Here is a 54,975-nt window from a genome sequence, read left to right as displayed (position 1 = left end):
AGCCACTCGGCGATCTTGTTGGCCACGGCGTCCTGCAGGGTGCCGCTGCGGGTCCAGCTCTGCAGCATCTGCTGGAAGTCCGGCAGCTTGAAGAAGAAGTGCTGGGAGTCCTTGAGCACCGGAGTGGCGCCGGAGATCGCCGACTTAGGATCCTTCAGGTCGGTCGGAGCATAGGTGGCACCGCATTTTTCGCAGTTGTCGCCGTACTGGTCCTCGGTGCCGCATTTCGGGCAGGTGCCCTTGATGAAGCGGTCGGCCAGGAACATTTTCTTTTCCGGGTCGAAATACTGGGTGATGGAGCGCGTGGCGATGTGCCCGGCGTCCCGCAGCTTGAGGTAGATCTGGCTCGACAGCTCACGGTTTTCTTCCGCGTGAGTGGAGTGGAAGTTGTCGAAATCCACCAGGAACTCGGCAAAGTCGGCGCAGTGTTCAGCCTGCACGTTGGCGATCAACTGCTCCGGGGTGATGCCTTCCTTCTCCGCGCGCAACATGATGGCCGAGCCGTGTGCGTCGTCCGCGCAGACATAGATGCATTGATTGCCGCGTAGCTTCTGGAAGCGCACCCACATGTCGGTCTGGATGTACTCAAGCATGTGGCCAAGGTGGATGGAACCATTGGCATAGGGCAGGGCGCTGGTGACGAGGATCTTGCGTGGCTCGGACATGGGGCTCGGCTACTTGATGAAACGGAGGTCGGCCACTATAAAGCGCCGGAGCGGAATTTTCACCCTTCCAGGCACATTGTGCGCAGCAAGCTTTCTCGCCACGAAGGAGTCGGCGGCGTAGGATAGCCGGCTGATTTTCCTGTCTTGTTATCGGAGTTGCCCATGAGCGCCGTCAATCGCGCAGCGGTGGAAGCCGTCCTTCGTCAATACACCGACCCTTACCTGAACCAGGACCCGGTCAGCGCCGGCTGCGTACGGGACATCGAGGTCCAGGGCGACCGGGTCACGGTCCGCATGGAACTGGGTTATGCCGCCGGCCTGTTCAAGAGTGGCTGGGCGCAGATGCTGCAACTGGCCATCGAGGGCCTGGACGGCGTGAGCTCGGCCAAGGTCGAGATCAGCAGCGTCATTGCCGCGCACAAGGCCCAGGCGCAGATCCCGGGCCTGGCCAACGTCAAGAACGTGGTGGCGGTGGCTTCCGGCAAGGGCGGTGTGGGCAAGTCCACCACCGCGGCCAACCTGGCCCTGGCCCTGGCCCGCGAAGGCGCCAAGGTGGGGATTCTCGACGCCGATATCTATGGTCCGAGCCAGGGCATCATGTTCGGCATCGCCGAAGGCACCCGTCCGAAGATCAAGGACCAGAAGTGGTTCGTGCCGATCGAGTCCCACGGCGTGGAGGTCATGTCCATGGCCTTCCTCACCGATGACAACACGCCGATGGTCTGGCGCGGTCCTATGGTCTCCGGGGCCTTGCTGCAACTGGTGACCCAGACCGACTGGGGCAACCTGGACTACCTGGTGATCGACATGCCGCCAGGCACCGGCGACATCCAGCTAACCCTGGCGCAGAAAGTCCCGGTGGCCGGTGCGGTGATCGTCACCACGCCCCAGGACCTGGCTCTGCTGGATGCGCGCAAGGGCGTGGAGATGTTCCGCAAGGTCAATATCCCGGTGCTGGGCGTGGTGGAGAACATGGCGGTGCACATCTGCTCCAACTGTGGCCATGCCGAGCACCTGTTTGGCGAAGGCGGCGGCGAGAAGCTGGCCAGCCAGTACGACGTCGAGCTGTTGGCCTCGCTACCGTTGTCGATGCTGATCCGCGAGCAGGCCGACGGCGGCAAGCCGACGGTGATCGCCGAGCCGGAAAGCCAGATCGCCATGGTCTACCAGGAGTTGGCGCGGCATGTGGGCGCGCGCATTGTCTTGCAAGAAGCGGCCGCTCCGGCGATGCCCAATATCACCATCAGCGACGACTGAAGCCTCAGGCGGGTGAGTCATGTAGGAGCCGGCTTGCCGGCGAAGGCGTCCTCAAGATCGCTTTCGCCGGCAAGCCGGCTCCTACCGTTGCGACGGCAGGATCAGACCCGCAGGCCGCCGTCCATTTCCAGGATGCGCCCGGTGTAGTAGTCGTTCTCGAAGATATAGGCCGCCGAGTGGGCGATCTCTTCCGGCTTGCCCATGCGCTTGAGGGGAATGCCGGCAGTCATCTTTTCCAGGGCCTCGGGCTTCATGCCCAGGGTCATCTCGGTTTCGATAAAGCCCGGGGCAATGCCCGCTACGCGGATGCCGTAACGCGCGAGCTCCTTGGCCCAGGTGACCGTGGCTGCCGCGACCCCGGCCTTGGCCGCGGAATAGTTGGTCTGGCCGATATTGCCGGCGCGGGAGATCGAAGAAATGTTGATGATCGCGCCGTTGTTTCCGAGCTCGATCATCTTCGCCGCCACTTCCCGGGTACAGAGGAAGACCCCGGTCAGGTTGACGTCGATCACCGCCTGCCACTGGGCCAGGCTCATCTTGGTCATCTGGCCGTCCTTGACCTTGACCAGCAGGCCGTCGCGCAGGATCCCGGCGTTGTTGATCAGGCCGTGGATGGCGCCAAAGTCCTCGGCGACCTGGGCCACCATGTGGTTCACCTGCTCTTCATCGGCGACGCTGCACAGATAGGCACGGGCTTCGACGCCGTGGGTCTTGCACGCCGCGACAGCCTGGTCGAGCTTTTCCTGGTTCAGATCGACCAACGCCAGGCGCGCGCCCCTGGCTGCGAAATACTCAGCCATGGAGCGGCCCAGACCTTGGCAACCGCCGGTGATAATGATTACTTTGTCAGTGAGTTGCATTCGCATGTCCCGCTAGCTGGTCTTGAGGGGAGTCCTTTTCGGGAAGCCTCGCTCGGCGGCCGGACCTGGCCTGGCTGCAGATGAGAATTGCCCTGTTGGCGTAGCTGGAACATTGCTCCAGGCGCCCGTCCGTTTTCGACGGATTCTACATAAGGAGTCATAAAGTGAGCGTTGAAGCTGCCAAGAATGCACGAGAACTGCTGCTCAAGGAATATCGCGGGGTACTGTCCACTCACTCCAAGGCCATGCCGGGATTTCCCTTCGGGTCCGTGGTGCCCTATTGCCTGGACGCCGAGGGCCGGCCGCTGATCCTGATCAGCCGTATCGCCCAGCACACCCACAACCTGCAGAAGGATCCCAAGTGCTCGCTGCTGGTGGGTGAGCGCGATGCCGATGACGTGCAGGCAGTCGGTCGCCTGACCTACCTGGCCGAGGCTGAGAAGCTCGAGGATGAGGCTGCCATCGAAGCCGCAGCCGAGCGTTACTACCGTTACTTTCCCGAGTCGCAGAACTACCACAAGGCCCATGACTTCGATTTCTGGGTGCTCAAGCCGGTACGCCACCGCTACATCGGCGGCTTCGGGGCGATCCACTGGGTCGACCAACTGACCCTGGCCAACCCCTTCGCCGGAAAGGCCGAGCTGAGCATGGTGGAACACATGAACAGCGACCATGCCAAGGCCATTGCCCACTATGTCCAGTTGACCGGGTTGCCGGACAACGCGCCGGCGCAGATGGCCGGGATCGATACCGAAGGCATGCACCTGCGCATCGGCCAGGCGTTGTATTGGCTGCCCTTCCAGGCGCCTTGCAATACGCCGACACAAGTACGCGAGGCCCTGGTTTTCCTGGCCCGAGCTGATCAATGGCCGAAAAATCCGCCCCTGGGTGCTTGAATTCACGAATTGGCGACGTCATTTACGGTCTACTGGAAGGCATTCTTCCGCAGAGGAAACCATTTGATGCGCCCTTTTCTGTTGCTCTTTTTACTTTTCCCGGTGCTCGAGCTGTTCGTCTTCGTCAAGGTCAGCGCGGCCATCGGGTTTTTCCCGGCGCTGCTGCTGATCATTCTCGGTTCGATGCTCGGTGTGCTGGTGTTGCGCGTGGCCGGTCTGGCCACGGCACTGCGTGCCCGTGAAAGCCTCAATCGCGGTGAGCTGCCGGCCCAGCAAATGCTCGAGGGCCTGATGCTGGCCCTGGGTGGTGGTTTGCTGATCCTGCCGGGTTTCATCAGCGATGTGTTCGGCCTGCTGATGCTATTGCCGATCAGCCGTCGCCTGCTGGCCAATAAAATGCGCCAGCGTGCCGAGGAGCAGGCCCTGCGCCAGCGCGCCTTTGCCGACGACATGCGTGCCGCCCGTGGCGGCCCTGCGCCCCAGCAGCCGCTGGGCCGCGAGCCCAACGTGATCGAAGGCGAATTCGAGCACCGCGACTCCTGAGTCAGAAGCTCACGTCTCACGGCACCTTCGGGTGCCGTGTTCGTTTTGGCGCCAGCGATGTAAAAAATTTCATCGGCCAGCCCTTGTAATAACCTTATGCGCCCTTATGTAACGGTCACCGCAAGGTTTCTGGTGCTGACACCAGACAGACTTCCGCGGCTCGCTTGTCGAGCCGCACCCGGCAAAGCCGGATTTGCTAACCCGCCGGTATCGACACCGGCCGTTGAAAACCACAATTAGGAGAGATCGACAATGAAGCTTCGTCCTCTGCATGACCGCGTCGTCATCCGTCGCAGCGAAGAAGAATCGAAAACTGCCGGCGGTATCGTTCTGCCTGGTTCGGCTGCTGAAAAACCTAACCGTGGCGAAATCGTCGCTGTAGGTACCGGCCGTGTGCTGGACAACGGTGAAGTACGTGCGCTGGCCGTGAAAGTGGGTGACAAAGTGGTGTTTGGCCCGTACTCCGGCAGCAACACCGTGAAAGTCGATGGCGAAGATCTGCTGGTAATGGCCGAGAACGAGATTCTCGCTGTTATCGAAGGCTGATTTCCCGCGTATTTTCCCGCTACTACACAGTATTTAAGGAATATCGATCATGGCTGCTAAAGAAGTTAAATTCGGCGATTCCGCCCGCAAGAAAATGCTCACTGGTGTCAACGTTCTGGCTGACGCAGTAAAAGCGACCCTGGGCCCGAAAGGCCGTAACGTGATCATCGAGAAGAGCTTCGGCGCTCCGACCATCACCAAGGACGGCGTTTCCGTTGCCAAAGAAATCGAGCTGAAAGATCGCTTCGAAAACATGGGCGCGCAGCTGGTCAAAGACGTTGCCTCCCGTGCCAACGATGACGCTGGCGACGGCACCACCACCGCTACCGTTCTGGCTCAGTCGATCGTCAACGAAGGCCTGAAAGCCGTCGCTGCCGGCATGAACCCGATGGACCTGAAACGCGGTATCGACAAGGCGACCATCGCCATCGTCAAAGAACTGAAGGGTCTGTCCAAGCCATGCGCTGACTCCAAGGCCATCGCTCAGGTCGGCACCATCTCCGCCAACTCCGACAACTCCATCGGCGACATCATTGCCGAAGCCATGGAAAAAGTCGGTAAAGAAGGCGTGATCACCGTTGAAGAAGGCTCGGGCCTGGAAAACGAACTGTCTGTCGTAGAAGGCATGCAATTCGACCGCGGCTACCTGTCCCCTTACTTCATCAACAAGCCGGACACCATGGTCGCCGAACTCGACGGCCCGCTGATCCTGCTGGTGGACAAGAAGATCTCCAACATCCGCGAAATGCTGCCAGTGCTGGAAGCCGTTGCCAAAGCCGGCCGCCCACTGCTGATCGTGGCTGAAGACGTTGAAGGCGAAGCCCTGGCGACTCTGGTTGTGAACAACATGCGTGGCATCGTCAAAGTCGCTGCCGTCAAGGCACCTGGCTTCGGCGACCGTCGCAAGGCCATGCTGCAGGACATCGCCGTTCTGACCGGCGGTACCGTCATCTCCGAAGAGATCGGCCTGAGCCTGGAAAGCACCACCCTGGAGCACCTGGGTAACGCCAAGCGCGTGATCCTGTCCAAAGAAAACACCACCATCATCGACGGTGCTGGCGTTGAAGCGGACATCCAGGCTCGTGTGACTCAGATCCGTCAACAAGTCGCCGACACTTCGTCCGACTACGACCGTGAAAAACTGCAAGAGCGTCTGGCCAAGCTGTCCGGCGGCGTTGCAGTGATCAAGGTTGGCGCTGGTTCCGAAGTTGAAATGAAAGAGAAGAAGGCCCGCGTTGAAGACGCCCTGCACGCTACCCGTGCAGCCGTTGAAGAAGGCGTGGTACCTGGCGGTGGCGTAGCCCTGATCCGTGCTCTGCAAGGCATCAACGACCTGAAAGGCGACAACGCCGACCAGGACGTGGGTATCGCTGTACTGCGTCGCGCTATCGAAGCTCCACTGCGCCAGATCGTTGCCAACTCCGGTGACGAGCCAAGCGTTGTCGTGGACAAGGTCAAGCAGGGTGCCGGCAACTTCGGCTACAACGCTGCTACCAGCGAATACGGCGACATGATCGAAATGGGCATCCTGGATCCAACCAAGGTAACCCGTTCCGCGCTGCAAGCAGCTTCGTCCATCGGCGGTCTGATCCTGACCACCGAAGCCGCTGTTGCTGAAATCGTGGAAGACAAGCCTGCAGCTGGCGGCATGCCAGACATGGGCGGCATGGGTGGCATGGGCGGCATGATGTAAGCCAGCCTTACCCCTGTACTGAAAAAGCCCCGCCGGTGAAAGCCGGCGGGGCTTTTTTATGCCCCGGATATGGGGGGCGCCTGGATCTTCGCGGGCAAGCCTGCTCCACTTCTGCAGGAGCGGGCTTGCCCGCGAACGACTTCAGCGCTGGCTCAGTTCATTCGCCGCTGCCTTCGGCGCCTTCCAGCCCAGCAATTGCTGCTTGAAGCCATAACTGGCGCTCTGGTAGTAGCTGATGCCGCGCTGGATCAATGGATCGCTGTCCGGTACCCGGGATTCCTGGCTGGCGCCCAGGGCCTGGTCATGCCGGCGCAACCCCTGGCGCGGGCTGAGAATCGCCAGGTCCTGGCCGTCGAACAGGCCCAGGTGCTGATAGTTGCCCACCAGCACCCGGGGAGGCAGAGGGTTGTCCTGCAGCAGGTTGCGTCCGAAGAAGGTCGACTCGTAGTCCAGGTTCAACAGGCCCAGCAGGGTTGGCGCCAGGTCGATCTGGCTGGCCAGCTGTGCATTCTCCCGCGCCGGAATCAGCTTGGGCGCATAGATGAACAACGGAATCTGATAGTTGCTGATGGGCAGGTCTTCCTTGCCCGCGCTGCCTGCGGTGTGGTCGGCGACAAACACGAAAATGGTGTTGTCGAACCAGGGCTTCTGGCGGGCGGCCTTGAGGAACTCGCCAATGGCGTAGTCGGTGTATTTGACCGCGCCGTCCCGGCCCTTGCCGGACTTGATGTCGATCCGGCCATCGGGATAGGTGTAAGGGCGATGGTTGGAGGTGGTCATCAGTTGCAACAGGAAGGGCCGCTGCTGTGCGTAGTCGGCGTCCGCCAGCTTCAGGGTCTGGGTGTAAAGGTCTTCGTCGGCCATGCCCCAGGCGTTCTTGAAGTGGATCTCGGATTCCTCGACGCTGCTCTGGTCCACCACGCGGTAGCCGTTGCCGCTGAAGAAGGCATTCATGTTGTCGAAGTAACCTCGGCCGCCATAGACAAACACACTGTCGTAACCCACGGCCCGCAGTTGCTGGCCAAGGCTGGCGAAACCACTTTCACGACCGATGCGCTTGACGATGGAGCGCCCCGGGGTGGGGGGAATCGCCAGGGTGATGGCTTCCAGGCCGCGGTCGGTGCGGGTGCCGGTGGCGTAGAAGTTGTTGAAGTACAGGCTCTGTGCGCGCAACGCATCCAGGTTCGGGGTCAGGTTGCGGTCGTCGCCGTTGCTGCCCATGTATTTGGCGCTGAAGCTTTCTATGGTCACCAGGACGATGTTGGGGGTGCGTGGAGCCCCCGGGTTGTCGATGGCGCGCCGGATATCCAGCGGGTCCTTGCCGATGAAGCGGGCATTGGGTTCATTCAGTTCGGCGCGCATCTGGCGGGCCACCACATCGGCGGGCAGGCTGCGATAGAACTGCTGGTAGTCCAGCTCGTTGTTGCGAAAGGCGGCAAAGAACTGATAGGGGCCGTTGCTCGCCAGTTCGTTCTGATAGGCGTTGCCGCCTTGGCTGCGCGGGCTGTCCTGGCTGAGCAGTTGCAGGCTGGCGCCGACCACCAGCAGCAGGCCGAGGGCACTGAGCAGGCGGCCACGCAGAGGCGGCAAGGGCGCATCCAGCGCAGCCTTCAGGGGCTTGCGCAGGGCCAGGCTCAGGGCGATTGCCGCCAGGGCCAGCAGGCTCATGTACAGGCCGATCGGGTAGGACTCGAGAATGTTGTTGAGAACCTCGTCGGAGTACACCAGGTAATCGACGGCGATGAAGTTGAAGCGCACGCCGAATTCATCCCAGAACAGCCACTCCGCCACGGCCGTGAACAGCATGGCGAACAGGCTCAGGCTGAACAGGCCCTGCAACAGCCAGCGGTGGCCGCGCCGACGCCACAGGGCGGGTGGGCAGAGCACCAGGTACAGGCCCAGGGGCAGGGCGGCATAGGCCAGGAAACCCAGGTCGTAGAGCAGGCCGACGCCAAACAGCGGCAGCCAGCCGCTACCGGCTTCGTCGAGGTGGGTGAGCAGCAAAATGCCGCGGGTCAGCAGGAAAATCGCCAGCCAGGTGCTGGTCAGCAGCAGCACGAAACGCGCCGGAGCTGTCTTGAGAAGATCCATCAGAGGGTGTTCCTTGGGGGCAAATGGCCCGCAGTCTGGGGTTGTCCCTGTAGTCAGCTTGTGAACCGCTGGTGAAAATATTGTTAAGCCCCCAGGCTCGGGAAAACTCTGCCAGGCACCGGCCGACAAGGCTGGCGGCGAGCCGGACTTGGCCTTAAGCTGCGCGAGCCAAGATGGCCGTAACCCTGTACGGAGAGAGTGCCGATGCGAATTCTACTGGTTGAAGACAACCGCGATATTCTCGCCAACCTGGCTGACTACCTGGGGCTCAAGGGCTATACCGTGGATTGCGCCCAGGATGGCCTGTCCGGGTTGCACCTGGCGGCCACTGAGCATTACGACCTGATCGTGCTCGATATCATGCTGCCGGGAATCGATGGCTATACCCTGTGCAAGCGCCTGCGCGAAGACGCCCGGCGTGATACTCCGGTGATCATGCTCACCGCCCGCGACCAGCTCGACGACCGCCTTCAGGGCTTCAAGTCCGGGGCGGATGACTACCTGCTCAAACCCTTCGCTCTCTCGGAACTGGCGGCGCGTATCGAGGCGGTGATGCGCCGTTCCCAGGGTGGTGGCCGTCGGTCGCTGCAGGTTGGCGACCTGAGCTACGACCTCGATACCCTGGAGGTCACCCGCGAAGGCCGCTTGCTCAAGCTCAACCCCGTGGGCCTCAAGCTGCTGGCGGTGCTGATGCAGAAAAGCCCCCATGTGCTGCGTCGGGAGATCCTCGAAGAAGCCCTGTGGGGCGACGATTGCCCGGACAGCGACAGCCTGCGCAGCCACGTTCACCAATTGCGCCAGGTGATCGACAAGCCGTTCGCCAAGCCGCTGCTGCACACCGTGCACGGTGTCGGGTACCGCCTGGCCGAGGGCCGAGATGGAGTTTAAGCAGAGCCTTGCCCAGCGCATCATCATCGCCTTTGCGTTGATGAGCGCACTGGTGGCGGGGGCGTTCGCCATGGGTATCGTGGCGACGGTGCACCTGGTGGAGGAGAAGCTCATCTCCGCAGGCCTGGGCGGTGACCTGCAACGCCTGTTGCTGATGGATAACGTCGGCGACTGGAGCCACCGTCCCGAGCCCGACCAGTTGTTCTACTACAGTGGCGGGCGCGGCGACTTCGAGCTGCCCAAGGATTTGCGCCATCTGGATCCGGGTTTCCACGAGGTGTTCCGCGAGGAGTTGTCCTATCACGCCATGGTCGAGGTGGTGGACGGTCGGCGCTATGTGCTGCTGCAGGACCAGAGCGATTTCGAAGAGCGCGAGCGAGTGCTGTTCGCCGTGGTGCTGGTAGGTTTTGTCCTGAGCCTGGCGCTGGCGGTGTTTCTCGGCTGGATCCTGGCTCGCCGGGTGATGGCGCCGGTGGTCCGCCTGGCCCGCCAGGTACGTCACCGGGACCAGTTGCTGGGGCTGGCCCCGCCCTTGGCGCCGGATTATGCCGCGGACGAGGTCGGCGAACTGGCCATCGCCTTTGACGCAACCCTGGGGCGCTTGCGCCAGGCCTTGAGCCGCGAGCGGCTGTTCACCAGTGACGTCAGTCATGAGCTGCGCACGCCATTGATGGTTCTGGCCACCTCCTGCGAGCTGCTGCTGGAGAATCCACGGCTGGACCCCCGTGGGCGAGCCCAGGTCGAACGCATCGCTCGCGCTTGCGACGAGATGCGCGAGCTGGTGCAGACCTTCCTGATGCTGGCCCGAGCCCAGCGTGAAGATGCCAGCATGTCGCCGCAGCTGAGCCTGAGCCAGGCGGCCAGTGACTTGACCGGTATCTGGCGCGAAGCCATCGAGGCCAAGGGGCTCGAGCTGATCTTCGAGCCCGGAACCCCAGGTGACAATCGCTACAACGCCACCTTCCTGCATGCGGTGATGGGCAACCTGCTGCGCAACGCCTTGCACTACACCGAACAGGGTTTCATCCGCCTGAGCCTGGTGCCCGATGGATTCGTGGTGGAGGACAGCGGCGTGGGCATTCCCGAGGAGAAGCGCGAGGCAATGTTCCAGCCGTTTGTGCGGGGCGATGAAAAGCGTGGGGAAGGCCTGGGGCTGGGGCTGTCCCTGGTGCAGCGGATCTGCGAGAACCAGGGCTGGACTGTCAGCCTCACTACCATGACGCCCAATGGCTGTCGTTTTTTCGTTCAGCTGAACTCGGCCAAGGCCTGATTGTTCTTTCCCGGCCCTGTTTTACGGGGCCGGTCACTTGTCGTTTTTTCCTCTTAAGTGGCCCCAGGCCACTGTCCTCAGCCTGTAAAACCCTGAAATATTTCCTCGTTGGACGGTACGAAGTTTTCACAAAGGGATGACCTGTCGCTGACACGTCGCTGCTTAAGGTGGCGCCATCAGTTGCAGGAGACTTTGATGATGGCTACGCCGATCAAGCTGGAATTTTCCGAAAAATACGATGCCCAACACGCCCAGGAATACCTGCTCAAGCACCAGGATGGTCTGGCGCGGCAGTTGTCCCACAAGCGTGACGAACAATTGGCCCGTACTGCGCTGGCCCTGGCGGGAGAGCCCGGGCTGGTACTGGACCTGCCCTGCGGTGCCGGTCGTTTCTGGCCGCTGCTGGCAGAAAAAACCAATCGAGTGATCATTGGCGCTGACAATTCAGCAGCTATGCTGAGTACCGCCACGGTGGCCCAGCCGGCCGACGTGGTAAAACGGGTACGGCCCTTGCAGACCTCTGCGTTTGCCATTGATTTGCCGGACAACGCCGTGGACTGCATTTTCTCCATGCGTTTATTGCACCACATAGGCCAAGCGGAGCACCGCATGGCGCTGCTACGGGAGTTTCAGCGGGTCAGCCGTGACAGCGTGATCATCTCGTTGTGGGTCGATGGCAACTTCAAGGCCTGGAAACGCAAGCGCATGGAGCGCAAGCGCCAGGCTGAAGTTGGGCAGGAGGGTTACCAGAATCGTTTTGTGTTACCGGCGGCCACGGTCGAAGAAGAATTCAGGCAAGCCGGCTTTCGTGTCCAGGAGCACCTGGACTTCTTTCCGCTCTACGCCATGTGGCGGGTCTACGTATTACGCAAGAGGTAAGAGGATGGCTGTTGAATGTGCTTCGGAACTGGATGCCGCGCCCACAGATTGCTTCGAATACTTCTGGAATAAACAAGGTGAATGGGTCGAGGAACCCAATCAGCGTCGAGGCGGCGAGAGCGGCGTCCAACGCATTCAAAGCAGTAGCGGCGGCCTGCTCTATGCCAAGCGGCAGATCGGGCACATTCATCGCAGTTGGTTGCACCCTTTCGGGCGACCGACGGTCCTGCGTGAGCGCGAGGCTCTGCAAGGCCTGCGCCTGCTGGACGTAGAGGTCCCGGAACTGGTGTTCTGCGGGGCCCGGCGTGGCCCGGAGCGACAATGGCAGGCGTTGCTGGTCACCGCAGCGCTGGAGGGCTTCATGGAGGTCGACAACTGGTATGCCGCCGGTGGGCGCGAGCGCCATGGTGAAGCCTTTCATGATCGTTTGTTGCAGGCAGTGGCTGCGACCCTGGCGCGCATGCACAAAGGGCGCTGGCAACATGGTTGCCTGTACGCCAAGCACGTTTTCGTACGGGTGGACGGCGAGGGCGAGCAGGCTCAGGTGCGAGTCGCACTGCTGGATTTCGAGAAATGCCGCCAGCGCTTGAGCAGCCGCCGGGCCGCAGCCCATGACCTCAAGCAACTGCGTCGCCATTCGTCGTGGAATGACGCGGACTGGCAAAAGCTCTACTACTTTTACAAGACGGTGTTTGGCAGCCCCATCAAAGGTTTATAGCGATGAAGCTAGAAATTGCACGAGGTTTGTTTCTGGCAGGAGCCTTGGCAGTCGCTTCTTTGGCCGTAGCTGCCTGGGAGCAGCCGCGCACGCAGGTCCTGAGCGCCCAGGGAGACGCCCATTGCCTGTTGCCGCGGGTGGCCAAAGCCTCTGTGGCGGTCAAGCCCGATCATGACCTGTTGCTGTTCATGTTCGGCATGGCTCAAGGATTGAAACCCCAGAGTTGAAACTTGTTCAGCCCCTAGAAAAAGGCCTTGCAATGCGAGGCCTTTTGTTTGCCCGGAAATGATCAGATCAGATGCAGGTGGTTGTCCCACAGGCCCGCTGGAAGGTCCAGGGGCTTGGCCACGATTTGCGTCTGGCGGCAGTCGTAGAAGCGGCAGCGACCTTGTCCCGAGGTCACCACGAAGCCATCGGCTACCGCTCCGACACCGGCGCAATCGGGCAGCGGGGCGTCGACCCGCACGGCACCGCTGTCCAGGTCCCAGATAAAGAAGCGGTTGCCCCGGGGAGCGGTCAGGGCCACCAGCCGCAGGTCGCTGTGCACTGCCACGCTGGCGGTGTAGTGCCCCATGGCCTGCAATTGTTCCTGGGCTACCGGGAAGGGGGCGAAAGGCTGGCCGGGACGCTTGATCGCCAACAGTTCCGAGGATTCGTGGGCGGCGCCCATGAACTGCTGGCCGGTGACTATGGTGCCGTCGCCGGCAATGCCCATGTGGCGCACGCTGTTCATCTGCTGGGCCAGGGTTTCCTTGCTCAGCAGCGTGCCATCGCGCTGCATCAGGACCAGGCTCGGTTCCATGGCGTCAAGGTTCATCTCCACCCGGCTTTCGGCTTCGGTACGGATACCGCCGTTGGCCACCACCAGGGTTTCCCCGTCGGGCATCCATGACACCTGGTGGGGGCCGATGCCATGGGTGGACAGCTCGCCGCTGTGCACCAGGCGCTCACCCTCGAAGCGGTAGACACCCAGCAGGCCCCGGCCCGGGTCCCGGGTATCGTTCTCGGTGGCGTACAGCCATTCGCCGCTCTTGTGGATCACCGCATGTCCGTAGAAATGCCGGTCCGGTTGCGCGGTCAGGGTCTGCAGGAGCGCGCCGTTGCGCAGGTCGATCAGGTAGCTTTCGGTGCCCGGGCGCCGCGCCACGAACAGGGCGATGGGCAGTTGCGGGTGGTTGATGATGTCATGGCAACGTTGGCCGACCTGGGTGGCAAACACCTGTTTACCGTCCAGTTGATAACCGACGGCGTAATGCTTGCCGTCACCATCGTCCCTGGCCGAAAGCAGCAAGGGCTGCTTGCCCTTTTGCTTGAACAGCGTCCAGCCGCCCAAGGTCACCGCACTGAGCAGCAGGCTGCCCAGTGCCAAAGCCTGACGTCGCAGCATCATCAGTCACCGTCGTTGGCGTTGAAGCCCAGTTGGATCCCCAGCGCCTTGGCCAATTCGCCTTCATGCAGGCGGTGGACCACGTTGAGGCTGTCATACAGGTCGTTGAGTTGCTGGCGGCCAGCGTCGTCACTGAGCATTTCGGTCAGCGAGCGCTGGGTGCTGGCGAAGAGTTTCAGCGAGGCGGCGTAGGCGGCGTCGATCTTGTCGGCCAGAGGCTTCTGATCGGCAGGCAACAGGCCGCGCAGGCCCTTGTTGTCGACCCCGGCCCAGACTGTCTGGGCAGCGCTGAGGCTGGCTTCCAGGCCCTGCAGGGACGACTGGCTGCGCCAGGCATCGGCCTGGAACGGCTGCGGGATGCCCTTGGTCTGGCGGCCCATCGGCGTGCCGAGCTTCTTCTTCAGGGTATCCAGAGCCGTGACCTGGACCCGCAGCAGGTCGGCGATGGCCTCGTGGGAATCGGCGTACCGCTGGTTGGGGAACTTGCTCATCTGCGCGAGCATGCCGTCGTTGGTGTTCCAGCTCGACAGGATTTCTTCGGCCAGTTGTTTCTGGCGCTCACCAATGGCAGTCAGCAGCGGGCAGTAGCGGGCTTTCTGCGCGCTGTCTGCCATGTCGATCTTGCTGTCGAAGAGGATGTATTCGTAGGCCGACAGCCCCTGCACCACGACGCTGGACTTGGCCAGGGCGGCGGCATCGATCTGCGGGTTGGCGGTGACCAGTTGCTCCACCTGACGGCCCACCAGGTTCTTCTTGTCCGGCCAGAACTGGACCTGCCAGGAGCGGTTGCCCTCGGCCAGTGGGCCTATCAGCAACGGCTGGAGCTCGGCCCAGGCTTTTTGCGCATGGAGGAAGTCAGCCCGGGCGGTGTCCAGGCTTTCCTTGCCTTCACAGAAGGCCAGGGCACTAATGGCCAGCTGGCGGTCGGCGTCGACCCAGCGACTGTAGGTCGGCAGGATGACCTGCTTGGCGATGGCCGCCGAGGTCACGGCTTGTGGATCCTGGGGCGAGCAGGCGCCCAGGGCGAGTGCGGCAAGGCTGGTGAACAGCAGTTTGGGGCGGAACATGTTCGGGCTCCCTTTATTGTGGAGAAAACGTGTGAGTCGAGCGTTATAGAGAATTCAGGAATGCCAGCAACGCGGCGCGCTGCTGGGCATTGAAGGTCAAGACCTGTTGTTTCGCGCCTTCGGCTTCGCCGCCGTGCCAGAGCACCGCCTCCATCAGGTTGCGGGCGCGGCCGTCATGCAGGAACTGGGTGTGGCCGCTGACGGTTTCGGTAAGGCCGATGCCCCACAGCGGCGCGGTGCGCCAGTCGCGGCCACTGGCCTTGAACTCCGTGCGGTGGTCCGCCAGGCCTTCGCCCATGTCATGCAGCAGCAGGTCGCTGTAGGGGCGTATCACCTGGTTGGCCAGCTCGGGTTCGGCGGCGTCGGCCGCGGTGGTAAAACTTGGGGTATGGCAGGACTGGCAGCCGGCCTGGAAGAACAGGTTCTTGCCGGCCAGGACCTGGGGCGAGTCGACATCGCGACGTGCCGGCACCGCCAGGTTGCGGGTATAGAAGAGCACCAGGCGCAGGATGTTGTCGCTGACCTCCGGCTCGCCATCCGGGCCGTTGCCATTGGGGGCCTGCTTGCAGGCGGTTTGCGCGTCGGTGCAGTCATCGAAGGGTCTCAGGCGGGTGGTCAGGCCCATATCACCAGAAAACGCGTGAACATTTTGTTGATTGAGGTTGGGTTGCCCGGCTTTCCAGCCAAAACGCCCGAGTACGGTCTTTTGCAGGGCGTCATCCCAGACCCAGTTGGGCCGGCCGGCGATGGCGTTTTTATTCGCCGGCCTGGCATTGGCCAGGATCGCCTCTTCGGGAATGGCTTCCAGCAGCCCCAGGCCGATCATCGGTGGCGCCACCCGGGCGGAAAAACGCGTGTCCGGGTGCATAGGCCCGTAGCCCAGGTCGGTGATCTGCAGCTTGGGTTTGCGCAGCTCCACTTGGGTGCCGTCCTGGAAGCGTACCGGCAGGGGATTGTAGTCCACCCGTACCCGGCCTTCGGGAGCGACCCCGGGAATGGCCATGTCCTGCAACTGGCCGCCGTACACCGGCTCCGGAACGATACCTGCCTGTTCGATGAGCCTGGCAAAGGCCGGATCGTCGGGGATCGACAGGCGCACCAGCATTGACACCGCGTTCAGCGCATCCGGCGCCGGGGGATGGCCGCGCCCGTCCTTGATGTGGCAGTTCTGGCAGGCGTTGGTGTTGAACAACGGGCCGAGGCCGTCGCGGGCGGTGGTGGTGGAGGGGGCGATGACCCAGGGGCTGCGGAAGAAACTGTTGCCGACGCTGAAGTCCAGGCGTCGGGTGGGTGGCAGGTTGGCCGACGGCAGGGAGAAGGCATTGCGATCGCTCTTGTTGACCGTGGTCGCGCCGCCCGCCCGGGCTTCTCCAGGTTCGGCCTGGGTAAAGCGCGGCGCGTCATCGCAGGCACTCAGGCTCAGGGCCATGAACAGAGCGGACCAGCGAAGCGGCAACGAGGGCATCGGACATCCTGCAAGACGAGCAAAACAAGGGCGCAAAGTCTAACAGGGCGGCCTGGATTGAATAAGAGGAATTATCGTTTGGTTTGACCCAGGACAAGCTGGACGGGGCGCAGGCAACGATGTTGCAGGCTGTGCAAACGGCTGCGGCGGGCACAAAAAAGGCGACCCGAGGGTCGCCTTTCTGCCTGGCGCAATGCGGATCAGAATTCGTGATCGGCGTTGTCCGGGTTCAGGTCGCTGATGCCCAGCTTGCCGGCGGCCTGCTCGATCGAGCCGGTCTGCTTGACCAGGGCGGCGATGGCGTCACGCACGATCTGGTTGCCGGACTCGTTGCCCGCCGCAATCAGCTGGTCGTAGTGCTCGCCCTTGTTGGCGTGGTCGACCATGACCTGGATCTTGGCTTCGGTGGCCGCCAGGTCGGCTTTCAGGGCCGCGTCGGCGGCCGGGTCGGCCTTGGCCACCAGGGACGACAGGCTGGCGCCGCTCATCTTGGTGCCGTCGGTACGGGTGTACTCGCCCAGGTAGACGTTGCGGATGCCCTTGGCGTCGTAGAAGTGCGAGTTGTGGGTGTTGTCGCTGAAGCAGTCCTGCTCGTCTTCAGGGGAGTTGGCTTCCAGGGAAACCTTCATCCGCTCGCCGGCCAGTTCACCCAGGGACAGGCTGCCCATGCCGAACAGCATCTTGCGCAGGCCGGTCTCGGCCGGCTCGGCTTCCAGGGTGGCGCGGTAGTTGTCGGCCACGTCCGGCTTCCAGTTGCCGACCATTTCTTCCAGGTCGTTGACCAGCAGTTGGGTCACGGCCTTCAGGTAGGCACGACGACGATCGTTATGGCCGCCGGTGGCACCGGCACCTTCCAGGTAGTCCGAAGCAGGGCGGGCGCCGGCGCCAGGGCCGGTGCCGTTGAGGTCCTGGCCCCAGAGCAGGAATTCGATGGCGTGGTAGCCGGTGGCGACGTTGGCCTCGGCACCGCCCAGCTCGTTCAGGCTGGCGAGTTTTTCCGGGGTGATGTCTTTCACGTCGACCTTGTCTTCGCCGACCTGGATCTCGGTGTTGGCGATGATGTTGGCGGTGGCACCCGGGTTGCCCAGTGCGTGCTCGTAGCTCTTGTCGACGTAGTCGATCAGGCCTTCGTCCAGGGGCCAGGCGTTCACCTGACCTTCCCAGTCATCGATGATGGTGTTGCCGAAGCGGAACACTTCGCTCTGCAGGTAAGGCACGCGAGCGGCGACCCAGGCAGCCTTGGCGGCTTTCAGGGTGTCGTCGTTGGGCTTGGCGAGGAAGGCATCGATGGCGGTCTGCAGGGTTTTCGCGGTGGATTCGGAGTCGCTGTATACGGCGAAGACCATGTCAGCGTAATGCGCGACCACGGCCTTGGCAGCCGCTTCGTCGACCTTGCCGGCTGCATCGGCCGCTGGGGTGGCAGTGCTGGTGGCCGGGGTCGGCGCTTGGGCGGCAGCCTTGTCGTCTTTGCCTTCGCCGCAGCCGGCGAGGGAAATTGCGATGGCCAACAGACTGGCGGTAGCCAGAGGCATACGAATCATGGCGAACATCCTGCTTCGAGAGGGGAGTGGACGGCGCGGGGGCGCGCAAAAGCTGCGACATAATGCGAAAGATTTGCATTATGTGTAAAGGGTTGTGCCTGGAAATATTTCTTATTCAACAGGGGATTGCGCTGGGTCAGGTTCGCCAGCGCCGTGCCTGGCTCAGAGGATTGCCGCATTGCTGCGCTGGGCCTGTTTCAGGTAGGCCCCCAGCTCCCGGGCGGGCAGGGGTTTGCTGTAGTGGTAGCCCTGACCTTCGTGGCAGCCTTCGGAGATGATGTAGGCCTCCTGCTCGGCAGTTTCCACGCCCTCGGCGATCACCTGCATGCCCAGGCTCTTACCCAGCTGGATGATCGCGCGCACGATGGTGGCATCGTCGTCGTCATCCAGCAGGTCCTGGACGAAGCTCTTGTCGATCTTGATCTTGTCCAGGGGCAGGCTCTTGAGGTAGCTCAGGGACGAGTAGCCAGTGCCGAAGTCGTCGATGGCAATCAGGGCGCCGGAGCGACGCAGGCTCAGCAGGTGCTGGGCGGCGGTGCTGATGTCTTCCATCAGGCCGGTTTCGGTGACTTCCAGCTCCAGGCTGCGGGGCGGCAGGCGGTAGATCTGCAACAGATTGTTGACCACCCGTGGCAACTCGGCGTGGTGCAGTTGCACGGTGGACAGGTTGACCGCCATGCGCAGGTCGCTGAAACCCATGTCGTGCCATTCCCGCAGCTGGCGGCAGGCCTGGTCCAGCACCCATTCGCCGATGGCGATGATGGTGCCGTTCTGTTCCGCCAGGGGAATGAACAGGTCTGGCGGCACCAGGCCATGTTCGGGGTGCTGCCAGCGGATCAGCGCTTCGACGCCCACCACACGGTGGTCGCGATAGCTGATCTGCGGTTGGTAGACGAGGAAGAACTGATCCCGGGCCAGGGCCTCGCGCAGGTCTTTTTCCAGCTCGCGGCGGCGACGCATCTCGCTGTCGACGCTGGCGATATAGAACTGATACCGATTGCGTGACCGGGTCTTGGCCAGGGTCATGGTCTGTTCGGCTTTTTGCAGGAGCTTTTCCGTGCTGTCGCCGTCTTCCGGGAACAGGGTGATACCGATGGTGGCACGCAGGCGGATTTCCTGGTGATCCAGGGCGAAGGTGGCCTCAAGGTCATCGAGGATGCTCTGGGCCAGTTCCGCAGCTTCGTAAGGCTGTTCGATATCGGCCTGGACCAGGGCGAACTGATCGCCCCCCAGGCGCGCCAGGGCGCCAAGCCGGCCGCTGTGGCCGCGCAGGCGGTCGGCCAGGGCCAGCAACAGCTGGTCGCCGGTCTGGTAGCTGAACTGTTCGTTGATGCCCTTGAAATCATCCAGGCCGACACAGAGCACCGCCACCCGGCGTTGCAGGCGCCCGGCGTCCACCAGGATCTTGTCCAGTTGCTGTTGCAACTGCTGGCGGTTTGGCAAGCCGGTGAGGAAGTCGTACTGGGCCATGCGCAACAGGCTGTTTTCCGCCTCGTGACGCAAGTGGGTGTTGCGTTCGATGGAGGCCAGCAACTGGTTGGCGGTATTGATCCAGATCCCCAGCTCGTTCTTCTCGTGGCCCTTGAGCAGGGGCAACTGGTGTTCGCTGGGGCGGTCGGGGTTGATGGTGGTCAGGTGCTCGATGATTCGCGACAGCGGCTTGGTCAGCAGCCAGTGATAGACCAGGTACAGCACCAGGCCCATGGCCAGGGCCCGCAGGACTCCGGAAATGAAGATGATCACCGAACTGACGATGAAGCCCTGGCCATAAGTGGCGGTGTCGAGGGTGATGCTCAGGTCGCCGTAATATTCGCTGTAGGGGCCACGGCCCACCAATTGCGTAGTGAAGGTGCGTTCCTGACCGAGGATCAGGTCGGTCAGCCAGCGGCTGGAGGATTTCTGCAGGTCGCGGGATTTCTCCGCGAGCATGGTCTCGTTCGGGTGGCCAATGGAGGCCATGCGCACAGCGTCATCCTGGAACAGGCCTTCAATGACTTGCATGCCCATTTCCCGGTCCAGGCTGTAGACCGCCTGTGTCGATGGGTCGCGAAACATGTCGAGAATGCGCTGGGCATCGCTAGCTACCGCCTGCCGAGTCTTGTAGGCATCGAAGACGATCTGGGCGCAGCTCAGGACCACGCCCACTATGAGTGCCGACAGCAGCACAACCCGGAGCAACTTCACCGACAAGCTGTTTTTGAGTTCCAGCTTCAAAGGGCTATTCCTTGTTCCGTGCGTGTAGCGTCAAGTTGCCATGAGTATTGGCAATCCCGTGATGGCCGTCAAAGTGACATTAGTGCCGAGAACAGGATGTCTGCGGGCCAGGCCCGGGTGATCAGAATCAGGATTGCTCGTGCTGTGGATAGTGTGTCGGTAGCGACGCCTTGCAACTTGAGGGGCGGCGTTGTTTTTTACCTGCCATGAATCTTAGCGCTTCAGGTGGGCGGGACAAGATCCCGGCTTTGCCACAGGCAAAAAAAACCCGGCCAGGCCGGGTTTTTTACACTGCAAACGGACTTAAGCGACGAAGTTCTTGCCTTCGAACTGCTCAGCCACGAATTTCCAGTTGACCAGGTTCCAGAACGCTTCGACGTATTTTGGACGAACGTTGCGGTAGTCGATGTAGTAGGCGTGTTCCCAGACGTCGCAGGTCAGCAGCGGGGTGTCGCCGCTGGTCAGCGGGTTGCCGGCGCCGATGGTGCTGGCCAGGGCCAGGGAACCGTCAGCCTTTTTCACCAGCCAGCCCCAGCCGGAACCGAAGGTGCCAACCGAAGTCTTGGTGAATTCTTCTTTGAACTTGTCGAACGAACCGAACGCAGCGTTGATGGCTTCAGCCAGGGCGCCGGTAGGTTGGCCGCCGGCGTTTGGCGCCAGGCAGTTCCAGTAGAAAGTGTGGTTCCAGACCTGGGCTGCGTTGTTGAAGATGCCGCCCGAAGAGGTTTTGACGATCTCTTCCAGAGTCTTGCCTTCGAACTCGGTGCCTGGCACCAGGTTGTTCAGGTTCACGACGTAGGTGTTGTGGTGCTTGTCGTGGTGGTATTCCAGGGTTTCCTTGGAAATGTGCGGCTGCAGAGCGTCGTGTGCATAGGGCAGCGGCGGCAATTCGAAAGCCATGATGATTCTCCTAATCAGGTCAGTTGCGGTGAGCGCAAGGCCGATCACGGGCGGCCAGACAAGCGCCGGGGAGTTTGTACTCTTTGCGGCGCAGGGTTCGGATCATAGCACCGGGGGTGCGGCTTAACCACGCAACAACTGTGTGGGATAGAGGTTCCAGAGCCTTTTGGAATAAGTCACGCGGCGCTGATCAACTGCAGGGCGACGCTGAACATCATCACCGCCACCAGCAGGTCGAGTATCCTCCAGGTGCTCGGGCGCGCCAGCCACGGAGCCAGCCAGGCGGCGCCCAGCGCCAGGGTGAAGAACCACAGCAGCGAAGCGCTCGCGGCCCCCACCACATAGGCGCCCGGTTCGGTCTGCTGGGCCCCCAGCGAGCCGATCAGCAGCACCGTGTCCAGGTACACGTGGGGGTTGAGCAGGGTCACCGCCAGGGCGCTGAGCATCACCGCCCGCAGCGAACGCACGGTCTGTCCTTCGCCCTGCTGCAGGCTCTGTTTCGAGCAGGCACGGCGCAATGCCTGGGCGCCATACCAGATCAGGAATGCCGCGCCGCCCCAGCGTGCCACCGCCAGCAACATCGGGCTCTGGGTGAGCACGGTGGCCAGGCCGAACACGCCGGCCGCCACAAGCAACGCATCACAGGTGACGCAAAGCGCCGCCACCGGCAGGTGGTGCTCGCGGCGCAGGCTCTGGGCCAGGACGAAAGCGTTCTGAGTACCGATGGCCATGATCAGGCCGAAGGCCACCAACAGGCCATTCACATAGCTTTGCCACATGGTTATTGCTCCTCGCCGGCGGCCAGTTGTTGCAATACCTGCATGGCCCGCCCGGCATCCGCCTGGCCGACAAACAGGTGGTCGTGGTAGTAGCCGGCGATCACGTTGCAACTGATCCCGGCCTTGCCCAGGGCCCCGGCGAAGGCAGCGGTCAGGCCCACGGCTTCGAGCGCCGAATGCACGTTGAGGGTGATCCAGGCGGCTACATAGTCAAAGCCCAGGCCCAGGCGCTCGGCCTGCTGGCGCGGGAGAATCACGGTCAGGCCTTCGCGCTCGCGAAAACTGCCCAGCACTTCGCAGTCCTGCAGCAGGCTGCGGTCGGGGAGGGAGCAGAACACGTACTCGCCGTCATTGAGCTGCGGGCTCATGCTGCGCAGCAGGGTTGCGAGGGAGGTTTCACCGGCCATGAACGGAATCCTTGAACGAAGAGGCATTGCTGAGGCTTTACGCTGGCTATTTTCCCGGCCCGGGTTGTATAAGAAAAACCAATATTGCTGATCTCTCATTAGGAAAACTGATGTTCGACTACAAGTTGCTCTCGGCCTTGGCCGCAGTGATCGAGCAGGCAGGGTTCGAGCGGGCGGCCCAGGTGCTGGGTTTGTCACAGTCGGCGATTTCCCAGCGGATCAAACTGCTGGAGGCCCGGGTCGGCCAGCCAGTGCTGGTGCGGGTGACGCCGCCGGCGCCGACGGAAATCGGCCGGCGCCTGCTCAACCATGTGCAGCAGGTGCGCCTGCTGGAGCGCGACCTGCAAAGCCTGGTGCCGGCGCTGGACGAGGAGGGCCTGCCGGAGCGCTTGCGCATCGCCCTCAACGCCGACAGCCTGGCCACCTGGTGGGCTGGCGCTGTGGGCGATTTTTGCGCCGAGCACCATCTGCTCCTGGACCTCGTGGTGGAAGACCAGACCGTCGGCCTCAAGCGCATGCGCGCCGGGGAAGTGGCGGCCTGCGTCTGTGCCAGCGAGCGCCCGGTGGCCGGGGCCCGCAGCCTGCTGCTGGGGGCCATGCGCTACCGGGCCATGGCCAGCCCGGAATTCATCGCCCGGCATTTTCCCCAGGGCGTGCGTGCCGAGCAGTTGCCGCGCACACCGGCGCTTGTGTTTGGCCCCGACGATTTCCTGCAGCATCGCTACCTGGCTTCCCTGGGCGTGGACGGTGCTTTCGAGCATCATCTGTGCCCGTCTTCCGAGGGCTTCATTCGCCTGACCGAGGCCGGCCTGGGCTGGGGGCTGGTGCCCGAGTTGCAGGTCCGCGAGCAGCTCGAGCGGGGCCTGCTGTTGGAACTGTTGCCGGATAAACCCATCGATGTGCCGCTGTACTGGCATCATTGGCGCAACGGCGGCCAATTGCTGGGGCTGCTCACCGAGCACCTGGCACGTTTGTCGGCACAATGGCTGGTGCCCTGGGAGCAGCCGTAAGCGTCAAGCGACAAGCTGCAAGTAGACAGCTTGCGCACTGATTTTTAACTTGCAGCTTGTAGCTCGTAGCTCGTCACTGCTTTCTTAGGAATATTTCATGAAGATTCTGGTTACCGGCGCAAGCGGCTTCATCGGCGGGCGCTTCGCCCGCTTTGCCCTTGAGCAGGGCCTGGAGGTGCGGGTCAATGGCCGTCGCGCCGAAGCCGTGGAGCATCTGGTGCGCCGTGGCGCTGAGTTCGTCCAGGGTGACCTGAGCGATGCCGATCTGGTGCGCGAGCTGTGCCGCGACGTCGACAGCGTGGTGCATTGCGCCGGTGCCGTGGGTTTGTGGGGGCGCTACCAGGACTTCCACCAGGGCAATGTGCTGGTCACCGAGAACGTGGTCGAAGCCTGCCTCAAGCAGCGGGTGCAGCGGCTGGTGCACCTGTCTTCGCCCTCGATCTACTTCGACGGCCGGGATCACCTGGGGTTGACCGAGGAACAAGTGCCCAAGCGCTTCCGGCATCCTTATGCGGCCACCAAGTACCTGGCCGAGCAAAAGGTCTTCGGCGCCCAGGAGTTCGGCCTTGAAGTGCTTGCCCTGCGCCCGCGCTTCGTCACCGGCGCCGGCGACATGAGCATCTTCCCGCGGCTGTTGAAGATGCAGCGCAAGGGCCGCCTGGCCATTGTCGGCAACGGCCTGAACAAGGTCGATTTCACCAGTGTGCACAACCTCAACGAGGCGTTGTTCAGCAGCCTGCACGCCAGCGGCTCGGCCTTGGGCAAGGCCTACAACATCAGCAACGGCACACCGGTGCCTTTGTGGGATGTGGTCAATTATGTGATGCGCCAGATGCAGGTGCCGCAAGTCACCCGTTATCGTTCCTTCGGCCTGGCCTATGGCGTGGCGGCGCTCAACGAAGGTTTCTGCAAGCTCTGGCCGGGGCGACCGGAGCCGACTCTGTCGCGCCTGGGAATGCAGGTCATGAACAAGAATTTCACCCTGGATATCAGCCGTGCCCGGCATTATCTCGGCTATGAGCCCAAGGTCAGCCTGTGGGCGGCCCTGGATGAGTTCTGCGCCTGGTGGAAAGCCCAGGACATAAGCTGAAACCAAAGACTGAACCGAGTTTGCCCGGCCCGGTCCATTGGCCGGGCGGATTAGCGGTTTATACTCGCCGCACTCAGCCACCACCGCGTTTCACAAAGGTTGCCCCATGCGTAACGATGCAAACGATGACTTCGACGACGTTCCCAGTCTGCGCGCCGATCCTCTCGACGACGATGTCTTCCCCACCACCAGCGCTGCCCGCGAGCGTACCTCCGTGCATTCGCGCGGCACGCCGGTAGTCAAGGTCAAGAGCCCCAGCACCGGCCCGCTCTGGGCATTGGTGGGCGCCTTGTTCTTTGCCTTCATCGGCCTTGCCTGGTGGAGCTTCCAGCAGATTTCGCTGATGGAACAGCAATTGGTGGCGACCCAGGAAAGCTTCGCCAGGATCAGTGAGGAAGCGGCCGGACGCCTGCAGGACATCTCCGGCAAGGTGGTGGCCAGCCAGACCAATGTCACCACGGACAGTGAAGCGCTGAAGCTGCAGATCAAGCAACTGGAGAGCCGCTTGCAGGACCAGAGCCGACAGCAGCAGGGCGTGGCGGGGCAGGCCACCGATCTGGACAAGCGCCTGGCGCAGATGAGCGCGCAGACCGCCGAACAGCAAGCAGCCAACAGCCAGTTGCAGGCTCAGGTGAAAGCCTTGAGCGGTGAACTGGCGAGCCTGAAAAGCGCCCAGATCGACAATGGCAAGGTCGATGCCCAGCTCAAGAGCCTGGGCGCCGACCTGGCCACGCTGAAGAAACAGGGCAATCCGAGCGCCGCCATCGAGCGTCTGGAACAGGACCTGATCGTGCTCAAGAGCCAGCAGGACAACCGTCCCGCCGCTGCGCAAAACGGTGCCAGCACTGCCGAGTTCGACGCCTTTCGCGGCCAGGTGACCCGCAACATCAACACGCTGCAAAGCCAGATCCAGAACCTGCAGCAGCAGATCAACACCCGCCCTTGATGGGGGCCGCCTTCCCACGCCTGGCGTGGGAAGGCGTCGGTTCACCCCCCGTGTGCTGAATGTTTCCGCATATCCTGCAGCCGTCTACGCTCTTCGAACGCCAACACGAACGAGGAGCGGGCGATGAGACTGTGGCTTGGAAATACCTGGGTGGGCTGGCTGCTGCTGTTGTGCTTGGGCCCGCTGCAGGCGGCGCCGTCGGTGGATGATGGCGCGGCGGCCCGGGCGCTGCTGGAAAAGGCCCTGGGCTACTACCACGATCAGGGCGACAAGGCATTCGCAGCCTTCAGCCGCCAGGGCGAGTTCGTCGACCACGACCGCTATGTGTTCGTGGTGGATACCCAAGGCGTGATGCTGGCCAGTGGCGGTCCCTCGTCGGCGTTGATTGGCCGTGATGTGTCGCAAGTCCTGGGGCCGGACTTGCGCAAGGCGTTCAAGCAAGCGTTGAAGACGCCCGAGGGCAATGGCATCCAGCAGGCCGAGTACCGCTGGCAGAACTGGGCCGACGGCAAGATCGAGCGCAAGCATGTGTATTTCCAGCGGGTCGGCGAACGCATCCTGGCGGTGGGTTACTACCAGCCCCGGGCGTCGGCCGAGCAGGCCAGGGCATTGCTGGAGAGGGCAGCCACGGCCTTGAGCACGGACCGCAACGGCACGCTCAAGGCGATCAACCAGTTGCAGGGCGGTTTTCTTGAGGACGATCTGTACGTGTTCGTGGTGGACATGGACAGCCGGCGCTACCTGGCCCATGGCACCAACCTGCGTTTGCTCAACACCGACTTCGCCAAGATCAGGGATCCCGAAGGCAAGCCGGTGGGCGAGCCGATGCTGGCGCTCATGGCTCGCGAGGATCAGGGCGAATACCAATACCGCTGGAAGAACCCGGTGACCGGCAAGGTGGAGGACAAGCATGCCTACCTGCGCAAGGTAGGGAATCTGCTGGTTGCGGTGGGCTACTACAGCCCTTGATCATGCTGCCCTGCAGCCGCTGCCGCAGGCTGCTTCAGCAAAGGCTGGAGCGCTTCGACCAAAGCGGCTACAGGAGCCCGGGGCGGGTTAACGCGCCTTGTCTTCACGACCGCGCAGCAGGCGATTGGGCATGGCGATCGCCGCTGCCAGCCCCAGCAGGGATACCCCGGCACTGACCAGCAACAGATGCTTGAAGGTCGTCAGCAACTCGGCTCGCAAGGCGTCCCGCGCCGGGCCGGGGGCGGCGTTCAGGCCTTCCAGCAGGGCATTGCCGGAGTGCCCTTCAACCATCAGCCCGGCGCCACCGAGATGGGCCAGGCTGGAATCCTGGAGCAAGGCCAGCAGCAACGCCGACATCAGCGCCACGCCCACCGCCCCGCCGAGGGCGCGGAACAGGTTGGTGGTGCTGGTGGCCACGCCGATATCCCGTTGCTCCACCGAGTTCTGCGTGCCCACCAGGGAGGTGGGGAACTGCATGCCGCCAGCGATCCCGCAGAGCAGCATGAACAGGCCGCTGAGCAGCTCCGACTGCGGCGGCACCAGGGCCATGCCGAGGATCGACAGCGGCATCAGCAGCGCGCCACTGAGGATCATCGGCTTGTAGCGCCCGGTGACCGAGGTCAGGCGCCCGGCACAATAGGCGCCCATTGGCAGACCCATGGCCAGCGGCAGCAGGTGCAGGGCGGCACTGTCGGCCCCGGCGCCGGTGATGCTCTGGAAGCGCAGCGGCATCAGCACGATCAGGGAAATGGCCTGGAAGCTGGTGAAGAAGATCGTGCACCAGCACAGCAGCGCGTTGCGGTTGGTGAACAGGTGCATCGGCAGCAGGGGTTCCCGGGCCCGGCGCTCATGCCAGACGAACAGTGCCAGGACGATGACCGCGATGGCCAGCAGATCGAGCACTTCGGCGCTGCGCCAGGAATAGCCCTGGCCTACCTGGGTGATACCCAGCAACAGGGCGGTCAGGCCGATGATCATCAGCACGGTGCCGAGGTAGTCAATGATCGGCTTGCGCTGGGGCACCGGCAGCCCGATCAGAGTGCGATGCGCCACCCACCAGGCGCCCAGGCCCAGAGGCAGGTTGATCAGGAACACCCAGCGCCAGGAAAGGAATTCGGTCATGTAGCCGCCCAGCACCGGGCCGGCGACGCTGGCCACTGCGTACATGCTGCTGAAGTAGCCCTGGTAGCGACCGCGCTCCCGAGGCGGAACTATGTCGCCAATGATGGCCTGGCTCACGGAGATCATGCCGCCGGCGCCGATACCCTGAAAAATCCGCGCCAGCACCAGTTGCTCCATGTTCTGTGCCAGGCCGCAGAACAGCGAGGCCAGGGTGAACAGCCCCATGCCGAACAGCATCAAGCGGCGGCGGCCGTAGAGGTCGCCGAGCTTGCCGTAGATGGGCACTGCCACGGTCATCGCCACCATGTAGCCGGAGATCACCCAGGCCAGCAGGCCGACGTCCTTGAACTGGGCGGAAATGGCCGGCATGGAGACGGCGACGATGGTCTGGTCCAGGGCGCCGAGAAAGATCGCCAGCATCAGGGCGATCAGCACGCTGCGAATGGCCGGTTTGGGCGAGACGGGCTGTTGGAAGTGGGTCACGAAAGAACCTGCGGGCAGAGATTGACCCGGCGGAGCAAGGCCGGTGGAAGTGCGCTTCAGTGTACTAGATAGGAGCCTACTAGATAGCCATACAAGGAAGTCTCCGGGGATTTTCATCTGGGCTTAACTGATGGGAACGATGCTCTGTGAAGACCTGGGCGGTCAGACGAAAACGCAGATTATTCGGTGGGAATTAGCTGCTAATGGGACGCATTCTGTATAGTGCCCGGCACTGGGCCGGTGCTCTGAACACCGGCCCGGTCAATGTCCATTGATGTTGCTGTTGCTTGCATTTCGCCCGGGCGTATTCGTTTATCGAAGAGCCCTGGCGGTTGTCTGATGGTTCGCCCGCTGGCGCCCCCGTCGCCCGTCACACTGAGGCCTGGACTGTAGTGATGAACAAGCCTGCCCTTGCGTCGATTCCGGTGTTCAAGCTCTATGGCGAGAGCCTGGACTGGCCTACCCCGGACCTGCTTCATTGCGAGCCCATCAGCCAGCGCAGCCGCGAGCACCATTGGGAAATCAAGCCCCATCGGCATGCCGACCTCTGCCAGTTGCTGTTTGTATACCGTGGGCAGGCGGAACTGGAGATCGAAGGCCAGCGTACCCTGCTGGACAAATCGATGGTCCAGGTCCTGCCGCCGCTGTCGGTCCATGGCTTCCGGTTTTCCGAAGACATAGAAGGTTATGTGGTGACGCTGGCAGCGCCGCTGGTAAGCCATCTGCAAACCCAACTGGGGCAGGGGCAAAATACCCTGGCCAGGCCCGAGGGATATCCGACGGGGGCAGACGAGGCGTACCTGAACGGTTTGTTCGCCGCCTTGCAGCAGGAGTACCAGGGGCAGCAGCCGGCTCGGGAAATGCTCATGCATGCGCTGGTCAGCATGATTGTGGTCTGGGTCGGGCGCCAGGCGTTGCAGCGCAGCAGTGCCAGCCGGCGTCCCCAGCGGGCCCGTGAGTATTTCAATGGCTTCATCCAGTTGGTGGAAGCCCATTACCGCGAGCATGTGAAGGTCGAGGACCTGGCCCACAAGCTGGGTATTTCAGTGTCGCACCTCAACGGCACCTGCCGTGAACTGGCAGGGCAGCCGGCGCTGCAGATCATGCACGAACGCCAGCTACTGGAAGCCAAGCGGCTGCTGACCTACACCGGGATGACCATCTACGAGATTTCCGCGGACCTGGGGTTTTCCGACCCCACCAACTTCACCCGGCTGTTCCGGCGCCGGGAGGGGATCTCGCCCAAGGTATTTCGCGACCGCCTGAAGGCCGATCAGGCCGGGGACGCCGATTCGCTGACGCTCACCTGAGGGCGTTCAAGGTGGCGTTGTGGGGCATGCAGCGCTCCAGGTTGCAACTGGCGTAGTTGCGCGGTTGCATGCGCGCCTGCTCCACGCGATAAGCGGCAGTACCGTATAGCGCCAGGGTCACGGTGCAGGTCATGAAGATGGCCAGGTACCTTCTTGTCTTGACGTTCATGGCAACGACCTCTGAACCCATACCCCTTTGGTTTAAAGGGGTACTGTTATCAGCATAGGTCAGTTGCGGGGGCTTGCCCGGCCTGTTTGGCAGGGTATTCAGCAGTTGGATCGAGCAGCCCGGCCAGCGCCGTGCATCTATCTACAAACCTTCGTCCCAGAGCGGTTGCTGGGGAAACCTGAGGACCAGGAAGTCGAGCATGCTGCGCAAGGTCGCCGGCATGTGCTTGCGCGAGGCATAGACCGCGTACATGTTCATCGTGCGCGGTTCGGCGTGGGGCAGCAGGCGTACCAGCTCTCCACGCTTGATGTACTCACCGGCCTGGTAGCTGGGCAGCATGGCGATCCCGGCGCCGGCCATGGTGGTGCGCAGCAGCGTGCTGGCCTCGTTGGCGCTGATGTTGCCCTGCACCGGCACCGATACCTGTTCGCCATCCTGTTCGAAATGCCACAGGCTCTTGCCGAAGTAGGAGTGGGTCAGGCAGTTGTGCCGGTTCAGTTCCTCCACCCGCTGGGGCGCGGGGTGCTCTCGCAGATAGGCCGGCGAGGCGCAGATCACCGAGCGGCAGACCGTCAGGCGCCGGGCGATCAGGTTCGGGTCCAGGTCATTGCTGGTACGGATCGCCAGGTCAATGCGTTCATCCACCAGGTTCACCGTGCGATCGAGCATCTGCAGGTCGATGCTGACCCCCGGGTAGCGCTTGACGTAGTCGGCCACGGCATCCGCCAGTTGCGACTGGCCGAACGAGGTACTGACGCTGATGCGCAGCAGACCGCGGGGTGCATCGTCCGGCTCGCCGACCGCGGCCTGCATGTCGCTGGACAGCTCCAGCATCTGCCGGCAGCGGGGCAGAATCTCACCGCCGGCGGCGGTCAGGCTGAGCTTGCGCGTGGTTCGGTGCATCAGCCGGGCGCCGACCCAGTCCTCCAATTCCGCCAGATAACGTGACACCACCGGACGCGACAGGTCCAGGTGATCGGCGGCGGCCGACTGGCTGCCCAGGTCGACGACGGTGACGAAGACCCGCATTGCTTGGAGACGATCCATGATTTGCCCGCTTTCAGAAACAAACTATGTTCAAGCATCGCATTTTTTGTAACGAGTCTGGCAACTAAGCTCTGTCCATCCCAACCCAGCCAACAGATGCCGGAGCTGCCCTCATGATCGGATTCACTTCACTCAAACGCTTGCTGCTGGCCACTGCCACCCTGGGCTTTGCCGCCCATGCCGCGGCCGCCGAGCCGCCCCTGAGCCTGGATGTCTACAACCCGGGCGCCAACGCAATCTTCCCGGTGACCTCGGTGCTGGTCAGCGGCAAGAAGGACGCGATCCTGGTGGACGCCCAGTTCGGCAAGTCCCAGGCCCAGCAACTGGTGGACAAGATCCGCGCCAGCGGCAAGCACTTGACCACCATCTACATCAGCCATGGTGACCCGGACTACTACTTCGGCCTCGACACCCTGACCGCCGCCTTCCCCGACGCCAAGGTGGTGGCTTCGCAGCCGACCGTGGATCACATCAAGGCCACGGTGGACGGCAAGCTGGCGTTCTGGGGCCCGAAAATGGGCACCGACGTACCGGCCAAGACCATCGTGCCGGGCGTGCTCAAGGGCCACAGCCTGACCCTGGAAGGGCAGAAGCTCGACGTCATTGGCCTGGACGGCAAGCAGCCGGACCGCAGCTTTGTGTGGATCCCGTCGATCAAGGCGGTGGTCGGTGGCGTGGTGGTCGCGGAAAACATCCACGTGTGGATGGCCGACACCCAGACCCCGCAGTCCCATGCGGACTGGCTGGCTACCCTCAAGACCATCGACAGCCTGCAACCCAAGACCGTGATCCCCGGGCACTTCCTCGGTGACAGCGCGCGTTCCCTGGCCCCGGTGCACTTCACCGCGGACTACATCAAGGCCTTCGACGAGGAAACCGCCAAGGCCAAGGATTCCGCCGAGCTGATCGCGGCCATGAAAAAGCGTTACCCGGACCTGGGCGAGGACAGCTCCCTGGAGCTGAGCGCCAAGGTCGCCAAGGGCGAAATAAAGTGGTGAAAACGGTTTGACCCGCTCCCTTGTGGGGGCGGATGCCTCTGTACTCTCTTAGCCAACTGGAGACATGTCATGAGCAAGATCGCAATCATTGGTGCCACCGGCCGTGCCGGTAGCCAACTGCTGGAAGAAGCCCTGCGTCGCGGCCACAGCGTGACCGCCATCGCCCGCAACACGGCGAAGATCGGTCCGCGTGCCGGCGTGGTCAGCCGCGATGTGGATGTGGCCGACAGTGCCGCGCTGCAAGCGGCGGTGGCCGGTCACGATGTGGTGATCAGCGCGGCGCATTTTTCCAGCATCGCTGCCAATGCCATCATCGACCCGGTGAAAAAGGCCGGGGTCAAGCGCCTGCTGGTGGTAGGCGGTGCCGGTTCGCTGTTGCTGCCGGGTGGCAGCAAGGTCATCGATAGCCCGGGCTTCCCGGAGGAATACAAGGCCGAAGCCAGCGCCGGCGGGGTGTACCTGGAGACCCTGCGCAAGGAGCAGGACCTGGACTGGACCTTCCTTTCGCCATCGGCGGAGTTCGTCGAGGGTGAGCGTACCGGGCACTTCCGCCTGGGCCAGGACGACCTGCTGGTCAGCGCAGAGGGCCGTAGCTGGATCACTTTTGCCGACTACGCCATCGCCATGCTCGACGAGGTGGAAAAGCCCGCCCATAGCCGTCAGCGTTTCACCGTCGGCTACTGATCACTGGCCGATTGACCCGTTAGCCGCCTGTTGCAGGCGGCTAACGGGTTGTTCCGGCAAGCGTTGAAGGCCCCTCGCGGGGCTTTTCGCTGTCTGCCGGTATTTCAGCGCTGCCGGGCCTGTTCCACCAGCCAGTCCAGCAGTTCCTGCAGGGCCGGCGAAGGCCCCGGGCGCTCCGGGTACACCAGGTAATACGCCTGCCCTGTCGGCACCTTCAATTCAAAGGGCATGACCAGCCGCCCGGCACTCAGGTCATCGCCAATCAATGCCCAGTCGCCAATCGCCACACCTGTGCCCTGGGAGGCCACGGACATCGCCAGGTCCAGGGTCTCGAAGTGCTGGCCCTTGCCCAGGGTGTCCAGGGGCGTGCCAGCGGCCTTGAGCCAGGTTTGCCAGTCCCGCTGATCATGGGAGGGGTGCAGCAGCAGGTGCTGTTGCAGGTCTCTGGGGCTCGTCAGCGGCACCGGGCCTTCCAGCAGGGGCCGGGAACAGACCGGAGTCAGCTGTTCATTGAACAGGTGTCGCGAGCCCAGGGTCGGTGCCGGTGGTGCGCCGTACATGACCGCGGCGTCGAACGGCTCGCGGCCGAAATCCACGCCATGGGCAATGGTGGTGGTCAGTTGCACCGGCACATCGGGGCGCTCCTTCTGCCACTGCAGCAACCGCGGCAGCAGCCAGCGCATCACGCAGGTCGGGGCCTTGAGCCGCAGGTTGCGCTTCTGGCCGCCGATCTCGTCCACCGCGCCATTGATCATTTCGAACACCTGCTGCACCCGTGGCAGCCATTCCAGCCCCTCGGCGGTGAGGCTCAGGCCCCGGGCCTGGCGCAGGAACAACGGATAGCCCAGGTGACTTTCCAGCCCGGCGATCTGCCGGCTCACCGCTCCCTGGGTGATGTGCAACTGCTCGGCGGCGCGAGTGAAGTTGCAGCACTGGGCGGTGATCAGAAAAGTGTGCAGCGCGGGCAAGGGAGGAAGGCGTTTCATGGCTGGCCGAGGCATGACGTGGGGACATGGCTAGTATGACTTTTTATCCATTGTTGCGGCTACAGGCCCACCGTTCCAATAGCCCCTCTATCGGCGCCCGCAGGCGTTTTCCAGCCTGTGGCCGACGTGCGGTTTTCCTCCAATAAGAAGGGCGATGAGATGGCGACGTGCGGTGAAGTACTGGTCAAGCTACTGGAAGGTTATGGCGTCGAGCAGGTGTTCGGCATTCCCGGGGTACACACCGTGGAGCTGTATCGCGGCCTGGCCCGTTCGCCCATCCATCATGTGACTCCGCGCCACGAGCAAGGCGCCGGCTTCATGGCCGACGGCTACGCCCGAACCAGCGGCAAGCCCGGTGTGTGTTTCATCATCACAGGCCCCGGCATGACCAACATCACCACCGCCATGGGCCAGGCCTACGCCGATTCGATTCCCATGCTGGTGATCTCCAGCGTGCAGGCCCGCAGCCAGTTGGGGGGCGGGCGCGGCAAGCTCCACGAGCTGCCCAACCAGAGTGCGCTGGTCAGTGGCGTGGCGGCGTTTTCCCACACCCTGATGTGTGCCGACGAGTTGCCAGCGGTGCTGGCCCGGGCCTTTGCCCTGTTCCAGGCCGGGCGCCCACGCCCCGTGCATATCGAGATTCCCCTCGATGTGCTGGTCCAGGACGCCGACCACCTGTTGACCAGCGAGCCGGTGCAGATCGCCCGCGCCGGCGCCGCCCCGGCCGCTGTCGCGCAGATGAGCCAACTGCTGGCCAGTGCCAAGCGGCCGCTGATTCTCGCGGGCGGGGGCGCCATCGATGCCGCCCCGGCCCTGACCCGCCTGGCCGAGCTGTTGCAAGCGCCGGTGGCCCTGACCATCAATGCCAAGGGCATGCTGCCTTCGGCGCATCCGCTGCTGATCGGTTCCACCCAGTCCATGGTGGCGACCCGGGCCCTGGTGGCAGAGGCCGATGTGGTCTTGGCCATTGGCACCGAGCTGGCGGAAACCGATTACGACGTGACCTTCGCCGGTGGTTTCGAGATTCCCGCTACCCTGCTGCGTATCGATATCGATGCCGACCAGACCGTGCGCAACTATCCGCCGAAAGTGGCACTGGTGGCCGACGCCCGGATCGCTGCCGAAGCGCTGCTGGCGCAACTTGCCGGGCTGGAATTGGCAGCGCGTCGCAGCGACTGGGGCCAGGTCCGCGCCGCCGCCTTGCGCAGTGAGCTGAGCCAGCTCTGGGACGGCCCGACCCAGGCCCAGACCCTGTTTCTGCAGACCGTGGTCCAGGAACTGCCGGAGATTGTCCTGGTGGGCGACTCCACCCAGCCGGTGTACAGCGGCAACCTGACCTTCAACCCCGAGCAGCCACGACGCTGGTTCAACTCCTCCACCGGGTATGGCACCCTGGGTTATGCCTTGCCGGCGGCCATTGGCGCCTGGCTCGGCGGCGGTTCGCACGCCAGCCAGCGACGGCCGGTGGCCTGCCTGATCGGCGATGGCGGCTTGCAGTTCACCCTTTCGGAACTGGCCTGCGCGGTGGAGGCTCGCACCCCGATCATCGTCCTGCTGTGGAATAACCAGGGCTACGAAGAGATCAAGAAATACATGGTCAACCGCGCCATCGAGCCGGTGGGCGTCGACATCTACACCCCGGATTTCATTGCCGTGGCCAAGGGCCTGGGCTGCGCCGCCGAGCGCATCGACAGCGTCGAGCAACTGCGCGCGGCGCTGCGCTCGGCGGCGGATCGCCAGGGCCCGACCCTGATAGAGGTCGATCAGAACCGCTGGACCCAAGGAGTACAGGCATGAGCGCGCACCCCCTGTTGAACGGGCTGTACATCGACGGCCAATGGTTGGCGGGCAGCGAGCATCTGCAGGTGATCAACCCCAGCACCGAGGGCGTACTGGCCCAGGTTGCCGGTGGCGGTCCCGAGGCCGTGGAGCAGGCGCTGTGCGCTGCCAGCGCTGGCCTTGCGCGTTGGTCGCACAGCGGCGGGGCTGAACGTGCCGCGGTCCTGCGACGGATTGCGGCCGGGGTGGCCGAACGCCGGGAGCAACTGATGCACCTGCAGTCGAGCAACAACGGCAAGCCGCAATTCGAGGCCGCCATGGATGTGGACGATGTGATTGCCACCTTCGAGTACTACGCCGGGCTGGCCGAAGGCCTGGATGCCGCTCAGGACGCCAATGTGGCTCTGCCCAGCGAGGCCTTCAGTGCCCGCCTGCGCCGCGAGCCCTGTGGCATCGTCGGGCTGATCGTGCCGTGGAACTTCCCCATGGTCACCACCGCCTGGAAGCTCGCTCCGGCCCTGGCCGCCGGTTGCAGCGTGGTGCTCAAGCCTTCCGAAGTCACCCCGTTGCCGGAGCTGGAACTGGCGGCAATCATCGCCGGCAGCGGCTTGCCCCGGGGCGTGTTCAATCTGGTCTGCGGCACCGGCCTGGCGGTGGGCGCGCCCCTGGCAGCCGACCCGCGAGTGGCGAAAATCTCCTTCACCGGCAGCAACGCCGTGGGGGTCCAGGTGATGCAACGCGCGGCGGAAACCGTCAAGGGCGTGAGCCTGGAGCTGGGGGGCAAGTCGTCGTTGCTGGTGCTGGCGGATGCCGATCTGGATCTGGCGGTGGAGCTGGCCTGTGGCGGCGGCTTCTTCAACGCCGGGCAGATGTGCTCGGCCACCAGCCGGGTGCTGGTGGCCGATGAGTTGGCCGATGAGTTCCTGTTGCGCCTCAAGGCCCGGGCCGAAGCCATTCGTGTGGCCGACCCGTTCGACCCCGAGGTGGAAATGGGCGCGCTGGTCAATCAGGTGCAATACCGGCGGGTGCAGGCCCATATCGAGGAAGGTTTGAATGTGGGGGCCAAGCTGGTCTGCGGCGGTGGCCGCCCGGCCGGCTTGCAGCAGGGGTATTTCATCCAGCCCACGGTGTTCACCGAGGTGCCGCTGGACAGTGCGCTATGGCGTGAGGAGATCTTTGGCCCGGTGCTCTGCGTGCGCAGTTTCAGCAACGAGCAGCAGGCCATCGAAATGGCCAATGACAGCGAGTTCGGCCTGGTGGCCAGCGTAGTGGGAGCGGATGCAGCGCATGCCGAGCAAGTGGCCAATGCCCTGCAGGCCGGTCTGGTGTGGATCAATGCGCCACAGGTGATCTTTCCCCAGACGGCGTGGGGCGGCTACAAGCAGAGCAGCATCGGTCGTGAACTGGGGCCCTGGGGGCTACAGGCCTTTCAGGAAATCAAGCATGTGATCCGCGCTCGTTAGGCAGGCCTCAGTTGCTCACCCGCAGGCGCGCCATATCCCGCAACGGCGGCGCGCCGAACAAGCGGCTGTACTCGCGGCTGAACTGCGACGGGCTTTCATAACCCACCCGATAGCCCGCCACCGAAGCCTCCAGCCCCTCGGCCAGCATCAGCCGCCGGGCTTCTTGCAGGCGCAACTGTTTCTGGTACTGCAGCGGGCTCATGGCGGTCATGGCCTTGAAACGGTGGTGCAGGGTCGAGACGCTCAGGTTCACCTCCCGGGCCAGATCATCGATGCGCAACGGGTGCACGAAATTGCCGTTGAGCCACTTGATGGCCTGGTTGACCCGGTGGCCCTGGCTGTTGGCAGTGGCGATCTCATACAGGCGGTGGCCCTGGGGGCTGCGCAGCAGGCGATAGAGAATTTCCCGGCGTACCAGCGGCGCGAGCATGGCGATGTCTTTCGGGGTGTCCAGCAGGCGGGTCAGGCGCAGCACCGCGTCGAGCATCGCCGGGTCCAGGCGTTCCACGTACAGGCCGCGCCCGGTAGGCCGGGCGGGTACGCCGATGGGGCCGGCATCGGCAATCAATGCATTGATTTCCCCGGGGTCGATGTCCAGGCGCAGGGCCAGGATCGGCTCCTCTGGTGAAACGATCGCCACCTTGCCGCTCAGGGGGACGGAAACCGAGACCACCAGGTAATTCAAGGGGTCGTAGTTGTAGCTTTCATCGGCCAGGCGTACTTCCTTGCGGCCCTGGGCCATGATGCACAGCGCCGGCTGTGCCAGCACCGAACCGAATTGATGAGAGCTGCTGTGGCGCGAGACGAACAACGAGTCGATGGCCGTGGCGTAGCTGCCGTCCTCGGCGGTGTTGCGTGCAATGATCGCGGCCAGTTCCACGCGCTGCCGTTCCATCTCCGGGGCCAGGGGCGGTGGCGGGGTTTCCAGTGATGGCATGGGGCAGCCTCCGAGTGTTTGCAGTCGGCACAGCTTAAGTTTGTGCAAGAAGCGCGGGTAGGCGAATCCTGCGTAAAACTTGCCTGATCCTGCTGCTTGCGCGCGCGATAGGCAAGATCAGCCGATGCTCCTGAGCTTCACTTGCTTGAAACACCGTTGTCATGCTTTTGCCCAATGGCGCGGAGTCGGGGAGGGAGCAAAGGGCTTGTCGCAGGATTGGGCAAATCAACGGCAGAAATCGACTAACGCGCGCGAGGGCCTGCCCCGTATCGTTGATCCTGTCGCAGCCCGTCCCATGGCTGCCTCGACAACACCCTGGGAGGGTCGCACATGTCCACGCATATTCCCGTCAGTCACATGGCCTTTGTCCGAGCCCGGGCCGGGCGTTCCAAGGAGCTGGGTGCGCGCTTGAGCAGCCTGATCGAACCGTCCCGCCAGGCCTGTGGTTGCCTGCATTTTGCCCTGCAGCATTCGCAGTGCGATGCCGACCTGTGGCTGGTGTCCGGTTTCTGGAGCAGCCAGCAGGCGATGACGGCCTATTTCAATTCCCCGGCCATGGCGATCTTTGCCGAGCTGGTGCAGGACCTGGTGGTCAACAGCCTGGATTTTCATACCTTCAGTACCGTGTCGGCGCTGCAAGCCCATGGCGAATATCCGCAACTACAGCAGGCGCCGGTGCACAAGCTGGCCAGTTGAAGGTTTAGAATGGCCGACTTTTCATTGGCCAGGACTCGCAACATGGCACGCAAAGAGTTTGCACACTACGAAGCAGTTTCCGCTGTGGTTCCAGGGGAGGGGGGATACAGCGCCGCCATCGCCGTCAAGGCTCTCGGCGCATCAAGCGCACCACGCTTTCATAAAGTCCTGGATGAGCAGAAATTCAAGACGGCGCATGACGCCGACCAAGCTGCCGCACAACAACTCGAACAGTTGGCCGACGTCGATCAGGACGGCGAGTTGAGCTGGAAGAGCTACTGAGTCCAAGCGCTATTTGACTGCCCCCGGGCGGTGCATCCTGAACAGAGCCTCTGGCCCCAGTTGGAAGTAATCCGCCGGCCCGCCGCCGCGCAGAATCGGCTCTGCCGCGGCGGTGTCGTAGATCCCGTCCTTGAGTAGCCACTTGGCGATATGCACGGCGACCACTTCGCCGAGGATCAGCCAGCTCGGCACCAGTTCCTTGTCCGCCCGCTGCAATTGAATGATCTGGGTGACCTTGCACTCGAAGGACACCGGGCTCTCGGCTACCCGGGGCACGCTGATGACTTTCGACGCCACGGGGGTCAGGCCGGCCAGTTCGAACTCGTTTACCTCGGCCGGGACTGCGGCGCAGCTCTGGTTCATCTGCTCGGCCAGAGGTCGGGTGGCCAGGTTCCAGGCGAACTCGCCGGTCTGCTCGATATTGTTCAGGCTGTCTTTGCGCCCGACGCTGGAGAAACCGATGATCGGTGGAATGTAGTTGAAGGCGTTGAAGAAGCTGTAGGGCGCCAGGTTCAGGCGCCCCTCGCGATCCTGGGAAGAGATCCAGCCGATGGGGCGCGGGCCGACGATGGCATTGAACGGGTCGTGGGGCAGGCCGTGGCCCAGGGCAGGTTGGTAAAAGTGGATATCGTCGGGCATGGCTCAAGGTTCCTGCTTGGGGCGAGTTAAGGGCGTCATAGTGCAGTGCGCAATCGCCCAATTCCAGCGTCCTGGCCCTTGAGCGTTCCACGCTGTGGGTGTTTTCCCCTGGCCAGAAACGACTAAGCCCGGCCAAGGCCGGGCTGTGGTGTCAGGTGCATCAATCAGCTGATGCTGGCGGAACCGGTGCGGTCGTAGCCATCGGCAGCGAAGGTAGCGGAACCGGTGCGGTCGTAGCCATCAGCGGCGAAGGTAGCGGAACCGGTGCGGTCGTAGCCATCGGCAGCGAAGGTAGCGGAACCGGTGCGGTCGTAGCCATCAGCGGCGAAGGTAGCGGAACCGGTGCGGTCGTAGCCATCAGCGGCGAAGGTAGCGGAACCGGTGCGGTCGTAGCCATCGGCAGCGAAGGTAGCAGAACCGGTGCGGTCGTAGCCATCGGCAGCGAAGGTAGCAGAACCGGTGCGGTCGTAGCCATCGGCAGCGAAGGTAGCGGACCCGGTGCGGTCGTAGCCATCAGCGGCGAAGGTAGCGGACCCGGTGCGGTCGTAGCCATCGGCAGCGAAGGTAGCGGACCCGGTGCGGTCGTAGCCGTCGGCAGCGAAGGTAGCGGACCCGGTGCGGTCGTAGCCATCAGCGGCGAAGGTGGCGGAGCCGGTGCGATCGTAGCCATCGGCGGCGAAGGTGTTGGCAGCCAGTACCGAGAGGGTCAGGGCGAGGATCAGTTTGCTTTTCATGATGGTGACTCCGGGTTCGTTGAGATGAATGCGTTGGGCTTGGTATGAATCCTACTCCGGTAAAGTTGATATAAAAGCGCAAATTAATGCTTATAAATATCTGCTTTATCGATATTTATTAGGTCGGCCCTCGCCGCCAAATACCGCGTTCAAGCCTCACTGCATAGAAGAGCCAAGTACCCACTTGGATTCATTAGCAGGCTATGCATCCAGCATTAACTGATCATTAATTGAGCAGATTGCTTGTAAGAAAATATTTCAACGATTTTTTCATCCGCGCCTTACCTGTTTTTCACCCCTTGACGTTCAGCCTCCGCGCAGGCCTGCAGTCCATAGACAGGCCGCCTTGAATGCGACCTTTGGAGCACCTTTGCGAATGAACAAGCTACCCCAGATCACCCTGGCCTTCTGGGTCATGAAAATCTGCGCGACCACCCTCGGCGAAACAGCGGGGGACCTGCTGTCGATGACCCTGAATGTGGGTTATGCCATCAGCTCGATGATTCTGATCAGTGTGTTCCTGCTGACCCTGGTCACCCAGCTGTGGTCCAAGACCTACAACCCGGTGCTGTACTGGATCGTGATCCTCTCCACCAGTACCGCCGGCACCACCATGTCGGATTTCATGGACCGCACCCTGGGCCTGGGCTATGCCAGTGGCTCGTTGATCCTGATCGGTATTCTGCTGGCGATCTTCGCGCTCTGGCGTCTGAGTGGCGACTCGCTGAACGTCAACAAGATCCAGACCTTTCGCGGCGAGATGTTCTATTGGATGGCGATCCTGTTTTCCAACACCCTGGGCACCGCCCTCGGCGACTACCTGGCGGACGATTCGGGGCTGGGCTTTGCCGGCGGGGCGCTGTTGATCGGCTTGACCATCGCCGTGGTGGTGCTGCTCAAGTACTTCACCAGGCTCTCGTCGGTGCTGTTGTTCTGGGTCGCTTTCGTATTGACCCGGCCGTTCGGCGCAACCTTGGGCGACTTCCTCACCAAACCCCACGAAAAAGGCGGCCTGGATTTCGGCACCATCGGCTCGTCGGCGGTATTGGCGGGAATCCTGCTGGTGATGATCGTGGGGGCGGCCTGGGCCCAGAACCGCGATGGGCGCCAGGGCGCAGCCGAACTTTCCTGACCTGTACAGCCTCTGTAGGAGCCGGCTTGCCGGCGAAAGCTTCCCCACAGATTGCGAAAAGCGCCCGGGCCTTGCACCCGGGCGTTGTTGTTTTCAGTCAGTCTCGATCCGCGAATGCTTGCGGGTGTCTTTCATGGTCGCGTAGACCAGCAGCGAACAGGCGATGCAGGCGGTGACGTACCAGTAGTAGCCGGTTTCCATGCCGATGCTCTTGAACCACAGGGCGATGTATTCGGCGGTACCGCCGAAGATCGACACGGTCAGTGCGTACGGCAGGCCCACGCCCAGGGCGCGGATTTCCGTAGGGAACAGCTCGGCCTTGACCACCGCGTTGATCGAGGTGTAGCCGCTGACGATGATCAGCGCCGCCATGATCAGGAAGAACGCGCCCCACCAGGTCTGGATGGTGTGCAGGGTGGTGAGGATCGGCACGGTGAACAGGGTGCCGAGGATACCGAAGGCAATCAGGATCGGGCGCCGGCCAACCTTGTCCGAGAGAGCACCGATCACCGGTTGCAGGCACATGAACAGGAACAGCGTGGCGGCGGAAATGGTGGTGGAGTCGGAGATGCTCATGCCGACAGTGTTCACCAGGTATTTCTGCATGTAGGTGGTGTAGGTATAGAAGGCCAGGGTGCCGCCCATGGTCAGGCCGACCACGGTCATCAACTCCTTGGGATGACGCATCAGGGTGCGCATCAGGCTTTCCTTGGGCTTTTCCTTCTTCTTGGTGAAGGACTCGGTTTCTTCCATGCCGCGACGCAGGTACAGGGCTACCACGGCGCAGAGGGCACCGATGCCGAACGGAATCCGCCAGCCCCAGGACTGCAGTTCCTCGGTGGTCAGAATGTTCTGCAGCACGATCAGCACCGCCAGGGCGATGAGCTGGCCGGAGATCAGGGTCACGTACTGGAAGCTGGAGAAGAAGCCACGACGTTCCTTGGTCGCCATCTCGCTGAGGTAGGTGGCCGAGGTACCGTATTCACCGCCTACCGACAGGCCCTGCATCAGGCGCGCCAGCACCAGCAGGATGGGGGCGCCGACGCCGATGGTTTCGTAACCCGGGGTCAGGGCGATGATCAGCGAGCCGAAGCACATCAGCAGCACCGAGGCCATCAAGGCGGCCTTACGCCCTTTGCGGTCGGCATACAGCCCCATCAGCCAGCCACCGATCGGGCGCATCAGGAAGCCCACGGCGAAGATCGCGGCGGTGTTCAGCAGTTGGGCAGTGGTGTCGCCCTTGGGGAAGAAGACTTTGGCGAAGTACAGCGAGAAGGCGGCGTAGACGTACCAGTCGTACCACTCGACCATGTTGCCCACGGAACCGCTGAAGATCGACTTAAGGCGGCTGGCGGTGGTCTTTTCTGTGGCGGGCGCAGCCGCCGACCCGGCAGGCAGGGTATTAGAGATATCCATGAAGGACCCTTCTATTCATTGTTTTTGTGGAGTGCGCGCGAGCGCAGCCTGCTGGGGCTATAGCAGGACCTGTGCCAAGGGCGAGAAGCCCGGGCTAGAGGGGGGGAGGCGGGAGTGATGAGCGGAAATCCGCCTATCGGCACCTTGCGGGTAAGCGGGAAATTGCCGAAAGCGGCCGTGCCCCTGGGCATGTGGGCGAAGGCGTCGATGGGGGGCCGGGCTTGAGGGCTGATTCTCCGGCAAGCCGGGTCCTATAGGGGTTACTCCTCCTTGAGGAACTGTTCCCTGGTCAGTCCATGGCGCTGCATCTTTTCGTTAAGAGTCCGGCGGGGCAGTTGCAGCTCGTTGAGCACCGCCTTGATATCACCCTTGTGCCGGCTCAGGGCCGCGCGCAGGCATTGGGCCTCGAAGGCTTCCTGCTGCGCCGCCAGGGACTGGCCGGGTTCGATGGCGTCGGGTTCCGGCTCGCCCAGGCCCAGCACCTGGCGCTCGGCGGCGTTGGCCAGCTCGCGCACGTTGCCCGGCCAGTCGTGGCTGAGCAGGCGGCTCAGTTGCGCGCCGCTCAAGGGCGCGACGCTGCGCCCCAGGCGTTCCCCGGCATTCTGGGCAAAGTGCTCGTAGAGCAGTGGGATGTCCTCGCGGCGCTCGCGCAATGGTGGCAGGCGCAGTTCAGCCACGGTCAGGCGGTAGGCCAGGTCTTCACGGAAACGCCCGGCACGGGCCTCGTCCAGCAGGTCGGGCTTGGTGGCGGCGATGATCCGCAGGTCGACCTTGATGCTCTGGTTGGAACCCAGGCGTTCCAGCTTCTGCTCCTGCAACACCCGCAGCAGCTTGACCTGCTGGGCCAGGGGCATGCTTTCGATCTCGTCGAGAAACAGCGTGCCGCCGTCGGCGTATTCCAGCTTGCCGATGCGTTTGCCCTGGGCGCCGGTGAAGGCGCCGCTTTCATGGCCGAACAGCTCGGCCTCGAACAACTGCTCGGGGATCGCCGCGCAGTTCAGGGCGACGAAGGGCTTGCCGGCCCGCGGGCCGAAGTCGTGCAGGCAGCGGGCAATCAGTTCTTTGCCGCTGCCGGTCTCGCCGCGGATCAGCACGTTGACCGGCAGGGCTGCCAGTTCCAGTACCTGGCGGCGCAGGGTCTGCAAGGCCCTGGAGACCCCCAGCAAGGTGGCGTCGAGCTTGGCCCGGCTGTCGGCCTGTTGGTGCAGGCGGCGGTTTTCCAGGACCAGGCGGCGCTTGTCCAGGGCCCGGCGCAGGCTGCTGAGCAGGGTGTCGGGGCTGAAGGGTTTTTCCAGGAAGTCGTAGGCCCCGTCGCGCATGGCTTCCACCGCCATGGGCACATCGCCGTGGCCTGTGAGCAGGATGATCGGCAGGTCCGGGTCCAGGCGCTGGACCTGGGCCAGCAGTTCCAGGCCACTGATGCCGGGCATGCGCACATCACTGAGGATCACCCCGGGAAAGTTCTTCGGCAGTTGCGCCAGACAGTCCTCGGCCCGGCTGAACAGCTGGACCTCGAAGCCCGACAGGCTCAGCCACTGCTCGACGGCGGTACGGATGCTGGCTTCGTCGTCCACCACGATCACTGAGTTCAGCATTGGATATGGGCCTCCAGGTCGATGGGCAGGCTCAGGGTGAACACCGCCCCTTGCTCCTGGTTGGCCACGCTCAGGCGGCCACCCAGCTCGTGGACTATGGCATAGGACACCGCCAGCCCCAGCCCCAGGCCATCACCCACCGGTTTGGTGGTGAAGAATGGATCGAAGACGCTCAGCAAGTGTTCCTCGGCAATGCCGCCGCCGTTGTCGGCCACCCGCAGTTGCCAGAGCTGGTCTTCGGCTTCGAGACTGATCTCCAGGCGCTTGTGCGGTTTGTCCTGCATGGCGTCCAGGGCATTGCGCAGCAGGTTGATCAGCACCTGTTCCAGGCGGATGGCGTCGCCCCGGACCCAGGCTGGGCGGGTCAGTTGCAGCACCACTTCGACGTCTTCAGCACGCAGCCGGGCTTCCAGCAAGTGCAGCGACTGGTCCACCACAGCGGTCAGGTCCAGGCGTTCTCGCAGGCCACTGGGGCTCTTGCGGGCGAAGGTCTTGAGATGGCTGGTGAGGGCGGCCATGCGGGTCAGCATGTCGTCCAGTGGGCGCAGGGCTTTGTAGGCTTCGTCCACCCTGCCGTGATCCAGCAACAGCCTGAGGGTTGCCAGCTGCATGCGCTGGGTGGTCAGGGGCTGGTTGATTTCGTGGGCCAGGGCGGCGGACATCTGCCCCAGGGCCGCGAGCTTGGCCGATTGCACCAGGCCTTCCTGGGCGGTGCGCAGATCGCGGGTACGTTCCTCCACCAGTTGCTCCAGCTCCTGGCGATTGCGCTGGCGGACTTTCCCCAGGCGCCAGCGCTGGTTGAGGAACAGCAGCAGGAACACCAGGGTCAGCCAGGCACCGGCGGCGGCAAGCCCGGCATTGCGGGTTTCCTCGAAGGCATTCGGCGGTTTGCGCAGCAGGTGCAGGGTCCAGCCTTCGGCGGCCAACGGCAGGGACTCCCAGAGGTAGCTGGCGCGGCCCTCGGGGCCTTCGACCCGGGCCAGGCTGCTGTTGTCGTCAAAGCGTTGCAGCGTCTGGTGCTGCAGCGGGGTCAGGGGCTGTTTGTCGTACTGGCGGGTGAGCTTGATTTCTTCCAGGTCGTTGCTCGACAGCGGCTGCAAGTGCCGGTAGCGCCAGCCTGGCTGGTTGGCGATGAACACAATGCCCCGGGCATCGCTGACCAGCAGGGTGTCGTTGCCCTGGCTCCATTCATGTTCCAGCTCGGGGAATTCCAGCTTCACCACCATGGCCCCGAGGAAGTCCTGGTTGTCGGCCTTGACTGCGCTGGCCAGGAAATACCCCGGGATGCCGCTGGTCACGCCCACCGCGTAGAAGCGCCCGCTGCCCTGGCTGCGGGTCTGCTTGAAGTAGGGGCGAAAGCCGTAGTTGTGGCCCACGTAGCTGCTGGGCAGGCGCCAGTTGCTGGCGGCCACGGCCAGGCCCTCATGGTTCAGCAGCTCCAGGGTCGAGGAGCGGGCCGCGCCATTGATCTTTTCCAGCTTGCGGTTCAATGCGTCCTGGGTTTCGGTGGCCACCGGCCCCTGCAGCGCCGCGCGCAGTTCCGGGTCCAGGGCCAGGACCGCCGGCAGGGCGCGATAGCGTTCGATCAGGGTATGCAGCGAGTTGGCATACAGCCCCAACTGCTCATTGGCACGGGCGGCTTCCTCCACCAGCGTCTGCCGTTCTGCATGGCGCATGGCCAGGCCGGCGCTGAGCACGGTGCCAGCAAGAATCACCAGGATATAGAACGTCAAGCGGAGGGGGCGAGAGATCTGGGCCATGAGTCGGGGCAGGCTGCAATGGGGGCGGGAACGATAGCATGAGCGCCGGGGCTAACGTTGATCGCGGACAGTGTCGGGAAAGGGCGGTGCATAAAAAAAGCGGCGGGCCATTCAATGAACAGCACCGCCGCCTGGGCCGAACGGAGGAAGGGCTTACTGCACTTCTACCGCCAGGCTGTCACTGATCTTCTTCTGCCAGATGGCGGGACCTGTGATGTGCACCGACTCGCCCTTGCTGTCGACGGCGACGGTCACCGGCATGTCCTTGACCTCGAATTCGTAGATCGCTTCCATGCCCAGTTCGGCAAAGGCCAGGACCTTGGACTTCTTGATCGCCTGGGCTACCAGGTAGGCAGCACCGCCGACGGCCATCAGGTACACGGCCTTGTTGTCCTTGATCGCTTCGATCGCGGTCGGGCCGCGCTCGGACTTGCCGATCATGCCCAGCAGGCCGGTCTGCTCGAGGATCTGGCGGGTGAACTTGTCCATCCGCGTGGCGGTGGTCGGGCCAGCCGGGCCGACCACTTCGTCACCGACCGGATCGACCGGGCCGACGTAGTAGATGAAGCGACCCTTGAGGTCCACCGGCAGGGTTTCGCCTTTGTTCAGCATCTCGACCATGCGTTTGTGCGCAGCGTCGCGGCCGGTGAGCATCTTGCCGTTGAGCAGTACGGTTTCGCCCGGCTTCCAGCTTTGCACTTCTTCCGGGGTCAGGGTGTCGAGGTTGACCCGACGGGCCGACGGGCCGGCTTCCCAGACGATTTCCGGGTAGGCGTCCAGCGGTGGCGCTTCCAGGCTCGCCGGGCCGGAGCCATCCAGTACGAAGTGCGCGTGACGGGTGGCGGCGCAGTTGGGGATCATGCACACCGGCAGGGAAGCGGCGTGGGTCGGGTAGTCCATGATCTTCACGTCGAGCACGGTGGTCAGGCCACCGAGGCCCTGGGCGCCGATGCCCAGCTGGTTGACCTTCTCGAACAGCTCCAGGCGGATCTCTTCGATGCGGTTCTGCGGGCCACGGGCCTTGAGCTCGTGGATGTCGATGGATTCCATCAACACTTCCTTGGCCATCACTGCCGCTTTCTCGGCGGTGCCGCCGATACCGATGCCTAGCATGCCCGGTGGGCACCAGCCGGCGCCCATGGTCGGAACGGTCTTGAGTACCCAGTCGACGATCGAGTCGGACGGGTTGAGCATGGCCATCTTCGATTTGTTCTCGGAGCCGCCGCCCTTGGCCGCCACGTCCACTTCCACGGTGTTGCCCGGGACGATGGAGTAGTGGATCACCGCGGGGGTGTTGTCCTTGGTGTTTTTCCTGCTACCTGCCGGGTCGGCCAGGATGGAGGCGCGCAGGACGTTTTCCGGCAGGTTGTAGGCGCGACGCACGCCCTCGTTGATCATGTCGTCCAGGCTCATGGTGGCGCCGTCCCAGCGCACGTCCATGCCCACGCGCACGAATACCGTGACGATGCCGGTGTCCTGGCAGATCGGCCGGTGGCCGGTGGCACACATGCGCGAGTTGATCAGGATCTGCGCTATGGAATCACGGGCAGCCGGCGATTCTTCCCGCAGGTAGGCCTCGTGCATCGCCTGGATGAAGTCCACGGGGTGGTAGTAGGAAATGAACTGCAGGGCGTCGGCAACGCTCTGAATCAGGTCGTCTTGCTTGATCACGGTCATGAGTCGCGCTCCTCTAAAAGACGGGAACATTTAATAAGGTGCCTGCACTTGGGTGCATCGGTCGGATGCAGGCACCTTCTAAGGCACGCCGGACAGACAACTGGCGCGACGCTAAAAAGGCGCGGCAGTATACCTCGCCTGGGGGTTGGGTACACCCGCCGGCCGGGCCAACCAAAGTCGCCCATCGGATGGGCACTGTTCTTGCCTGAGTCGGCGCTGAAACCTGGCGACGGGGTTTTAAATTTGAATAGTCATTTGCCGGGCTCAGCACTAAAGTGGCAAGTGGCCTGCAGGGTAGGAAACTCTTTAAGCCTCCTTTCTCACGGTGAGTCAACGATTGACCCATAAAGCCATCCAGAGCCTGTTATTCAAGCGCTTCGCCATTGCCGCGGGCACTTACGCACTGATCCTGCTGCTGTTCTGGCTGGCCGTCGTCACGGGGCATTCCCGTGCTTCGAGCGGCAGCGCGCTGCTGGGCACTGGCCTGGTGCTGGCCAGCCAGGCGCTGCTGTGCTGGGTGTTCGTCAGCGGACGCAACCTGCAGTTCGCCGACCCCAGCCTGACCGAAGTCCAGGTGGTGCTGGGCATCGCCTGGCAGACCTGGCTGATGGCCCATCTGGATCAGGCCCGCGGGGTGTTCCTGGTGTTCTACCTGCTGCCGTTGCTGTTCGGCCTGTTTCACCTCTCCCGCCGGGCCTATCTGCGCAGCGCGGCGCTGATCTTCTTTTGCTTTGCCGCGGTCAACCTGTGGGACGGCTATCGCCTGCTCCTCGGTGATCCGCAACTGGCCGCACTGCAGGTCTGCGTGCTGCTGGTGATGCTGGTGTGGATGTGCCTGTATGCCGCCTATGTCCAGGCTTCGCGCTCACGCATGCGCCAGCGGCGCTTTGCCTTGCAGGCCCATCAGGACACGCTGCGAGGCATGATGCGACAGCTGGAGGACCTGGTAGCCACCGATGAACTGACCGGCCTGTTCAACCGCCGGCATTTCCTGCGCATTGCCAGCCGCGAGCTGCAAGCCATGGATCAGGAGCAAGTGCATGGGCTGGCGCTGATCGACCTGGATCATTTCAAGCGCATCAACGATCTCCACGGCCATGCTGCCGGCGACCAGGTACTGCAGGCCTTCGCCGCGGTGGCCACGGCTTGCCTGCGCGATGGTGACGTATTGGCCCGTTACGGTGGCGAGGAATTCGTGGTACTGCTGCCCGAGTGTGACGCCGAGCGCCTGACCTCCTGCTGCGAGCGTTTGCGCCTGGCGTTCACCGAAGTGCAACTGGTGGGCCTTAACGTACGAGACCTGAGCCTGTCGGCGGGGATGACCCTGCTGCGGGCCGGCGACGATCTGGACCATGCCCTGCAACGCGCCGATCAGGCGCTGTATCGGGCCAAACGCGACGGTCGCAATCGTTGCTCTGCAGCCTGGGAAAACCTCGATGCCTGAATTGACCGTTGGCAGCCGGTGCTGGCCGGTGGCGCCTGGAAGCAACCTGCTGGATGCCCTGAATCAGGCTGGCGTGACGGTGCCCTACAGTTGCCGCGCCGGTAGTTGCCATGCCTGCCTGGTGCATTGTGTCCAGGGCTTGCCCAGCGATAGCCGGCCGGATGCCTTGAGCGACGAACAGCGCCGGCTCGGCTGGCGCCTGGCTTGCCAGTGCCAGGTGGTGGAGGACCTGCACGTCGAGACCTTCGACCCTGTGCGTGATGGCCTGCCTGCGACGGTGAGCGGCCTGGACTGGTTGTCGAGCTCGGTCCTGCGCCTGCGCCTGCAGCCGCAGCGGCCCTTGCGTTACCGCGCCGGCCAGCATCTGGTGCTGTGGGCCGCCGGCCAGATCGCCCGGCCTTATTCCCTGGCCAGCCTGCCGGAAGACGACCGCTTTCTGGAGTTCCACCTGGATTGCCGGCATCCGGGCCAGTTCAGCGATGCGGCGCGCCAGTTGCAATTGGGCGACCCGATGCGCCTGGGGGAGTTGCGGGGCGGCGCCTTGCACTACGATCCGGACTGGCAGCAGCGCCCACTCTGGCTACTGGCCGCGGGAACCGGCCTGGCGCCGCTGTTCGGCATACTGCGCGAGGCCTTGCGCCAGGATCACCAGGGCCCTATCCGTATCATTCACCTGGCCCATGACAGCAGTGAGCATTACCTGGCCAAACCCCTGGCGGCCCTGGCGGCGAACCGGGCCCAGCTGTCCGTCGAGCTGTGGACCGGGGCCGAGCTGACAGCCGCTTTGGCGCAACTGCGGCTTGTTTCCCGGCAAACCCAGGCCTTACTCTGCGGTCACCCTGACAGTGTCGAAGCCTTCGCCCGGCGCCTGTACCTGGCGGGGCTGCCGCGCAATCAACTGCTGGCCGATGTGTTCCTGCCCCGCGGTTGAGCGCTGATTCTTCCAGAGCGAGATCCCCATGACCGATGCCATCGAGTTGCAACGTGAGGGCGGGCTGCTGACCCTGCGCCTGAACCGTCCCGACAAGAAAAACGCCTTGACCCGCGCCATGTACGCTCGCCTGGCCGACGCCCTGAGCGAGGCCGATGGCGATCCCGAGATCAACGCCGTGATGATCTGCGGCAGCAGCGAATGCTTTACCGCCGGCAATGACATCGCCGACTTCCTCCAGCAACCGCCCCGGGACCTCGACAGCCCGGTGTTTCGCTTCATGCGCAGCCTTGTGCAATGTCGCAAGCCGGTGGTGGCCGCAGTGGCCGGCGCGGCAGTAGGCATCGGCACCACGATGCTGCTGCATTGCGATCTGGTCTATGTCAGTCGCGATGCACGGCTGCGCATGCCGTTCGTCAACCTGGGGCTGTGCCCGGAATTTGGTTCGAGCCTGATCCTGCCGCGCTTGCTGGGGCAGGCCAAGGCGGCGGAGTTGCTGTTGCTGGGCGAAGGCTTCAGTGGCGAACAGGCCGCCGCCTGGGGGATTGCCAGCGCCGCCCTGGGGGATGGTGTGGCCACCTTGGCCAAGGCCCGGGAGGCGGCCTTGCGTTTCAGCCAGTTGGCGCCCGAAGCGGTGCAGGTGAGCAAGCGCCTGATGAAGGCGCCGGGCCGCGAGCAACTGCGCCAGGTCATTGAGCAAGAGGGCGTGGAATTCACCCGGCGCCTGCAGTCCCCGGAAGCCATCGCCGCGTTGTCCGGGTTTCTCAGCAAGGGCTGAGACCCTGGAAAGCGGTTTCACGCGGGCATGAAAAAGCCCCGGTGTTTTCGGCACCGGGGCTTTTTGTTCAGCAAGGCGAAGACTCAGACCATCGGGTCGCCCACGTGCAGGATCTTCATGCCGTTGGTGCCGCCGGTGGTGTGGTAGCTGTCGCCCTTGGTGAGAATCACCCAGTCGCCTTTCTCTACGACACCGCGCTTGAGCAGCTCATCGATCGCTGCCTGGCTGACCTGCTCGGGCGGCAGGGAAGCCGGGTCGAACGGGATGGTGTAGACGCCACGGAACATGGCTGCGCGAGCCTGGGTTTCGCGGTGCGGGGAGTAGGCGTAGATCGGCACCGAGGAGCGGATGCGCGACATGATCAGCGGGGTGTAGCCACTTTCGGTCAGGGCGATGATCGCCTTCACGCCCGGGAAGTGGTTGGCGGTGTACATGGCAGCCAGGGCGATGCTCTGGTCGCAGCTTTCGAACACCTTGCCCATGCGGTGGCTGGAGGTCTTGCTGGTGGGGTGCTTTTCCGCACCGACGCAGATCCGCGCCATGGCCTGCACCGCTTCCAGCGGGTAGGCACCGGCGGCGCTTTCCGCCGAGAGCATCACCGCATCGGTGTAGTCGAGCACGGCGTTGGCCACGTCGGACACTTCGGCGCGGGTCGGCATCGGGTTCTGGATCATCGACTCCATCATCTGGGTCGCAACGATCACCGCCTTGTTGTGGCGACGGGCGTGCAGAATGATTTTCTTCTGGATGCCCACCAGCTCGGCGTCGCCGATTTCCACGCCCAGGTCGCCACGGGCAACCATGACCGCGTCGCTGGCCTTGATCAGGCCGTCGAGGGTTTCGTCGTCGGCCACCGCTTCGGCGCGTTCGATCTTCGCTACCAGCCAGGCAGTACCACCGGCTTCGTCACGCAGCTTGCGCGCGTATTCCATGTCGGCGGCGTCCCGTGGGAAGGACACGGCCAGGTAATCGACTTCCATCTCGGCCGCGAGCTTGATATCGGCCTTGTCTTTCTCGGTCAGGGCCGGAGCGGTCAGGCCACCACCACGACGGTTGATGCCCTTGTGGTCGGACAGCGGGCCGCCGATGGTCACCACGCAATGCAATTCGGTGGCGGTGGCGGTTTCCACACGCATCACCACGCGGCCGTCGTCCAGCAGCAGCTCGTCGCCCACACCGCAGTCCTTGACCAGATCCGGGTAGTCGATGCCGACGATATCCTGGGTGCCTTCGGTCAGCGGATGGCTGGTGGAGAAGGTGAACTTGTCACCGATCTTCAGCTCGATGCGCTTGTTGGCGAATTTGGCGATGCGGATCTTCGGGCCCTGCAGGTCGCCGAGGATGGCCACGAAGCGGCCGTGCTTGGCTGCCAGGTCGCGGACCAGTTTGGCGCGAGCCTTGTGCTCGTCCGGAGTGCCGTGGGAGAAGTTCAGACGGGCAACATCCAGGCCCGCGAGAATCAGCTGTTCGAGAACTTCCGGCGAGTTACTGGCCGGGCCAAGGGTGGCAACGATTTTGGTACGACGAACGGACATGCACGGACTCCTGAGTTCAAGCGCAACGAGAGGCTACTATGCTCCGAAGTTGTAGTCATTGTTCGTTTGCACTACTTATTGCTTTGTTTGTTTACCGCAACAACCTTGAAGATTTTTGCCGATGAGTCGATACACTGCACAAGACAGGAGATACCCCATGCGATTCGTACTCATTGCTGCCCTGGCCGTCAGTGTTGTCGGCTGTACCCGCTGGTCCATGGACCATCATTTGAATAACGCCTACCGCGCTTATGACCGCGGCAACTGCGAGAGCGTGATGCTCGAGTTGAGCCAGGTCGACCGTGACAGCCGTGCCCGTCGCTATATCCAGCCGGAAGTGTCGATGCTGCGCGGGCAATGCCTGGAGCGCCAGAAGTTGTTCGTCGATGCCGCGCAGACCTACCAGTTCATCATTACCCAGTACCCCACCAGCGAGTACGCGTTTCGCGCCCGGGCTCGCCTGGATACCCTGCAACAGTTGGGGCACTACCCGGCAAATGGCGCCGCTCAAGTTCGTCGCACGGCGTTGTAAAAGAGATTCACTAGGGGGCGGTGTAATTGCCCCTCGTGCTTGAGCTAACATCTGCACAGGCTGTTCGAAAACTGCCCCGGCCCGGCTGGTGGCAGTGGCGTTGGAATCCTTCTGGCAGTCTTCCTCGCGCATCGAATCCGGGAGGGCGGGCCGATTCAGGGCCTGTTCCGAAGCACTAGTGCGGTCATGCTTAATGACCTTTCATAGCGATACCCAGCATGTTCATGGAACCTCGGATCGAGCGGCACCAACTGCCGTCCTTTTTAAAAGTATTCAATCGTTTCACCGACAAGCCGGTGGGTTTCCTTGGCAACCTGTCGGCCGACGGGCTGATGCTGATCAGCCAGTTGCCGATGCTGATCGGTGCCGAATTCGACTTGCGGGTGAAAGTCCCCGGCGGTGACGGCCAGGTGCAGTTCATCGACTTCAGCGCCTGCTGCCTCTGGTGCCATGAGGACCTGACGCCGCACCACTACGACAGCGGTTTCAGCCTGTTGCGGGCCGGTGCGGAGTTTGTCGAGCTGGAGCAGGCGTTGCGTCATTACTTCAGCTTTCACCCGTTGCAGACCTCGGCCTGAGGCGCTCGGCAGCAGCTACAGGCTGCCGGCTTTCTTCCAGCTCAGATAGCGGCTGACCAGTTCGGCCCCCAGTTCTCCCGGGCGGGCGTCGAGCAGGGCGACGCCGTGGGCGCTCAGGCGTTCGTGCAGCTCGGCGCGGCTGTTCAGGTAGTTCACCGTCGCGCTGTAGGCCAGGGCTTCGGGCAGGGTTTGCACCGGGCTCTGGCGCAACTGGTCGAGCACCTCTTCGCGCAGGCTGGCCACCAGCACCCGATGCTGGCGGCCGATGCGCTTGACCGCCGTCAGCAGTTCCTGGTCATCCTCGTCCCGCAGGTTGGTAATCAGCACCACCAGTGCCCGGCGTTTCTGCCGCGCCAGCAGCTCGCTGGCGGCGGCCTGGTAATCGGCGGGGCGCTGGCTGGTGTCCAGGTCGTAGACGCCATTGAGCAGCACGCTCAACTGGGCCGAGCCCTTGACCGGTGCAAGGTAGCGCGAGCGTTCCCCGGCAAAGCTGTACAGGCCCACCGCATCGCCCTGGCGCAGGGCGACATAGCTCAGCAGCAGGCAGGCATTGAGGGCGTGGTCGAAGTGCGCCAGCTCGCCATCCTGGCTGCGCATGCGGCGCCCGCAGTCGAGCATGAAGATGATCTGCTGGTCGCGTTCGTCCTGGTACTCCCGGACGATGGGCGCGCGTTGGCGGGCCGTGGCCTTCCAATCGATCTGCCGCAGGCTGTCGCCTTCGCGAAACTCCCGCAGTTGGTTGAACTCCAGGCCCAGGCCGCGGCGTTGTCGCTGGCGCACACCGAGTTGGCTGAGCCAGTTGTCCACCGCCAGCAATTGCGCGCCGTAGAGCCGGGCGAAGTCCGGGTAGACCCGGGTGCTGTCGTGCACCTTGAGCAGGCGCCTGGCGCTCCATAATCCGAGAGGGCTGGGCAGGCTGACTTCGCACTGGTCGAAATTGAAGTGGCCGCGCTGCAGTGGGCGCACGTTATAGCCGATCCGGCTGACCTGCCCCGGCTCCAGGCGCGTGGACTGCGGCAGGTGCTCGAAGCCCAGGCCCTGGGGCGGGTGGTCGAACAGTTGCACATCCAGTGGTTGCCGGTAGTCGTGCAGGATCTCCAGTTGCACCTCGCTCCAGCGGCCCAGGGGCAGGCTGCCGGGTAGCTGGCGCTGGATCTGCGGCGAGGCCACGCGCAGCAGGCGCAGGGCGTCCAGCAATGCCAGCAGCAACAACGCCAGCAGCAGGCCCCAGGCAATCGAGTCCAGGCGCGGCAGGGCCTCGCTGCCCAGGGCGCGGGCGGCGCCGAGCAGGGTGTACAGGCCGGTCAAAGTACCCAGCCAGATCAACAGCAGACGGGTCGGCTTCATTGGCGTGGGCGGCTCACAGGCGCGGTGCCGGAATCTGTTCGAGCATCTGCTTGAGCACCTGTTCCACCGACAGGCCTTCGATGTCCAGCTCCGGGGCGACCCGTACTCGATGCCGCAGCACGGCCATGGCGCAGCCCTTTATGTCATCGGGAATCACGAATTCGCCGCCACGCAGCAGGGCCCGGGCACGAGCGCCGCGTACCAGGGCAATGGAGGCGCGGGGGCCGGCGCCCAGGGTCAGGCCTGGCCAACTGCGGGTGGCCCGGGCCAGGCGCACGGCATAATCGAGCACCTGCTCGTCCAGGGGCAGTTCGCTGGCGATGCGCTGCAGGGCCAGTACGTCCTTGGCCTGGAGTACGGTGCGCAGAGGCTGTACGTCGAGCATGTCGGCGCGGGTCGAGCGCGTCACCTGGCGGACCATGGTCAGTTCTTGTTCGGCATCCGGGTAGTCCATGCGCAGCTTGAGCATGAAGCGATCCAGCTCGGCCTCCGGCAGCGGGTAGGTGCCTTCCTGTTCGATGGGGTTCTGGGTAGCCAGGACCATGAACGGCTGGGCGATGGGCAGCGCTCGGCCTTCGAGGGTGACCTGACGTTCCTGCATGGCTTCCAGCAGGGCGGCCTGGGTCTTGGCCGGCGCGCGGTTGATCTCGTCCGCCAGCAGCAGGTTGGTGAACAGCGGGCCCTTGCGCAGCTTGAACTGCTCGGTCTGCAGGTCGTATACCGCATGCCCGGTGACGTCGCTGGGCATCAGGTCGGGGGTGAACTGGATGCGCGCGAACTCGCCGCCAAAGCAGCGGGCCAGGGCTCGTACCAGCAGGGTCTTGCCGAGCCCGGGTACGC

The 54,975-nt window shown here is 63.4% G+C and carries 52 protein-coding genes (2 of these 52 only partly in view); 27 read left to right on the top strand and 25 right to left on the bottom strand.

What is annotated here, in order from left to right; genetic code table 11:
• Positions 1-665, bottom strand: the 5' portion of a protein-coding gene (gene metG, locus PFLCHA0_RS24080; protein WP_015636808.1) for a methionine--tRNA ligase. It extends 1,381 nt beyond the left edge of the window; 665 of the gene's 2,046 nt are visible here — the first part of the coding sequence; it begins with the start codon at positions 663-665; its stop codon lies off the left edge, out of view.
• 162 nt (positions 666-827) lie between these two features.
• On the opposite strand from metG, the gene apbC reads away from it, so the two are divergent.
• On the top strand, positions 828-1,922 hold the full coding sequence (gene apbC / locus PFLCHA0_RS24075; RefSeq protein WP_011063097.1) for an iron-sulfur cluster carrier protein ApbC: 1,095 nt from the start codon (positions 828-830) through the stop codon (positions 1,920-1,922).
• A 101-nt stretch (positions 1,923-2,023) separates the two neighbouring features.
• Here apbC and PFLCHA0_RS24070 read toward each other — a convergent pair whose 3' ends face one another.
• Positions 2,024-2,782, bottom strand: coding sequence for an SDR family oxidoreductase (locus PFLCHA0_RS24070; RefSeq protein WP_015636807.1), 759 nt, complete (start codon positions 2,780-2,782; stop codon positions 2,024-2,026).
• Between the two features lie 164 nt (positions 2,783-2,946).
• Here PFLCHA0_RS24070 and PFLCHA0_RS24065 point away from each other — a divergent pair, with 164 nt between their 5' ends.
• From PFLCHA0_RS24065 to groL, 4 genes are all read left to right on the top strand, one after another.
• Positions 2,947-3,678 (top strand): HugZ family pyridoxamine 5'-phosphate oxidase, encoded by a 732-nt coding sequence (locus tag PFLCHA0_RS24065; protein WP_015636806.1) that lies wholly within the window; start codon positions 2,947-2,949, stop codon positions 3,676-3,678.
• 66 nt (positions 3,679-3,744) lie between these two features.
• Positions 3,745-4,221 carry an FxsA family protein gene (locus tag PFLCHA0_RS24060; protein WP_011063094.1) on the top strand — a complete coding sequence of 159 codons (477 nt, stop codon included), beginning with the start codon at positions 3,745-3,747 and terminating at the stop codon, positions 4,219-4,221.
• 252 nt (positions 4,222-4,473) lie between these two features.
• Positions 4,474-4,767, top strand: coding sequence for a co-chaperone GroES (locus PFLCHA0_RS24055; RefSeq protein ID WP_011063093.1), 294 nt, complete (start codon positions 4,474-4,476; stop codon positions 4,765-4,767).
• 49 nt (positions 4,768-4,816) lie between these two features.
• Positions 4,817-6,460 carry a chaperonin GroEL gene (gene groL / locus PFLCHA0_RS24050; RefSeq protein ID WP_011063092.1) on the top strand — a complete coding sequence of 548 codons (1,644 nt, stop codon included), beginning with the start codon at positions 4,817-4,819 and terminating at the stop codon, positions 6,458-6,460.
• A gap of 141 nt (positions 6,461-6,601) precedes the next feature.
• Here the strand turns inward: groL and PFLCHA0_RS24045 are convergent, their stop codons facing one another.
• Positions 6,602-8,551, bottom strand: coding sequence for an LTA synthase family protein (locus PFLCHA0_RS24045; RefSeq protein ID WP_015636805.1), 1,950 nt, complete (start codon positions 8,549-8,551; stop codon positions 6,602-6,604).
• Between the two features lie 204 nt (positions 8,552-8,755).
• Between PFLCHA0_RS24045 and colR the strand changes: the two genes are divergently transcribed.
• The 5 genes from colR (at position 8,756) to PFLCHA0_RS24020 (ending at position 12,533) form a co-directional block, all read left to right on the top strand.
• Positions 8,756-9,439, top strand: a complete 684-nt coding sequence (gene colR / locus PFLCHA0_RS24040) for a two-component system response regulator ColR (RefSeq protein WP_011063090.1) — start codon at positions 8,756-8,758, stop codon at positions 9,437-9,439.
• Positions 9,429-10,709, top strand: a complete 1,281-nt coding sequence (locus PFLCHA0_RS24035) for a sensor histidine kinase (RefSeq protein ID WP_011063089.1) — start codon at positions 9,429-9,431, stop codon at positions 10,707-10,709. The genes colR and PFLCHA0_RS24035 overlap by 11 nt, the downstream gene beginning before the upstream one ends.
• Before the next feature lie 198 nt (positions 10,710-10,907).
• Positions 10,908-11,588 carry a class I SAM-dependent methyltransferase gene (locus PFLCHA0_RS24030; RefSeq protein WP_011063088.1) on the top strand — a complete coding sequence of 227 codons (681 nt, stop codon included), beginning with the start codon at positions 10,908-10,910 and terminating at the stop codon, positions 11,586-11,588.
• Positions 11,589-11,592: 4 nt separating this feature from the next.
• Positions 11,593-12,306 (top strand): lipopolysaccharide kinase InaA family protein, encoded by a 714-nt coding sequence (locus tag PFLCHA0_RS24025; RefSeq protein WP_011063087.1) that lies wholly within the window; start codon positions 11,593-11,595, stop codon positions 12,304-12,306.
• Positions 12,307-12,308: 2 nt separating this feature from the next.
• Entirely contained in the window at positions 12,309-12,533 is a 225-nt protein-coding gene (locus PFLCHA0_RS24020; protein WP_011063086.1) for a hypothetical protein, read from the top strand.
• A gap of 62 nt (positions 12,534-12,595) precedes the next feature.
• Here the strand turns inward: PFLCHA0_RS24020 and PFLCHA0_RS24015 are convergent, their stop codons facing one another.
• From PFLCHA0_RS24015 to PFLCHA0_RS23980, 8 genes are all read right to left on the bottom strand, one after another.
• On the bottom strand, positions 12,596-13,693 hold the full coding sequence (locus PFLCHA0_RS24015; protein ID WP_015636803.1) for a DUF1513 domain-containing protein: 1,098 nt from the start codon (positions 13,691-13,693) through the stop codon (positions 12,596-12,598).
• Positions 13,694-13,695: 2 nt separating this feature from the next.
• Positions 13,696-14,760, bottom strand: coding sequence for an imelysin family protein (locus tag PFLCHA0_RS24010; protein WP_011063084.1), 1,065 nt, complete (start codon positions 14,758-14,760; stop codon positions 13,696-13,698).
• Between the two features lie 43 nt (positions 14,761-14,803).
• Positions 14,804-16,225 carry a di-heme oxidoreductase family protein gene (locus PFLCHA0_RS24005; RefSeq protein ID WP_015636802.1) on the bottom strand — a complete coding sequence of 474 codons (1,422 nt, stop codon included), beginning with the start codon at positions 16,223-16,225 and terminating at the stop codon, positions 14,804-14,806.
• Between the two features lie 200 nt (positions 16,226-16,425).
• Entirely contained in the window at positions 16,426-17,766 is a 1,341-nt protein-coding gene (locus tag PFLCHA0_RS24000) for an imelysin family protein (RefSeq protein ID WP_011063082.1), read from the bottom strand.
• Between the two features lie 162 nt (positions 17,767-17,928).
• On the bottom strand, positions 17,929-19,980 hold the full coding sequence (locus PFLCHA0_RS23995; RefSeq protein ID WP_011063081.1) for a putative bifunctional diguanylate cyclase/phosphodiesterase: 2,052 nt from the start codon (positions 19,978-19,980) through the stop codon (positions 17,929-17,931).
• Between the two features lie 303 nt (positions 19,981-20,283).
• Complete coding sequence (locus PFLCHA0_RS23990) at positions 20,284-20,880, bottom strand: superoxide dismutase (protein ID WP_011063080.1); 597 nt, start codon at positions 20,878-20,880, stop codon at positions 20,284-20,286.
• Positions 20,881-21,056: 176 nt separating this feature from the next.
• Complete coding sequence (locus PFLCHA0_RS23985; protein WP_011063079.1) at positions 21,057-21,659, bottom strand: LysE/ArgO family amino acid transporter; 603 nt, start codon at positions 21,657-21,659, stop codon at positions 21,057-21,059.
• Positions 21,660-21,661: 2 nt separating this feature from the next.
• The gene (locus PFLCHA0_RS23980) at positions 21,662-22,066 is read right to left on the bottom strand and encodes an ACT domain-containing protein (RefSeq protein WP_011063078.1); all 405 of its coding nucleotides are present in this window, start codon (positions 22,064-22,066) and stop codon (positions 21,662-21,664) included.
• Between the two features lie 110 nt (positions 22,067-22,176).
• Between PFLCHA0_RS23980 and PFLCHA0_RS23975 the strand changes: the two genes are divergently transcribed.
• The 4 genes from PFLCHA0_RS23975 to PFLCHA0_RS23960 all read left to right on the top strand — a co-directional run bounded on the left by PFLCHA0_RS23975 (position 22,177) and on the right by PFLCHA0_RS23960 (position 26,081).
• Positions 22,177-23,076, top strand: coding sequence for a LysR family transcriptional regulator ArgP (locus tag PFLCHA0_RS23975; protein ID WP_015636800.1), 900 nt, complete (start codon positions 22,177-22,179; stop codon positions 23,074-23,076).
• Positions 23,077-23,173: 97 nt separating this feature from the next.
• The gene (locus PFLCHA0_RS23970) at positions 23,174-24,166 is read left to right on the top strand and encodes an NAD-dependent epimerase/dehydratase family protein (protein ID WP_011063076.1); all 993 of its coding nucleotides are present in this window, start codon (positions 23,174-23,176) and stop codon (positions 24,164-24,166) included.
• A gap of 106 nt (positions 24,167-24,272) precedes the next feature.
• Positions 24,273-25,112 (top strand): hypothetical protein, encoded by an 840-nt coding sequence (locus PFLCHA0_RS23965; protein WP_015636799.1) that lies wholly within the window; start codon positions 24,273-24,275, stop codon positions 25,110-25,112.
• A 123-nt stretch (positions 25,113-25,235) separates the two neighbouring features.
• Positions 25,236-26,081 (top strand): cache domain-containing protein, encoded by an 846-nt coding sequence (locus PFLCHA0_RS23960; protein WP_015636798.1) that lies wholly within the window; start codon positions 25,236-25,238, stop codon positions 26,079-26,081.
• An 87-nt stretch (positions 26,082-26,168) separates the two neighbouring features.
• Here the strand turns inward: PFLCHA0_RS23960 and PFLCHA0_RS23955 are convergent, their stop codons facing one another.
• Positions 26,169-27,686 carry an MDR family MFS transporter gene (locus PFLCHA0_RS23955; protein WP_041752524.1) on the bottom strand — a complete coding sequence of 506 codons (1,518 nt, stop codon included), beginning with the start codon at positions 27,684-27,686 and terminating at the stop codon, positions 26,169-26,171.
• A gap of 395 nt (positions 27,687-28,081) precedes the next feature.
• On the opposite strand from PFLCHA0_RS23955, the gene PFLCHA0_RS23950 reads away from it, so the two are divergent.
• Positions 28,082-28,996: a helix-turn-helix domain-containing protein gene (locus tag PFLCHA0_RS23950; RefSeq protein ID WP_011063072.1), complete on the top strand. Its 915-nt coding sequence runs from the start codon at positions 28,082-28,084 to the stop codon at positions 28,994-28,996.
• On the opposite strand, the gene PFLCHA0_RS31905 is transcribed toward PFLCHA0_RS23950, so the two are convergent.
• Positions 28,989-29,165, bottom strand: a complete 177-nt coding sequence (locus PFLCHA0_RS31905; protein ID WP_015636796.1) for a hypothetical protein — start codon at positions 29,163-29,165, stop codon at positions 28,989-28,991. The genes PFLCHA0_RS23950 and PFLCHA0_RS31905 overlap by 8 nt on opposite strands.
• Positions 29,166-29,306: 141 nt before the next feature.
• Positions 29,307-30,212 (bottom strand): LysR family transcriptional regulator, encoded by a 906-nt coding sequence (locus PFLCHA0_RS23940; protein WP_011063070.1) that lies wholly within the window; start codon positions 30,210-30,212, stop codon positions 29,307-29,309.
• A 113-nt stretch (positions 30,213-30,325) separates the two neighbouring features.
• On the opposite strand from PFLCHA0_RS23940, the gene PFLCHA0_RS23935 reads away from it, so the two are divergent.
• Positions 30,326-31,210 (top strand): MBL fold metallo-hydrolase, encoded by an 885-nt coding sequence (locus tag PFLCHA0_RS23935; protein ID WP_015636795.1) that lies wholly within the window; start codon positions 30,326-30,328, stop codon positions 31,208-31,210.
• 69 nt (positions 31,211-31,279) lie between these two features.
• Positions 31,280-31,894, top strand: a complete 615-nt coding sequence (locus tag PFLCHA0_RS23930) for an NAD(P)-dependent oxidoreductase (protein WP_015636794.1) — start codon at positions 31,280-31,282, stop codon at positions 31,892-31,894.
• 104 nt (positions 31,895-31,998) lie between these two features.
• Here PFLCHA0_RS23930 and PFLCHA0_RS23925 read toward each other — a convergent pair whose 3' ends face one another.
• Complete coding sequence (locus PFLCHA0_RS23925; protein ID WP_011063067.1) at positions 31,999-32,880, bottom strand: LysR substrate-binding domain-containing protein; 882 nt, start codon at positions 32,878-32,880, stop codon at positions 31,999-32,001.
• Between the two features lie 159 nt (positions 32,881-33,039).
• On the opposite strand from PFLCHA0_RS23925, the gene PFLCHA0_RS23920 reads away from it, so the two are divergent.
• Entirely contained in the window at positions 33,040-34,677 is a 1,638-nt protein-coding gene (locus PFLCHA0_RS23920) for a 5-guanidino-2-oxopentanoate decarboxylase (RefSeq protein WP_011063066.1), read from the top strand.
• Positions 34,674-36,122 carry an aldehyde dehydrogenase family protein gene (locus tag PFLCHA0_RS23915; protein WP_015636792.1) on the top strand — a complete coding sequence of 483 codons (1,449 nt, stop codon included), beginning with the start codon at positions 34,674-34,676 and terminating at the stop codon, positions 36,120-36,122. Before PFLCHA0_RS23920 ends, PFLCHA0_RS23915 begins: the two co-directional genes overlap by 4 nt.
• A gap of 7 nt (positions 36,123-36,129) precedes the next feature.
• Here PFLCHA0_RS23915 and PFLCHA0_RS23910 read toward each other — a convergent pair whose 3' ends face one another.
• Positions 36,130-37,059, bottom strand: a complete 930-nt coding sequence (locus tag PFLCHA0_RS23910) for an AraC family transcriptional regulator (RefSeq protein WP_015636791.1) — start codon at positions 37,057-37,059, stop codon at positions 36,130-36,132.
• A gap of 330 nt (positions 37,060-37,389) precedes the next feature.
• Here PFLCHA0_RS23910 and PFLCHA0_RS23905 point away from each other — a divergent pair, with 330 nt between their 5' ends.
• Both PFLCHA0_RS23905 and PFLCHA0_RS23900 read left to right on the top strand, forming a co-directional pair.
• On the top strand, positions 37,390-37,755 hold the full coding sequence (locus PFLCHA0_RS23905) for a putative quinol monooxygenase (RefSeq protein WP_011063063.1): 366 nt from the start codon (positions 37,390-37,392) through the stop codon (positions 37,753-37,755).
• A gap of 9 nt (positions 37,756-37,764) precedes the next feature.
• A complete protein-coding gene (locus PFLCHA0_RS23900; protein ID WP_041119660.1) occupies positions 37,765-38,037 on the top strand; it encodes a hypothetical protein in 273 nt (90 codons plus the stop codon).
• A 9-nt stretch (positions 38,038-38,046) separates the two neighbouring features.
• Here PFLCHA0_RS23900 and PFLCHA0_RS23895 read toward each other — a convergent pair whose 3' ends face one another.
• Both PFLCHA0_RS23895 and PFLCHA0_RS23890 read right to left on the bottom strand, forming a co-directional pair.
• The gene (locus tag PFLCHA0_RS23895) at positions 38,047-38,676 is read right to left on the bottom strand and encodes a flavin reductase family protein (RefSeq protein WP_011063061.1); all 630 of its coding nucleotides are present in this window, start codon (positions 38,674-38,676) and stop codon (positions 38,047-38,049) included.
• A 164-nt stretch (positions 38,677-38,840) separates the two neighbouring features.
• Entirely contained in the window at positions 38,841-39,410 is a 570-nt protein-coding gene (locus tag PFLCHA0_RS23890; RefSeq protein ID WP_015636789.1) for a hypothetical protein, read from the bottom strand.
• 376 nt (positions 39,411-39,786) lie between these two features.
• Between PFLCHA0_RS23890 and PFLCHA0_RS23885 the strand changes: the two genes are divergently transcribed.
• A complete protein-coding gene (locus tag PFLCHA0_RS23885; protein WP_015636788.1) occupies positions 39,787-40,542 on the top strand; it encodes a COG4705 family protein in 756 nt (251 codons plus the stop codon).
• 93 nt (positions 40,543-40,635) lie between these two features.
• On the opposite strand, the gene PFLCHA0_RS23880 is transcribed toward PFLCHA0_RS23885, so the two are convergent.
• From PFLCHA0_RS23880 to PFLCHA0_RS23865, 4 genes are all read right to left on the bottom strand, one after another.
• Positions 40,636-41,958, bottom strand: a complete 1,323-nt coding sequence (locus PFLCHA0_RS23880) for an MFS transporter (RefSeq protein WP_011063058.1) — start codon at positions 41,956-41,958, stop codon at positions 40,636-40,638.
• A 260-nt stretch (positions 41,959-42,218) separates the two neighbouring features.
• Positions 42,219-43,553, bottom strand: coding sequence for a sigma-54-dependent transcriptional regulator (locus PFLCHA0_RS23875; RefSeq protein WP_011063057.1), 1,335 nt, complete (start codon positions 43,551-43,553; stop codon positions 42,219-42,221).
• Positions 43,547-45,313, bottom strand: a complete 1,767-nt coding sequence (locus PFLCHA0_RS23870; RefSeq protein ID WP_011063056.1) for an ATP-binding protein — start codon at positions 45,311-45,313, stop codon at positions 43,547-43,549. Before PFLCHA0_RS23870 ends, PFLCHA0_RS23875 begins: the two co-directional genes overlap by 7 nt.
• A gap of 153 nt (positions 45,314-45,466) precedes the next feature.
• On the bottom strand, positions 45,467-46,990 hold the full coding sequence (locus tag PFLCHA0_RS23865) for a fumarate hydratase (protein ID WP_011063055.1): 1,524 nt from the start codon (positions 46,988-46,990) through the stop codon (positions 45,467-45,469).
• Between the two features lie 337 nt (positions 46,991-47,327).
• Here PFLCHA0_RS23865 and PFLCHA0_RS23860 point away from each other — a divergent pair, with 337 nt between their 5' ends.
• From PFLCHA0_RS23860 to PFLCHA0_RS23850, 3 genes are read left to right on the top strand one after another with little or no spacing between them, the layout of a single operon-like run.
• Positions 47,328-48,434 carry a GGDEF domain-containing protein gene (locus PFLCHA0_RS23860; protein ID WP_041752521.1) on the top strand — a complete coding sequence of 369 codons (1,107 nt, stop codon included), beginning with the start codon at positions 47,328-47,330 and terminating at the stop codon, positions 48,432-48,434.
• The gene (locus PFLCHA0_RS23855; RefSeq protein ID WP_011063053.1) at positions 48,427-49,365 is read left to right on the top strand and encodes an iron-sulfur-binding ferredoxin reductase; all 939 of its coding nucleotides are present in this window, start codon (positions 48,427-48,429) and stop codon (positions 49,363-49,365) included. The genes PFLCHA0_RS23860 and PFLCHA0_RS23855 overlap by 8 nt, the downstream gene beginning before the upstream one ends.
• A 28-nt stretch (positions 49,366-49,393) precedes the next feature.
• Complete coding sequence (locus tag PFLCHA0_RS23850; protein ID WP_015636786.1) at positions 49,394-50,143, top strand: enoyl-CoA hydratase-related protein; 750 nt, start codon at positions 49,394-49,396, stop codon at positions 50,141-50,143.
• Between the two features lie 83 nt (positions 50,144-50,226).
• Here PFLCHA0_RS23850 and pyk read toward each other — a convergent pair whose 3' ends face one another.
• Complete coding sequence (pyk, locus tag PFLCHA0_RS23845; RefSeq protein WP_011063051.1) at positions 50,227-51,678, bottom strand: pyruvate kinase; 1,452 nt, start codon at positions 51,676-51,678, stop codon at positions 50,227-50,229.
• A 157-nt stretch (positions 51,679-51,835) separates the two neighbouring features.
• Here pyk and PFLCHA0_RS23840 point away from each other — a divergent pair, with 157 nt between their 5' ends.
• A complete protein-coding gene (locus PFLCHA0_RS23840) occupies positions 51,836-52,210 on the top strand; it encodes a hypothetical protein (protein ID WP_011063050.1) in 375 nt (124 codons plus the stop codon).
• A 218-nt stretch (positions 52,211-52,428) separates the two neighbouring features.
• Positions 52,429-52,788, top strand: a complete 360-nt coding sequence (locus PFLCHA0_RS23835; RefSeq protein ID WP_011063049.1) for a PilZ domain-containing protein — start codon at positions 52,429-52,431, stop codon at positions 52,786-52,788.
• Between the two features lie 15 nt (positions 52,789-52,803).
• Here PFLCHA0_RS23835 and PFLCHA0_RS23830 read toward each other — a convergent pair whose 3' ends face one another.
• Positions 52,804-54,135, bottom strand: coding sequence for a DUF58 domain-containing protein (locus tag PFLCHA0_RS23830; RefSeq protein ID WP_011063048.1), 1,332 nt, complete (start codon positions 54,133-54,135; stop codon positions 52,804-52,806).
• A 13-nt stretch (positions 54,136-54,148) separates the two neighbouring features.
• Positions 54,149-54,975 carry the 3' portion of an AAA family ATPase gene (locus PFLCHA0_RS23825; RefSeq protein ID WP_015636785.1) on the bottom strand. 199 nt of this gene lie beyond the right edge of the window, so only the last 827 of its 1,026 coding nucleotides appear in the window; its start codon lies off the right edge, out of view — the gene reads right to left on this strand; the stop codon is at positions 54,149-54,151.

Source organism: Pseudomonas protegens CHA0 (assembly GCF_000397205.1).
GTDB lineage: Bacteria > Pseudomonadota > Gammaproteobacteria > Pseudomonadales > Pseudomonadaceae > Aquipseudomonas > Aquipseudomonas protegens.
The sequence above is the reverse complement of the archived record's forward strand: the minus strand, read 5'-3'. Positions and strand labels throughout refer to the sequence as shown.

What these genes read in the sequence shown, in the direction of transcription:
- PFLCHA0_RS23870 (WP_011063056.1), bottom strand. Translation starts at nt 45,313, where the DNA reads ATGGCCCAGATCTCTCGCCCCCTCCGCTTGACGTTCTATATCCTGGTG.
- PFLCHA0_RS23855 (WP_011063053.1), top strand. Translation starts at nt 48,427, where the DNA reads ATGCCTGAATTGACCGTTGGCAGCCGGTGCTGGCCGGTGGCGCCTGGA.
- PFLCHA0_RS23840 (WP_011063050.1), top strand. Translation starts at nt 51,836, where the DNA reads ATGCGATTCGTACTCATTGCTGCCCTGGCCGTCAGTGTTGTCGGCTGT.
- PFLCHA0_RS23890 (WP_015636789.1), bottom strand. Translation starts at nt 39,410, where the DNA reads ATGAAAAGCAAACTGATCCTCGCCCTGACCCTCTCGGTACTGGCTGCC.
- pyk (WP_011063051.1), bottom strand. Translation starts at nt 51,678, where the DNA reads ATGTCCGTTCGTCGTACCAAAATCGTTGCCACCCTTGGCCCGGCCAGT.
- PFLCHA0_RS23965 (WP_015636799.1), top strand. Translation starts at nt 24,273, where the DNA reads ATGCGTAACGATGCAAACGATGACTTCGACGACGTTCCCAGTCTGCGC.
- PFLCHA0_RS31905 (WP_015636796.1), bottom strand. Translation starts at nt 29,165, where the DNA reads ATGAACGTCAAGACAAGAAGGTACCTGGCCATCTTCATGACCTGCACC.
- PFLCHA0_RS24005 (WP_015636802.1), bottom strand. Translation starts at nt 16,225, where the DNA reads ATGCCCTCGTTGCCGCTTCGCTGGTCCGCTCTGTTCATGGCCCTGAGC.
- PFLCHA0_RS24000 (WP_011063082.1), bottom strand. Translation starts at nt 17,766, where the DNA reads ATGATTCGTATGCCTCTGGCTACCGCCAGTCTGTTGGCCATCGCAATT.
- apbC (WP_011063097.1), top strand. Translation starts at nt 828, where the DNA reads ATGAGCGCCGTCAATCGCGCAGCGGTGGAAGCCGTCCTTCGTCAATAC.
- groL (WP_011063092.1), top strand. Translation starts at nt 4,817, where the DNA reads ATGGCTGCTAAAGAAGTTAAATTCGGCGATTCCGCCCGCAAGAAAATG.
- PFLCHA0_RS23990 (WP_011063080.1), bottom strand. Translation starts at nt 20,880, where the DNA reads ATGGCTTTCGAATTGCCGCCGCTGCCCTATGCACACGACGCTCTGCAG.
- PFLCHA0_RS23880 (WP_011063058.1), bottom strand. Translation starts at nt 41,958, where the DNA reads ATGGATATCTCTAATACCCTGCCTGCCGGGTCGGCGGCTGCGCCCGCC.
- PFLCHA0_RS23830 (WP_011063048.1), bottom strand. Translation starts at nt 54,135, where the DNA reads ATGAAGCCGACCCGTCTGCTGTTGATCTGGCTGGGTACTTTGACCGGC.
- PFLCHA0_RS24070 (WP_015636807.1), bottom strand. Translation starts at nt 2,782, where the DNA reads ATGCAACTCACTGACAAAGTAATCATTATCACCGGCGGTTGCCAAGGT.
- PFLCHA0_RS23920 (WP_011063066.1), top strand. Translation starts at nt 33,040, where the DNA reads ATGGCGACGTGCGGTGAAGTACTGGTCAAGCTACTGGAAGGTTATGGC.
- PFLCHA0_RS23875 (WP_011063057.1), bottom strand. Translation starts at nt 43,553, where the DNA reads ATGCTGAACTCAGTGATCGTGGTGGACGACGAAGCCAGCATCCGTACC.
- PFLCHA0_RS23915 (WP_015636792.1), top strand. Translation starts at nt 34,674, where the DNA reads ATGAGCGCGCACCCCCTGTTGAACGGGCTGTACATCGACGGCCAATGG.
- PFLCHA0_RS23980 (WP_011063078.1), bottom strand. Translation starts at nt 22,066, where the DNA reads ATGGCCGGTGAAACCTCCCTCGCAACCCTGCTGCGCAGCATGAGCCCG.
- PFLCHA0_RS23930 (WP_015636794.1), top strand. Translation starts at nt 31,280, where the DNA reads ATGAGCAAGATCGCAATCATTGGTGCCACCGGCCGTGCCGGTAGCCAA.
- colR (WP_011063090.1), top strand. Translation starts at nt 8,756, where the DNA reads ATGCGAATTCTACTGGTTGAAGACAACCGCGATATTCTCGCCAACCTG.
- PFLCHA0_RS23885 (WP_015636788.1), top strand. Translation starts at nt 39,787, where the DNA reads ATGAACAAGCTACCCCAGATCACCCTGGCCTTCTGGGTCATGAAAATC.
- PFLCHA0_RS24035 (WP_011063089.1), top strand. Translation starts at nt 9,429, where the DNA reads ATGGAGTTTAAGCAGAGCCTTGCCCAGCGCATCATCATCGCCTTTGCG.
- PFLCHA0_RS23970 (WP_011063076.1), top strand. Translation starts at nt 23,174, where the DNA reads ATGAAGATTCTGGTTACCGGCGCAAGCGGCTTCATCGGCGGGCGCTTC.
- PFLCHA0_RS23925 (WP_011063067.1), bottom strand. Translation starts at nt 32,880, where the DNA reads ATGAAACGCCTTCCTCCCTTGCCCGCGCTGCACACTTTTCTGATCACC.
- PFLCHA0_RS23905 (WP_011063063.1), top strand. Translation starts at nt 37,390, where the DNA reads ATGTCCACGCATATTCCCGTCAGTCACATGGCCTTTGTCCGAGCCCGG.
- PFLCHA0_RS23865 (WP_011063055.1), bottom strand. Translation starts at nt 46,990, where the DNA reads ATGACCGTGATCAAGCAAGACGACCTGATTCAGAGCGTTGCCGACGCC.
- PFLCHA0_RS23895 (WP_011063061.1), bottom strand. Translation starts at nt 38,676, where the DNA reads ATGCCCGACGATATCCACTTTTACCAACCTGCCCTGGGCCACGGCCTG.
- PFLCHA0_RS24020 (WP_011063086.1), top strand. Translation starts at nt 12,309, where the DNA reads ATGAAGCTAGAAATTGCACGAGGTTTGTTTCTGGCAGGAGCCTTGGCA.
- PFLCHA0_RS23850 (WP_015636786.1), top strand. Translation starts at nt 49,394, where the DNA reads ATGACCGATGCCATCGAGTTGCAACGTGAGGGCGGGCTGCTGACCCTG.
- PFLCHA0_RS23940 (WP_011063070.1), bottom strand. Translation starts at nt 30,212, where the DNA reads ATGGATCGTCTCCAAGCAATGCGGGTCTTCGTCACCGTCGTCGACCTG.
- PFLCHA0_RS23835 (WP_011063049.1), top strand. Translation starts at nt 52,429, where the DNA reads ATGTTCATGGAACCTCGGATCGAGCGGCACCAACTGCCGTCCTTTTTA.
- PFLCHA0_RS24030 (WP_011063088.1), top strand. Translation starts at nt 10,908, where the DNA reads ATGGCTACGCCGATCAAGCTGGAATTTTCCGAAAAATACGATGCCCAA.
- PFLCHA0_RS23935 (WP_015636795.1), top strand. Translation starts at nt 30,326, where the DNA reads ATGATCGGATTCACTTCACTCAAACGCTTGCTGCTGGCCACTGCCACC.
- PFLCHA0_RS23975 (WP_015636800.1), top strand. Translation starts at nt 22,177, where the DNA reads ATGTTCGACTACAAGTTGCTCTCGGCCTTGGCCGCAGTGATCGAGCAG.
- PFLCHA0_RS24025 (WP_011063087.1), top strand. Translation starts at nt 11,593, where the DNA reads ATGGCTGTTGAATGTGCTTCGGAACTGGATGCCGCGCCCACAGATTGC.
- PFLCHA0_RS24055 (WP_011063093.1), top strand. Translation starts at nt 4,474, where the DNA reads ATGAAGCTTCGTCCTCTGCATGACCGCGTCGTCATCCGTCGCAGCGAA.
- PFLCHA0_RS23910 (WP_015636791.1), bottom strand. Translation starts at nt 37,059, where the DNA reads ATGCCATCACTGGAAACCCCGCCACCGCCCCTGGCCCCGGAGATGGAA.
- PFLCHA0_RS23960 (WP_015636798.1), top strand. Translation starts at nt 25,236, where the DNA reads ATGAGACTGTGGCTTGGAAATACCTGGGTGGGCTGGCTGCTGCTGTTG.
- PFLCHA0_RS23950 (WP_011063072.1), top strand. Translation starts at nt 28,082, where the DNA reads ATGAACAAGCCTGCCCTTGCGTCGATTCCGGTGTTCAAGCTCTATGGC.
- PFLCHA0_RS23985 (WP_011063079.1), bottom strand. Translation starts at nt 21,659, where the DNA reads ATGTGGCAAAGCTATGTGAATGGCCTGTTGGTGGCCTTCGGCCTGATC.
- PFLCHA0_RS23900 (WP_041119660.1), top strand. Translation starts at nt 37,765, where the DNA reads ATGGCCGACTTTTCATTGGCCAGGACTCGCAACATGGCACGCAAAGAG.
- PFLCHA0_RS24010 (WP_011063084.1), bottom strand. Translation starts at nt 14,760, where the DNA reads ATGTTCCGCCCCAAACTGCTGTTCACCAGCCTTGCCGCACTCGCCCTG.
- PFLCHA0_RS24045 (WP_015636805.1), bottom strand. Translation starts at nt 8,551, where the DNA reads ATGGATCTTCTCAAGACAGCTCCGGCGCGTTTCGTGCTGCTGCTGACC.
- PFLCHA0_RS24015 (WP_015636803.1), bottom strand. Translation starts at nt 13,693, where the DNA reads ATGCTGCGACGTCAGGCTTTGGCACTGGGCAGCCTGCTGCTCAGTGCG.
- PFLCHA0_RS24060 (WP_011063094.1), top strand. Translation starts at nt 3,745, where the DNA reads ATGCGCCCTTTTCTGTTGCTCTTTTTACTTTTCCCGGTGCTCGAGCTG.